Here is a 57,671-nt window from a genome sequence, read left to right on the forward strand (position 1 = left end):
AGCCGCCAGCAATCACGCTAATGAAGCTGCGGTTCATCGCCTTACACATGATATAAGACAGGATGGCACCCGATGCACCCACCAGCGCACCCGTGATGATCATCGCCGTATTGCCCAGCGTAAAGCCCATGGCGGCTGCGGCCCAGCCCGAATAGCTGTTCAGCATCGACACAACTACCGGCATATCCGCGCCGCCAATCGGGATGATCAGCAAGAAACCGATCACGAACGACAGGCCGGTAACAGTCCAGAACACCCAAGGCGATTGGTCCATGGTGAAATAGGCCACCAAGCCCAAAATACCGGCCAGCGTGCCCAAGTTGATCAGATGACGCAGCGGCAGCATGATCGGCGCACCCGACATATTGCCGTTCAATTTCAAGAAAGCGATCACCGAGCCGGAGAAGGTAATCGCACCAATGGCGATACCCAGACCCATTTCGACGCGGCTGACCGTGAAAATCTGACCCGACGCATCGGCAATGCCAAAGGCAATCGGATTCAAATAGGCCGCCGCCGCCACGGCAACCGCTGCCAAGCCGACAAGGCTGTGAAAGGCCGCAACCAATTGCGGCATCGCCGTCATGGCAATTTTGCGCGCCATAACCACACCGATCACCGCGCCAATGGCAATGGCACCCAGCACCTCGATAGGATTGGCTAATTCATGCGTAACCAGCGTGGTGACCACCGCAATGGCCATACCGGCCATGCCATAGCGATTGCCCCGACGCGAAGACGCTGGGCTGGACAAGCCGCGCAGCGCCAGAATGAAGAGAACCCCAGAAACAAGGTAGGCCAAGGCCTCCCACGGGTTCACAGCAGCAACTTCGTGCATAATAATTCCCCCAATCCGGCTGCATCAACCGGATAGTCCATTTTCATCTGCGCCTTAGCGCTGCTTCTTCTTGTACATCGCCAACATGCGTTCCGTGACGGCAAAGCCACCGAAGATGTTGATGCTGGCCATCACGACGGCAGCAAGCCCCAACCATTTCGAGGCAGCCGATCCGCTGGCGGCGCTGGCAATCAGCGCGCCCACGATAATGACCGACGAAATGGCGTTGGTGACGCTCATCAAGGGCGTGTGCAAAGCCGGTGTCACCGACCAAACCACGAAATAGCCCACAAAACAGGCCAAGATGAAAATCGAAAAAATGGCGATAAAGTCCATGGCAAGCTCCCCTGCGTTGCTCTGGCTGGTTAACCCAGCAAACGTTCGTTCACGACCTTGCCGCCCTGCGTCAGACGCACGGCATTGCCGATTTCTTCGTCCAACACCGGCTTATTCTGTTCCTTGTCCCAAAAGGCAGACAGGAAATTGAACAAGTTGCGGCTGAACAAGGCGCTGCTATCCGCTGGCAGGCTGGCCGCAATATTGCGGGCACCAATAACGGTTACACCATGAATTTGGCGTGTTTCCCCGGAAACAGAACCCTCGACGTTGCCGCCGCTTTCTGCTGCCATATCAACGATCACACTGCCCGCGCGCATCGATGCCAATTGGGCATCCGAGATCAGACGTGGGGCCGGACGGCCCGGAATAAGGGCTGTCGTGATCACAATATCTTGCTTGGCAATATGCGACGATACCAGCTCCGCCTGCGCGGCCTTATATTCATCGGACATTTCGGTGGCGTAACCACCGGCACCTTCGCCTTCGATACCCGCCACATTTTCCACGAAAATTGGCTTGGCACCCAAAGACAAAATCTGTTCCTTGGTGGCCGAGCGTACGTCCGTTGCGCTCACTTGTGCGCCCATGCGGCGAGCGGTCGCAATGGCTTGCAACCCAGCAACACCCACGCCCATAATGAAGGCTTTGGCAGCCGTCACGGTGCCAGCAGCGGTCATCATCATCGGAAAAGCGCGGCCATAAGCATTGGATGCCATCAACACCGCCTTATAGCCGGACAGGTTCGCTTGGCTGGACAAAATATCCATGGACTGTGCGCGGGTGATACGCGGCATAAATTCCATGGCCAGTGCTTCCAGCCCCATCGCGGCATAAGCGTCGACACGTTCGCGTTCGCCAAAGGGATTCAGGCCAGCCGCCAGCCATGCACCAGGTGCAAAGCCGCTGATGCTGTCTGGTGCGGGGCCTTGAACCGCCAATATGATGTTTGCACCATTAAGAACTTCGGCGCGCGAACCGACGCTCGCGCCGGCCGCCGCATAAGCCGCATCATCAACAGACGCCGCCACACCTGCCCCACTTTCCACCGCAACCTTCGCGCCCAACGCGATAAATTTCTTCACGGTTTCCGGAGTCGCAGCAACACGGGTCTCGCCAGCGGCGAGTTCCTTTACAACTGAAATCTGCATGGATTTTATCCGATCATCAGGCAATGAGAAGCACAACAAAGGCCGCAATAAGTGCCGTTGCAATCGTGCCGTATTTCACCATAGCCGTGAAGCCCGCGTAAGTATCCGTGGCCGCAGCCATATTTTGTTCCGCCATTGCATTCCCCTTTGCATATTTTCTATCAAAAATACCGAGCGATTTAGAATCCTTTAGGTCAAAGCCACTTTATCCAGCAAGGAATAATTGTTCAATCGGGGTGCGTGATCCAGCAAGACAGGCGTCATAAAAGATGCTGGCGTTAATAGCCAGTTTACGACTTTGTGCTATAATGGTGCAAATCCAAATCGTTTTCAGGGAATTCCAACACCCCAACGCAGGACGAAATGTGACAGTTATGGGCAGTAACCGCGAAAACCGTAACATTTTGATCGTCGAGAGCGATCCCAGCCAACAACGCTATTTTGCAGCGCTTTTGGGCCGTGGGGGCTGGCGAACCACGGTTGTCGAGGACACGGATGCTGGGCTGCAACTCATCCACGGCGAACATGATGAATCATGGGATGCTGTCCTGACCAGCCAAAGTGCTGGCGGCATGTCGATGCCCAATTTTGTGTCGGAAATCCGCCACAAAAGCCCTGCCCTGCCGATTATTTCGGTCACTGAATTGGGCAATGTCAATGACGCCATTCGCTTGATGCGCGCTGGCGCAACCGATTTTGTACAACGGCCCATCATTGTCGACCGCTTGCTCGAAGCCTTGGAGCGTTGCCACCACCCCCACGCCGCCAAAGATGAGCTTCGTCCATTAACAGAAAAACTGCGTGCCAATTTGGCCTTTGACGAGATTGTCGGGTCCAGCCCCAATTTCCGCAGTGCGCTGGCCATTGCCGCCAAAGCCGCCCGCACGCGCCTGCCCACCTTGATCACCGGACGCAGCGGCACCGGCAAAGAAGTCTTCGCCCGCGCCATCCATGGTGCTAGCCCCCGCAGTCGCGGTCCCTTGGTGGTGCTGGACTGCGCCGCCATTGCCCCTGGGTTAATTGCATCCAGCCTTTTTGGGCATGAGCGCGGTGCCTTTCCGGGGGCCTTTGATCGTCAAATTGGCCAATTGGTTCAGGCTGATGGCGGCAGCATCGTGATCGACCATGTCGAATGTATGCCCGCCGAGGCTCAGGCTATGTTGATGCAATTCATCAACACGCAGGACGTGCAAATGGTCGGCGGAAACATCCGCCAACGCGTCGATCTGCGGATCATCGCGACCAGCAACACGCCGCTGACCCATATGGTCGAAAGTGGTCATTTCCGCGAAGATTTGTTCGACGCCTTGGCCGCGGCCCAAATCAACCTACCAACGCTGAGCGAACGTCGCAGCGATATCGCACCGCTGGTGCGCCATTTGGCCACGCGGATCGGCAGCTTGCCCAATATGCCCGCCGCCAGCATCACCGACGCGGCCTTGCGCTTGCTGACCAGCTATGCGTGGCCGGGGAATGTACGCCAACTTCAGGACGTGTTGTTCCGCGCCACTTTGGCTAGCGGAACCGGCATCTTAACGCCCGACGATTTTCCGGCGATCCATGAAGCCATTGGCGATAGCACCAGCAGCAGCCGCATTCGCGAACAAAATATCGCGGTCCACAGCGACGCAATGGGCATCACTTTATATCAACAAGATGGCCATTTGCGTCCGCTCCACGAAATTGAGGCTGACGTCATCCGCTTGGCCATTGGTCATTATCGTGGCCGAATGAGCGAGGTCGCGCGCCGCTTGGGCATAGGGCGCTCGACGCTCTATCGCAAACTCAGCGATTTGGGCATCGACACAGCAGCCTGATAAGCAGCGCAGGCGCGCGGAGATACGGCGCAGCGTCCCTCACCCACGTCCACCCATTTCAACTGATCAACGCGGTATCCCGCACCCCCCGCCACATCAGCACCGCCTGCCGATGTTCGCGCACATCATGAACGCGAAGCCATTGCGCCCCTTGCGTCAAGGCATGGTAATGCAGCGCAATCGTGCCGCCCAAGCGATCATCCGCTGGGGCTTCCCCATCCAAGGCGCCAATCACCCGCTTGCGGCTGGCCGCGAACAACAGCGGACAGCCCAGCGCTTGAAACAGTGCCAATCCATTGAGCAGCGCCAGATTATCCGCCACGCCTTTGCCAAATCCGATGCCGGGGTCCAAAATCAAGCGGCCGCGCGATATACCGGCCGCTTCGCAGGCCAACACACGCTCTTCCAACATATCAAATATATCCAACACCGGATGGACATATCCGGCGCTGTCGCTACCCGCGCGCCCACTACCCGCCTCACCCGTTGGCATGGCAGCATGCATCAAGACAATGGCGGCATCCGATGATGCCGCGACATCCATCGCGCGGTCATCATAGCGCAAAGCCGATACGTCATTGATAATCTTGGCTCCCGCCGCCAAAGCGGCTTCCATCACCAACGCTTTGCGGGTGTCCACCGACACGATGGCCCCGCCCCGTGCCAAGCCCGCAATCACCGGCTCCACCCGTTTGACCTCATCCCCCTCCCACACCGCTTGCGCCCCTGGGCGGGTGGACTCGCCGCCCACATCCAATATTTGCGCGCCAACGGCCCCCATGGCAAAGCCCGCATCAACGGCCGCCTGCACATCGGAAAAACGCCCACCGTCAGAAAAACTGTCGGGCGTAACATTTAAAATGCCCATCAATTGCGGTTCATGAAAGCGAAGGACGCGTTCACCAAAAATCAGCGGAGCTTTGGGCCGAACCACGGCCTGATGCTGCATGATCGCGCGCTGACCCAAGGCGGACGGCATGAACCCCAACCACTGGTCCCAGTCCTGCACCGAAACAATCGTCGATGATATAACGCCTTGGTCGCGCAGGCTGATATGCCATGCCGAAAACCAAATCAGGCTGTCACCCAGCCGCAATGCACCGTCATCCGATTCATGGGGACGATCAACAAAGCAGGTGGGGCGGCAATAAATGCGCGCATCCCGCCCCGCTTTGCCAAGGTCGGACGGTGTCAGCGGACGAAACATATCAGGCTTCGTGGGCCAACAGCCATTCCTGACGCACTTCGTCAATCACGCGCAGCTTGCCCTTTTTCTCCAAATGCCAAAAGGTCCAGCCATTGCAGCTTGGTGCGCCCTGCACGCCCGACCCCACTTTGTGGATCGACCCTGCGGGCAGGCCTTCTGTGTCCAGCGACCCATCCACACGGACGGTTGCTTTCCAACGGCGCTTGGCGTCGGTCAACACCGTGCCAGCCGGAATTTGTCCGCCCTCAACCAAAGTCCCAAAGGCCACACGCGTGGCGGCCTTGGGGGCCATCATGGTCTTGATGGTGCTTTCGTCCAGCGGCAAAGCCATTTCGATGCGGGCCTTGGCGGCATCAATATAGTCATCTTCGCGCTCGATACCGATGAAGTTGCGCCCTAAGCGTTTGGCCACCGCACCGGTGGTTCCCGTACCGAAAAACGGGTCCAAGACGACATCCCCGGGATTGGAGCAGGCCAGCATGATCCGATAAAGCAAGGCTTCTGGCTTTTGGGTCGGGTGAACCTTGTGGCCATCCTTCTTCAACCGCTCAGCGCCGCCACAGATGGGGATCAGCCAGTCCGACCGCATCTGCAATTCGTCGTTCAACGTCTTCATGGCGCGGTAATTAAAGGTATAGCGCGCCTTTTCCCCGGTCGATGCCCAGATCAGGGTTTCATGCGCATTGGTAAAACGCGTGCCTTTGAAATTGGGCATGGGGTTGGCCTTGCGCCACACAATATCATTCAAGATCCAATAATCTTGGTCCTGCAACGCCGCACCCACGCGGAAGATATTATGATAGCTGCCAATAACCCATATGCTGCCATTGGGCTTTAATATACGGCGCGCCTCTTTCAGCCACGCATGGGTGAAACGATCATAGGCGGCCAAACTCTCAAATTTGTCCCAATCATCGGTGACCGCATCCACCTTGCTGCCTTCGGGGCGGTGCAGATCGCCCCCCAATTGCAAATTATAGGGCGGGTCTGCGAAGATCATGTCCACGCTGGCGGCAGGCAGGCCGCGCATCATTTCGACGCAATCGCCTTGCAGGATGCTGTTCAGGGGAAGATCAACCGGCGCAGCCTTTGGCGCGCGTTTGCGCGTCGCTGGTGCCTTGATCTTTTCCATAACACCCATTGTTCTGCCCCTTGTAAAGTCGTTCCGTAACCCCCTGATGAGTCGAAGTGAGTCCAAGGTCAAGAGGGTGCGACTCGTGGAGTCAGCACGAGTCGCGCTGTAAAAAAAGAGAACGAAAAGAGTCCGACACATCATATGGAGTCTGGATCGAATCCCAGACTCAGCATCTTGTGGTGCCCTAGCGCGGCAGCACAGCGAATATTATTTTTCAGATATGCGCAAAGACGCCCGCTAAATCAGTGACAATTGGGCAATAGGGGCAAAGCTGCGCCGATGAAATGCGGTCGGACCATATTCACGCAGCGCCGCCATATGTTGTGCCGTCCCATATCCGGCATTTTTTTCCCAACCATATTGGGGGTGCAATTGAGCCGCGTCGCGCATCAAGGCATCGCGATGTTCTTTGGCAATGATACTGGCAGCCGAAATTTCGTCGTGCAGCGCATCGCCGCCCACAATCGCCCGCGCCTTATACCCCCAGCGTGGCAGGCGGTTGCCGTCCACCAACACCTCATCCAGCATCAACGACGGCGCAGCAGCCGCGCCCTGCGCCGCCACCAGTCCATCCACCGCGCGGGTCATCGCCAGAAAGGTTGCTTGCAAAATGTTGATTTCGTCGATTTCCTCGACGCTGGCGATGCCGACGGCCCAGCGGCAACGCGCCTTAATCTCGCCCTCCAGCACCGCGCGGCGCTTGGGCGATAATTTTTTGCTGTCATTCAGGCCAACGATGCCACCGTCACACAAAATCACGGCTGCGGCGACCACCGGCCCGGCCAATGGTCCCCGCCCTGCTTCATCAACCCCTGCGACCATCATCGCCGATCAGCCCATGCGCCACGGCGGAAAGCGGCGAAATTCGGCGGCCTGATACAGGCAGATGCGATTTCCATCGGGGTCCGCCAAATGGGCCTCGCGCCAACCCCATGCTTCGTCCTTGGGCATTTGGTCGAACCGCACACCGCGCCGCGCCAAATAGGCGACCCATGCGTCCAACGCCCCGCTTTCCAAATAAACCGTGGTGCCGCCGCTAATGGCACAGCCACCCTGCAAGGATAAGGTCACGCCATTGGCCGCTTCAAATCGAGCATAGCTATTTTCGGGACTATGGACGATTTGGGTCAGCCCCATTTGCCGGTAAAAGGCAATAGATACCGCCAAATCTTTGGCCGGAACGCTGATCTGGTTAATCGCAGGTCCCGTAAACAGGCCGTCATTGCGCACATGCTGCTGCCCCATGGGGCCATGACCTTTGCCCAATTGCGGCGCATTTTGAATGGCCAAGCGCACAAAATCGCGCGCGCGGGCGATGCTCGGCTCCAGCGGCATGCCTTGCGCCAATCCGGTCGCAATGGCGCTGGCCAGCGTGCATCCCGTGCCATGGGTGTGGACGCTGTTGATCCGCGGCGCTTCCCAACGCAACACTTCCCCTGCATCGGGTTCCAGCAAGCGATCAATGATCGTCTCGCCCTCAATATGCCCACCCTTGGCCAGCAAGGCACAACCCTGTGCCAAAATTGCAGATTCCCCGCCCAGCGCGGCCAATTCCTCGCTATTGGGTGTGGTAACCAGCGCGCGCCGCATGAGCTGTTCAAACGCCGCGATCGTGCCATCATCCGCCAAGGCGGCACCGCTGGTCGAAATCATCACTGGATCAAATACCACCGGCACGGTGGCCAAATCGGCTTGCAACAATCGCTGGGCCAAGGCCTGCGCCGTCTGACCGCTGCCAATCATGCCGATTTTAATGGCATCAACACCCAGATCAGCAACCACTGCGTCAATCTGGGCTATAACCGCATCGGTGGGCACCGCATGAACGGACTGAACACCCAGCGTATTTTGCGCCGTAATCGCGGTGATCGCTGTCATGGCGTGGCCGCCCAGCATCGAAACTGTTTTGATATCCGCCTGAATACCAGCACCACCGCCGCTGTCAGACCCTGCAATAATAAGAACGCGCGCGGTCACTGTCCGGCTTCTCCTGCTATAAATTTATCGTCGCACCCGATCATCAGGGCTGAAATTTTCTGAGCGTCGATGCCGGATATTTTGCCAACACCGCGCCCACCCGCACGGGACGGTCGGACAATTCGCCTTTGCAATTGGGGCAACGCTCATCCAATTCATCGGCGCATTCCGCGCAAAAGCTGCATTCCATCGAACAAATGAAGGCGCCATATTCATCGGCAGGCAAATCCGCGCCGCATCGCTCGCAATCAGGTCGCATTTCCAGCATATTCAATCCTATTCTTGGGTCCAGATCACGCCGCAGCGTCGCGCACCGCATCGCAGATCATATCCACCACCTGTTCCACTTGGCGTTCATCGTCCCCTTCCGCCATCACGCGGATGACCGGTTCGGTACCAGATGCCCGAATGACCAAACGCCCACGCCCAGCCAGCATCCCCTCTCCTTCGGCAATGGCGGCTTTGACAGCGGCAGCTTCCAACGGCTTGCCCCCTGCAAAACGCACATTTTTCAACAATTGGGGCACGGCATCAAATTGATGCAATAATTGGCTGGCGGCTTTGCCGCTGCGCACCAATTCGGCCAGCACATGCAGCGCGGCCAATGTCCCATCGCCCGTGGTGGCATGGTCCATTAAAATCATATGCCCCGATTGTTCGCCGCCAACATTAAAGCCGCCTGACTTCATCCGGCCCAGCACATAGCGGTCACCAACCTGCGTGCGTTCCAGCGTCAACCCTTGGCTGTTCAACAAACGCTCCAGCCCCAGATTGGACATGATGGTCGCGACCACGCCGCCGCCCTTCAGCCGCCCTTGGCGCGCCCAACTGGTACCCAGCAGCGCCATAATCTGATCGCCGTCCACAATGGTGCCTTGTTCGTCGACCACAATCAGTCGGTCCGCATCGCCGTCCAGCGCAATGCCAATATCCGCGCCGCTGGCGACCACCGTTTCCTGCAGCAACCCCGGCGCAGTGGAGCCACATTTATCATTGATATTCAAACCATTAGGTTCAACCCCCACAGAAATCACGTCCGCGCCCAATTCCCAAAACACGGTCGGCGCACTATTATAGGCCGCCCCATTGGCGCAATCGATAACGATTTTCAGGCCATCCAAGCGGATTTGGTCGCCCAAACTTTGCTTCACCGCGTGAATATAGCGTCCGCGCGCGTCCTCAATACGTTTGGCGCGGCCAATGTGCGCAGGTTCCGCCAATTTCGGCTCGACGCTCAGCAAAGCTTCGATCTGGATTTCGTCGGCGTCGGACAATTTATAGCCGTCTGGCCCGAACAATTTGATGCCATTGTCATGAAAGGGATTGTGGCTGGCCGAAATCATCACGCCCAAATCCGCGCGCATCGAACGGGTTAGCATCGCGACCGCTGGCGTTGGCATGGGGCCAACCTGCACCACGTCCATCCCCACGCTGGTAAAGCCCGCCACCAACGCATTTTCCAGCATATAGCCCGACAAACGCGTATCTTTTCCAATGACAACACGGTGTTTATGCGTACCGCGCACGAAATGCGCGCCTGCTGCCATGCCAACCCGCATCGCCACTTCGGCGGTCATCGGTGCTTGATTGGTCAGACCGCGAATACCGTCTGTTCCGAAAAACTTGCGCATATAACCTCCGTGACCCTAGCCCTTCGGCTGACGAAAGCCTGCCAAGCCCTTGACTTTGCCCTATGTCAGCCCCCGAAACTTGGCAAGAGCAGACCGATAAGCCGACCAGCATCGCTTGGCAAAATCAGCTGCTCTTGGCAAAACCATGCGCTTAGCCGATAATAAACGACGTTTTTGCATAAAGGGTCATCATTTGAAATCGGCTTGGATCATCCTGTCAGCCTTGGTTATTGGTATGTTGCTGGGGCTGGGTATCGCCGATTTTTGGCCCAGCGCGGCAAAAATCACCCTGCCCATCATCGAACCCATTGGCACATTATGGCTTAATGCCCTGAAAATGACCATTGTTCCATTGGTCGTCGCATTGCTGATCACGGGCATTACCGCTGCGGCAGACGCCGCGCGGGCTGGCAAATTGGCAGCAATTTCGGTGTTTCTTTTTGTCGTCGCCATCAGTTTTTCGGGGATTATGTCCCTCATCCTCACGCCATTATTGCTGAACAGCTTTCCCTTGTCGGCCAGCGTTGCCGACGCGCTGCGTCATGGGTTGGGCGGGCAAAGCGCGGCGGCAGCTTCCCCATCCTTTGCCGATTTTCTGCTGGCGTTGGTTCCCACCAACCCCATTGCGGCGGCGGCGGACACCTCGATTTTGCCGCTGATCGTTTTCACCACCGCTTTCGCCTTTGCCATCACGCGCCTGGCGCCGAATCAACGCGAAACCTTGTCGGGTTTCTTTCGCGCAGTGGGTGATGCCATGTTGATTGTCATTCATTGGGTGCTGGCCCTTGCGCCCATTGGCGTCTTTGCGCTGGGTTATGCGCTCGCCATCAAAGCCGGTGCAGCGGCCTTTGGCGGGCTGATCCATTATGTGTTGATCATTTCTGCCATCGGCCTTTGCTGTGTGATTGCGGCCTTTGCCTTGGCGATTTTTGTCGGGCGCGTGTCGCCCAAATTATTCTTTCGCGCCATCGCGCCAACCTTGGCCGTCGCGATCAGCACGCAAAGCTCACTCGCCAGCCTGCCCGCCATGCTGTCGGCCGCCAAAGATATTGGCGTCAGCGAACGCAAGGCTGACATTGCGCTGCCGCTGTCGGTTGCCTTATTCCGCTTCACCAGCACCGCGATGAATTTGGCGGTGGTGGTTTATGTCGCGTGGTTGTTCGGCATTGACCTCAGCATCTGGACGATGGCGGCAGGCCTTGCGGTGGCGATTGCCGCCGCGCTCAGCGCCGTCAGCCTGCCCGGATCCATCAGCTTTGTGACGTCCATCGCCCCCATCGCCACCAGCATGGGGGTGCCCGTGGCGCCGCTCGGTTTGCTAGTCGCGGTGGAAACCTTCCCCGATATTTTCCGCACATTGGGCAATGTGGTGGCCGACGTTGCCGTCGCCAAAATCGCGTCCGATTATGTCGATGATGGGGGCGAAGACCCAGCAGCCGTCATCTGATCCCCTATAGCATTTTGGCCAAGCGCCGCCTGTATCGCATCCAGCTTGTGGTGCAGGCGCATAATCTCCAGTTCCGCGCGCAGGTTAATTTCATAATCCAATTGTGCGGACTGGCGATCTTTGGCCGCTTGCCGGTTTTGGCTCATCATAATCACGGGCGCTTGAATGGCCGCTAGCATCGACAGCATCAGGTTCAGAAAAATATAGGGATAGGGGTCAAATCGCACCCCCAAAGCGGCCAGAACATCACTGTTCAGCAACATCCATGTCAGCAAAACGACCGCAAAACCAATGATAAAGGCCCAAGACCCGCCAATGGCCGCTACACGGTCCGCCAGCCGTTCACCAAAGCTAGCATCCTCCGCCGACATTTCGCCCGCATCACGGCTGGATGGCGCATGGCTGGCAATGGCGGCAATCACTCGCCTTTCTTGCGCATCCAGCCTGTCCAATGGCTGGCCAAGCAACCGCATGGCCAATTCTGTTTCCGACAATGCTTTGCTCATCTTGCCCCTTCTCCGGCCACTTTCCTCGCGCTGCCAATGCGCTGCGCCTCACCGCCGATAGGCCTTATAAAAAAGCCGCCGATCACGATAACGCGTCAGCGGCTTCTTCCGTTTCCTAATTATATGGGCCGCTTAATGGACATAGGCCTTGGGCAACGCCCCCTCACTCGGGGTGATATAGCGGTCCCGCAGTCGGCCTTGACGGGTGACCAGCGATTGTTTTTTGCCGTCAATCCACACCATTGTCGGGCGGCTGCCCAATTCCAGCGGGTCATTATCCCACATCACCACATCGCCCACACGGCCTGCTTGCAACGATCCGATTTGGCCGTCCATACCCACCGCCTTGGCGGGAATGCTGCTGATCGCGGCAAAGGCTTGATCCCAGCTCAGACCGCTGGCCCCTGCGATGCGGTTCAGCGCGACCAGATTGCCCGCATATTGGGTGGTATATCCCATTTTATGGGCGTCATCATCGTCAAATACCCCCACCGACACGGCCACACCCGCCGCCGCCAATCGGCCCGCATTGCTTTGTGTCGCGCCCAGCCGTTCAAAATTGCCGGGCAAATCGGTCAGCGGTGATACAATCACCGGCACCTTGCCCGCCGCCAATTCGCGGGCCACCAGCCACCCTTCGGTGACGCCAACCAGCACCAATTTCAGCGCCGGAAAATCGCTGCGCAATTTCAGCACGTTCAAAATGTCTGACGCACGGTCCACGCGCACGAATAGTGGCACCTTGCCATCAATCACCGCCACCAACGCATCAGCATCGGCGCGCTGAATCATCGCGCCATTGCTCCATTCCGCCAAGGAAGCGGGATTGCGGGCATAGCTGCGCGCCGCCAATAATTGTTCGCGGAACAATAAAAATGTCGCTGCGCGGCTGCCGCCAGCCTTGCTAGACCCAGCCTCGCCAAAGGAAATAAACTGCAGGGCGCGGGGCCGCGTCACCATGTCCATATCATCGCCCAAATCCACCACAGCCCCTTGGCCCGCGAAAATATTGCTGCTTTCCGATGGGGCAACAATGGCGCGGGTGACGCCCGCCGCGCGGTTGACCGCAACGGGTGATCCCATGGGGTTTAACGCTGGCGATATGTCCAGCCCCGCCGAAAAGCGCGACCGGCTGGCTCCGCGATCATTGGTGCCGTCCACGGCGTCCACCTCGACCAAGCCGACGCGGCTGAACGCGGCGACAATGCCCGGCGTTACCCATGCCCCTGCGGCGTTCACGACCGTGACGCCAGCGGGAACTGCTACATGAGCACCAGCAGCAACAATCTTGCCGCCCCGCACCACCACCGTTCCACCGTCAATCGGCGCGCTGCCATCGCCAATCACCAGCTTGGCATTGCGAATGGCGACATCTTGCGCCGATACCGAGGTTGCGGACAGTGCCGACACCATGGCCAGCACAGCGGTCAGCGCCGCGGTTTTAACCATCATGCGGCTCATTTCACATCTCCCTCACCCGGTTGGCCCAGTTCAAAGTCGCTGACCGGCCGCAATTTGGGGTTGTTCGCATCATACAGCATGGCCCCATCCACCCACACTTTTTCGGGGCGAGTATAGGCGCTGAACGGATGGCCGTTCCACAAGACAACATCGGCCATTTTTCCGGCCTTCAAGCTGCCCGTCACCTTGTCGATACCCAGCGCCTTGGCAGGGTTAATGCCCAGCCACGTCCACGCCGTCTCATCGCTGATAGTCATGCCCATCCGCCGTCCGGCCCGCAAAGCCTTGGCAGCTTCTTGGTTCAAACGCTGAATTTGATTTTCGTCGTCGCTATGCACAATCGTGCAAGCGCCCGCCTGATGCACCATCGGCACATTTTCTGGAACGCTGTCATAGCCTTCCATCTTAAATCCCCACCAATCGGCCCACAGCGCGGCACAGATATTTTCGCGCGCCAATATATCGCCGATTTTATAGGCTTCGACCGCATGGTGGAAAGTGGATACATGATAGCCAAATTCCTTGCTCATATCCACAACCTGCGCCATTTCATCGGCGCGGTAACAATGGTTGTGCATCAAAATTTCGCCCGACAACACGCCCGCCAATGTTTCCATGGCCAAGTCGCGTTCCACCGCTTTGCCTTCATCCAGCTTTTTCTTATAGGACACAGCCCGTGCCCATGTTTGGCGGTTGACGGCAAAATTGCCCATCCGCGTCGATGGTGCCCGTCCCTTTGCGCCATAAACGCGCTTGGGGTTTTCGCCGCAGGCCATTTTCAAACCATAAGGCGCATTCGGGAATTTCATCCCCTGCACGGTGCGCGATGGCACATTTTTCAATGTCACCGAACGGCCGCCCATTAAATTGGCACTGCCCGGTAAAATCTGCAAGGCCGTCACCCCGCCATTGGCCAAGGCACGGCTAAACCCAGGGTCTTGCGGCCACACGCTATGTTCCGACCAGACTTCGGGTGTGGTGGGCGATGTCATTTCATTGCCGTCGCTATGCGCCTCCACGCCGGGGGATGGATAATCCCCCAAATGGCTATGCACATCGATAATGCCGGGGGTCACAAATTTGCCCTGACCATCCACAACGACATAATTGGCGGGAACCACCAACTCTGCGCCGCCGACCGCCTCTACCTTGCCGTTCAGCAGCAAGATGGTGCCATTATCAATCCGTCCGCCTTCGCCATCAAAGATCGTCGCGCCGCGCACCGCCGTCGGTTGCCCTGCATAGGCTTTATAGGTCGATGGATACGGATCTTTGTTAAACGCCGCCTTGGCCGTGGCCGAACTGCTGCTGTTCGCGGCGCTGGTTGGCGCTTTGCGACTGGCCGACTGCGTCTCTGCCCCGCCACTGGTCGAACATCCCACCAGCGCCAGCGATGCCGCAGCCAGAAAATAATGCCCCTTGGTCATCCCATACCCTTTATTCTAACAAAAAAGAGGCCGCATATCCTCGGCCTCCCTATTGGGGCTGGACCACCCCATGATGGTCCAGCCTATTTTTAGATGCGTTGCCATTGGCACGCAGGCACTCGTCCGATTACACGGCCGCTTTGCCTGCATCTTCGCTATCCGCCTCTGTGTCGCGCAGCGTATCCAGATGCATCATCTTTTTGATGAACGGCGCAACCAGAATGACGAACACGCCAAAAGCAACGGCCCACAAGCCAATGGTGCCATATACTTGCAGCACCAATTCCTTGCCCGCACCTTCGCCGCTGGCCTTTTCCGAACCTGTTGCAGCGGCAATCAAGCCGGCCACAAAATTGCCGGTGGCCGATGCAAAGAACCATGTACCCATGATCAGGCTGGCCATATGCGCGGGGGCCAAGCGGTTCATCGCGCTAAGACCCACAGGTGACAAGCAAAGCTCACCCGTTGTGTGGAACAAATAGATCAGGAAAATGAACAGCACAGGCGTCGCCGCGCCCATTCCCACAGCCTCTGCACCCCATTTCAGGACAAAGAAGCCCAGACCCAATTGCAGCATCGCCAAGCCGAATTTCACGGGTGTCGATGGTTCCAGCTTGTGACGGCCAAGCCACGTCCACAGCATGGCGAACAAGGGCGCCAATGTGACAATGTAAATGGCGTTGATCGACTGGAACACCGACGCTGGCACACTGCCACGGTCCACATAACGGTCCGTAAACAAGTTCAGCGACGAACCTGCTTGTTCAAACAAAGCCCAGAACAGGATTGAACCGATAATCAGGAACATGGCCGCAAAGATGCGATCACGGTCTTCGCGTGGCAATTTCACCACAGCCGTGAATATGACATAGGCCACCAAAATCGCGCCGCAGGTCCCCAGTAGAACACCCACAACCTGTTGATTTTGGACCAGCCACCAGCAGGCGACCACGGCCAACAAGCCCGTCAGATATAACAGCCATTCAAATTTCAGACCGAATTTACGCTCAGCCAGCACTTCGGGGTTTTCCGGTTCGCCGCGTCCCAGCAACAAAGGCTTGAACACAACAAAAACGATCAAGCCCAGCAACATGCCGACACCCGCCGCGCCAAAGCCATAGGCCCAGCCATAGCGTTCGCCCAAATAACCGCACAGCAAGGAACCCAACGCCGCACCCAGGTTAATACCCATATAGAAAATGGTATAAGCACCATCACGGCGAACGTCTGTGCGCGGATATAATTGGCCCACGATCACGGAAATATTGGCTTTCAAAAAGCCGCTACCAACAATGATAAAGGCCAGAGCCAACCAAAATAGATTCAAATGGCTGGAGGTTTGACCACCATCGCCTTCAAACCCCATCAAGAAATGCCCGACCGTTAGCAGTACTGCCCCATATAGCACGGCTTTGCGTTGCCCCAGCCAGCGGTCGGCCAAATAGCCACCCAGAACGGGGGTGATATATACCAGCGCCGTATAGCTGCCATAAATGACACCCGCTTCACCGTCCGAAAACAGCCAATGCTTGGTTAAATAGAAAATGAGCAGGGCGCGCATTCCATAATAGGAAAAACGTTCCCACATCTCTGCGAAAAACAGGACAAATAGCCCCTTTGGATGCCCCAAGATGGTGCCTGCGGCATCACCAGGCTGAGCATAGGCTTTGGTCATCGAGACCCTTCCCTCGAAATTGAACGTCCTCCCTCCATTACCGGAGGTTGATGATTTCAAATTAGCGACAAATTTCCGGAAAGAAAGAAAGTAATTGCGATGGAAACCATCAACATAGACTTCAATCCCTATTCTCATGTCCTTTTGCCGCTACCCAAGGCTTGCACGAAGCATCACCGCGCGCCACATGGATGACATGCTTAATGATTGCTCTTCACTGCTCGCCCATCTCAGTACGCGCCGCTCTGGCAAACCCCGCGACATGGTCGCCCCCGGCCCCAGCGAACAACAATTGCACAGCATGATCGAACAGGCCATGCGGTCCCCCGATCATGGCAAATTGGCACCGTGGCGATTTATCGAAATTGCGGCGGACCAACGCACAGCCTTTGCCAATATGCTGAAAAAAGCATGGATTGCCAGCAACCCCGGCGCCGCAAAGCTGGACCTGTCGGCGCTGGAACAATTTGCGGCGCAAGCCCCAGCATTGATTGTGTTACTGTCCACCCCCGTCCTGCCAAGCAAAATCCCCTTGTGGGAACAAAGCCTGTCGTCGGGCGCGGTGGCCATGAATTTGCTGCACGCCGCCCATGCCCACGGCTTTGTCGGCAGTTGGATTACCGGCTGGGCCGCTTTTGACCCCATGGTCACCGCCAGCTTGGGCGGAACAGAGAATGACCAAATTGCTGGCTTCTTCTTCTTTGGCACGCCCAGCCTTCCCCTCGAAGAGCGTCCAAGGCCGCAAGCGCTAGACAAACTTACCCGCTGGGCCCCACCAACATCGGATTGACAAGGTCCGGAAAAGGCCCTGTCACATCTGAATTCGGGCCTTTTTCCGTTATTTGACTGTTATGCTGTCTTATGGCATTAACTCGCCATGCTCGACCAATCCAAGCCCGTCTATCAGCGTCTGCGTGACGTCATCGCCAATGCGATTTTGGACGGGCAATTTGGGGACGGCGACATGCTACCGTCTGTTCGATCCTTGGCCGCAGAACAAGGCGTTAACCCGCTAACCGTAGCCAAAGCCTATCAAAGCTTTCAGGACGAAGGGTTGGTCATCGTCAAGCGCGGTGTTGGCATGTTCGTCTCCGACGGTGCAACCGCTCGTTTGCGCACCATGATGCGGGACGATTTTCTGACCAACATATGGCCCCCCGTCGCGGAACAAATGCGCCGCATTGGGCTGGACGCCCGCGCGCTGATTGACGCGGTGGACGCCTGAACATCGCTTCGCGGCGACCCTTCACCATAAAAAGCCGCCCATCCTATCTATGGTCGGTCTTGCCAAATCCCCGCATCCGATAGAAACCCTCTTCGGCCCATGGCCAGCCCACCGTCCCTTCAGCCCGCAGCAGAATGACCACAGGATATGACCCAACAGATTCAGCCCATCATCTTGTGCGGCGGCGCGGGTTCGCGCTTGTGGCCCGAATCACGGGGGCAGCGGGCCAAGCAATTTTTAAGGCTGGCGGGCGCGTCATCCTTGTTACAACAAAGCGTGTCGCGCATTTCCACGCCAGATTTTGCACCGCCGCTGATCATCTGCGGCCCCGACCATATCGCCCCCATCCACGATCAGCTACAAGGACAAGATTATCGGCTGTTGGTGGAACCCGCCGCACGGGGCACAGCGGCGGCCATTGCTTTGGCGACGGCTTATCATTTGCCCACCACCGACATGGCCACACCGCTGCCCATGGATTCCGCACAGGGCAGCAGCCCCTTGTTGTTGGTCATGCCCAGCGACCATATTATCACCGATATTCCAGCCTTTCACCGCGCGGTCACCGAGGCCGCCCCGCTGGCCCAGCAAGGCTGGATCGTGACCTTTGGCATCACCCCCCATGCGCCGGAAACCGGCTTTGGCTATATTGCGGCGGGCGAACCCATTGACGATGCGGGCTTTGCCGTCACACGCTTCATTGAAAAGCCGAGCCAGCGAAATGCCGAAGCAATGCTGGCGGCGGGCGGATATAGTTGGAACGCTGGCATTTTCCTGTTTCGCGCCGACCGTATGGCACAGGCCATGACCCAGCATTGCCCCGCCATTTATCAAGCGGCCCATGCGGCCCTGCATTCGGCCCAGCATGATCATGACGCCAAGCAAAATGTCATCTTGGCCGATGCCACCAGCTTTGCCGCCGCGCCCAGCAATAGCATCGACTATGCAGTGATGGAGCATGACCGACGCGTCGCCGTGGTGCCGGTCGATATGGGCTGGTCCGATATCGGCAATTGGTCCGCTGTCCACGCGCTGGCGGGCAAAGACGCCCATGATAACGCCGTCACTGGCCAAGCATGGCTGCACGCCAGCCACGGCAATTTGGTCCGTGCTGGCGGTAAGCGCGTCTCGCTGATCGGCATAGAGGGGCTGGCTGTGGTGGTGGACGGCGATGATATTTTAATCCTGCCCTTGGACCACAGCCAAGATGTGCGGCTGGCGGCCCAGCAGGATGCAAGCGGCGCCTAATCGCCCACAAAGTCAAAGGGGCTGACGCTGCGTTCGCCATCACGAATGCGAAGACCGCGCCCAAACGGCGGCAAAGATCGCTGCGCGCAATTCGGCCGCGTACAGCGCCGACACCCCAGCCCAATCTGCGCCGCCGGACTGCGCATCAAATCCAACCCCCGCGCGGCAACCAATGGCGCGGCCAATTTGGCCTCCACCCCAACACACACCGCAAAGCGTCCCTGCGCCCCGCCGCCCATCAAGCCCGATGCTTCCACCGCGCGGCTTTGGGTGAACCAGCGACTGCCATCTTCCAATTCGATCAATTCTGAGACCGTTTCCCCCACCCGCGCAAAGGATTCATGAATGGACCATAAGGGACAACGCGCCCCACCATCCACCAAGAGCGACTGGCTAGCCCCCAAATAACGTTTGCTGACTTGGCCAGCGCGATCGACCCGCAACAAGAAAAAGGGCAATCCCCGCGCCCCCACGCGCTGCAAGGTCGTCAAGCGGTGCGCGACCTGTTCAAAACTGGCCCCGAACCGGCGTTGCAGCAACAGCAAGTCATATCCGGTCGTGTCACACGCACGCAGAAAACGGCCATAGGGCATCATCAATGCCGCTGCGAAATATTGCACAATATGGCGTTCAAATAATTTGGCCGACGCATGATCGGCAAAGCCTGCACTGGCCACCAAGGCGTGAATATCGGCCTTTACCTCTATTTGCGCCAAGGCCGCTGCGGCTTGAAAGGTCCGCGATGCGGGTTGCAGCAACTCGTTCAACATCAACTGGCGTGCGTGCCAATCCAGCCAGCGCAACCGATCAGGCATGACATCCACCGGCAAAATGCGGATACCCAATTGGTGGCGCGTGCGCAGCCGTTCTGCGATCGTGCCATACAAGTCCCCGCCCGCCAAACGCAGTTCATCGGCCAGTTCCTCGGCTTTTTGGTCCAGATCGGCAAAATGATTGCGCCAATTCTCTATGGCGCGCCGCGCCGCCTCTACCTCTGGCGCTTCATTGGACGCAGCAGTGGGCGTTACCTCGTCCGCCGAATCGAACAATCGGGCAAAGGCCGCCGCCGTCGCGGGTGCTACATGCAGCCATTCTTCGACATCTTCGGGCCTTATGCCTAAATCTGCAAAGCGCGGCTCGGCCAATCGGCGGCGCAGGCCCGCTGCCCCGCCCCTTATTTCCTCCGCCGCCAAGGCTGCGGGGTCAAAGCCAAAACGCTCAGCCAGCCGGATGATGACGGTGGCGGAGATCGGTCGCTGTCCATGCTCTATCAAGTTCAAATAGCTGGCAGAAATATCTAACGCCTCGGCCATAGCCGCTTGCGTCAGGCCAGCGGCACGCCGTGTTTTGCGCACCGCCGCGCCTGCGAAAATCTTGCGGTCAGCCATAATATTGTAAATTCCTTTACATATTTACACGCAAATATGCACTCAAAGCGGAATTTTCACAAGATTTATTGACAAAGATTTTCATATTTAGCCGAAAGATCGGCACAACAGGCTCATCACTCGCCAGCCAGACATGCGGCGTGACTTATTTAAGGATGACCATCATGAGCTATTCGGACGATATGGCGCAAGCCGGCAACATCATTCGCGACCAAGACGGTCGCTGGGACGCCATCGCGGCTGAAAATGTTGCCCGTATGCGCGCCCAGAATAAGTTCAAAACTGGCCTCGACATTGCTCGCTACACCGCCCGCATCATGCGCGCTGACATGGCCGCTTATGACGCAGACCCTGCAAATTACACCCAGTCGCTGGGCTGCTGGCACGGCTTTATCGCCCAGCAAAAAATGATCTCGATCAAAAAACATTTCGGCACCACCAAGGGCCGCTATATTTACCTGTCGGGCTGGATGATCGCCGCCCTCCGCAGCGAATTTGGCCCCCTGCCCGACCAATCGATGCATGAAAAGACCTGCGTTCCTGCCTTGATCGAAGAAATCTACACCTTCCTGCGTCAGGCGGACGCCCGCGAATTGGGCGGCCTGTTCCGTGACCTCGACGCTGCCCGCGAAGCTGGCGACGATGTCAAAGCCAAGCAAATTCAGCATGCCATCGACAATCATGAAACCCATGTTGTTCCCATTATCGCCGACATTGACGCTGGCTTTGGCAACGCAGAGGCCACCTATTTGCTGGCGAAAAAGATGATCGAAGCTGGGGCTTGCGCGCTGCAAATCGAAAATCAGGTGTCGGACGAAAAGCAATGCGGTCACCAAGACGGCAAGGTTACCGTTCCGCACGAAGATTTCCTGCAGAAAATCCGTGCCTTGCGCTACGCCTTTATGGAAATGGGCGTCGAAGACGGCGTGATTGTCGCCCGCACCGACAGCCTGGGCGCTGGCCTGACCAAGCAGATCGCCTTCACCCGCGAACCCGGCGATTTGGGCGACCAATATAATGCGTTCTTGGACTGCGAAGAAGTCACCGGCGCTGGCAACCCTGGCGACGTGCTGATCAACCGCGACGGCAAATTGCTGCGTCCCAAGCGCCTGCCATCGAACCTGTTCCAATTCCGTTCGGGAACGGGCGAAGACCGCTGCGTGCTGGACTGCATCACCAGCCTGCAAAATGGTGCCGACCTGCTGTGGATCGAAACCGAAAAGCCGCATATCGAACAAATTGCTGGCATGGTGGACCGCATCCGCGAAGTCATCCCCAATGCCAAGCTGGCCTATAACAACTCGCCCAGCTTTAACTGGACGCTGAACTTCCGCCAGCAAGTGTTCGACGCATGGCAAGCCGAGGGCAAGGACGTCTCCGCCTATGATCGCGCCAAGCTGATGAGCGTGGATTATGATGGCACTGATCTGTCGAACGAAGCCGACACGCGCATTCAAAACTTCCAGCGCGACTCTGCCAAGCGGGCCGGTATCTTCCACCACCTGATCACGCTGCCGACCTATCACACCGCCGCTTTGTCGACCGACAATTTGGCCAAGGAATATTTCGGCGAGCAAGGCATGCTCGGCTATGTTGGCGGCGTCCAGCGCAAGGAAATCCGCCAAGGCATCGCTTGCGTGAAGCACCAAAACATGTCGGGCAGCGACATTGGCGATGACCATAAAGAATATTTCGCTGGTGAAGCCGCTTTGAAGGCAGCAGGCAAAGACAATACGATGAACCAATTTGCTGCTTAATTTGATTTGAAGCCGATGCGGACCCGCATCCCATTGGCTTCATGACCATCTTTCCTGGGGAGGAAAGCTTACCCGTCGGACCTGACATCAGGTTCGGCGGGTATTTTCTTGTGAAAATTCATCGACTTGATTTCCACGCCTCCCCGTTGATACAAAAGGATATAATTTCGGCGCGTCTAGGATTTTTTCAAACAAAAGAACGGCTTCCCATCCGCCGCGCTTGATAAAATATGCCTATCATGCTTAATGACAGGCTTCACAACCTTAACAGCGAAAATTCATGACCGATACCCGCATGACCATGATGGAAGCCATCGCCCGTCGGCGCCGTGTTACGGCCCGCTACAATGGCACCATGTTGGACCTCGCCCCGCATTTAATGTTCGAACGCCATGGCGATTTGTTTATCAGCGCACTGAACATCAACAAAAAATGGCGGTCGGACGAAGAACCACGCTTGGGCAATTTCAAGCTGATCGGTTTGGACGCTGCCGAGGTCTTGGACGAAGAGTTTGAACCGATCCCGTCCTTTACGCCGACCCCGCCGCATGACGACGCTATTTTGGTTTTGGCCGTCTAAAACCACCGAATTTCAACGGCTGCGACACAGGCGATATTTGTCACCTGCGCTATCCGCGCCGCACGACAGACATAAGAAAGCCCGCCATGCGACCTTGCATGGCGGGCTTTTATCGTCATGGTGCCGGACGTTTAGCCTTTTGGTTCAACCAACCCGTCCGCATCATCTTCGCCAATGGGGTGCAATGGCTCGCCCTTGGTTTTCATCAACGACCAAATCACACCGCCCGCAATCAAACCAAAGGTCACCGCGAGGCTGATGACTGGCGGGAATTTGCCGCCGCCCATCACAAAGTCCGCGATAAAGATCTTGGACCCGATGAACACCAGCACCAATGCCAGCGCATATTTCAGATAATGGAAACGATGCACCATCGCCGCCAAAGCGAAATATAGCGCACGCAAACCCAAAATCGCCATAATATTGGACGTATAAACAATGAAGCTGTCGGTGGTGATCGCCAAAATGGCGGGCACGCTGTCGACAGCGAACACCAAGTCCGCCAAGTTAATAACGATCAGCGCCAACAACAAAGGCGTCGCGGCATTGACCATTTTGCCCGTTTTTTCGTTGGGCACTTTGACCAAGAATTTTTCGCCATGCAGGTCCGCCGTCACCGGAATATGGTTGGATAGCCACCGCACAAAGGGGTTGCCCTTGACGTCCATCGGCTTGTCATCGGTGAACAGCATCTTGATGCCGGTGAAAATCAGGAAGGCCGCGAACAAATATAATATCCACGCCTGACCGCTGACCAACGCCACGCCGCCTGCAATCATCAAGCCGCGCAGGATGATGACCGCCAAAATACCCCATAACAAGGCACGATATTGATATTTGGGCGGAATAGCAAAAGCCGTGAAAATCAATGATATGACAAAGATATTGTCAATCGACAGGGCCTTTTCGATGAAATAGCCCGTATAATATTCCACACCGGCTTGGCTGCCCTTTTGCAGCCAAATCCACGCACCAAAAGCCATGGCGATGCCAATATAGAAAACGGAAAGCTTCAAACTTTCCGCAACGCCCATTTCCTTATTTTCCTTGTGCAAAAAGCCAAGGTCAAAGGCCGTCAAGGCAATCACGATGGCCAGAAACACCAGCCAAAACCAGACTGGCGTCCCCAGCCAATCCATCGATAAAAATTCCATCATATTATCCGATCATTGCGCCCATATCAGACAGGGGGTCTCGCGAAATTTCATGCGATTTCGCACGTCAGGCCGTTTTCAACCGCTGCGCCAGCAGCACCTTCAGGCGCGCGCGCAAATGTTCATTCAGCCGGACGAGGCGCAAAAGCCGCATCTGACTGACAGAATATCGCGACTGACGCTTGAGTTCCCGTTGAATGCGGCTTTTCCACATCGTTAAGAAAAAAATACGACTATCTAAGGACATACCGCCTCCTGTTGAGCTTGCTCAAAACAGGTGATCCGGTGAAAAACGGCGAAATTCGCTCAATCAGGCCGTCGTGCATCGGTATCACCCGATGCGGTCCGACATCACGGGACGGATAAATCCGCCGACGTCAGAGGGGCCCGGCCCGCACTAGGCGTCATTACCCCCCTCGCGACAAAAAATCAAGAAGGCAGATTAGTGACCTAGAAACACTGTAAAATTCAGTGCCTTGCTGGCCACGCATGGGGCATCGATGCGGTGACCATGGTTTGCATATGGGTCCACGACAGCAGACACTCGGTTCATCGACATGGACAACGACCGTGCGCCATAATGCTGGCGTCGAAACGCCCCTAGGCTGGCTGCGGTCCTGTTACCGGTCGGGGATTAACTCCACCACATCCAGCAAGGACTCATAGGCTGGTTGCGGAATCACCAGACGCCAACGCTGGTCGCCAATACGCTCAATCACCCCCCCAATGTCGCGCATCCGGTCGCTGCCATAAGGGACGGCCGTTTGTTCATCACCCAGCGCCAATGTGCCCAAAAACACTTCCCGATTATGCTCATCAGCAAAAACGCGGCCCGATGGTCGCTGCGATCCGGTGATTTTCATCAGCAATTTTCCATTGCTATCATCCACCACTTGGCATCGGAACCATGCATATTGCACATAGGACAAGCCCGTGCGGCCCTTCGATCCCAATTTTGTGGTCCGGCACCGATAATTGCCAGCCACCAATCGCACATCATTCAACGCCGCAGTGGGTTTGAACAATATAGGATCTGCATCCAATTGCGCTCCATATCCCTTGGCCCGCGCATCGCTTAGGGCGTTTTGCCATGCGCTATACCAATTGCGGATGCGCTGCTTGTCCTGATCGGTTGCAATCGCGCGCCACACTTCGGCATCCGGCACTTTCTTGGCTGTCGATGCCGGCATATTTTCTGGGGCGTTATCCGATGTCGGCAAATGCACCACTGGCGTCGGATCGCTGGCGGACGCAGGCTCCGGTCCTTTGTGGCAGGCAGTCAGACTTGTGGCGACAAGCAATGCCGATACCATCACGGACCGCATCAGATAACCTCCATAAAAACTTAGCCTTAACCCTTATCGCCGCGCCCGACGCTACTCAAGCAGCATCCGAACATGACGCTATATAAAAGCCAATGTAAACAAAATTGGTTCCCTCACATCGCTGTCCATCCGCCATCCACGCTCAGATTGGCACCGGTGATGCTGGCGGCCTCATCACGCGTCAGGAACAGCGCCAAAGCCGCGACCTGATCGACCGTCACAAATTTCTTGGTCGGCTGGCCCGCCAACAGCACTTTGTCGATCACATCCTCCCGCGACATATGGCGGGCCTTCATCGTGTCGGGAATTTGGTTTTCCACCAATGGCGTCCACACATAACCGGGGCTGATGCAATTCACCGTCACCCCATGCTGCGCCGTTTCCAAAGCCGCTGTCTTACTCAGCCCCACCAATCCATGTTTTGCCGCGACATAAGCCGCCTTGAACGGCGATGCGACAAGGCTGTGCGCCGACGCGGTGCTGATAATCCGCCCCCAACCCTTGGCCTTCATTGGGGGGATGGCATGATGCATGGCATGAAAGGCGGCGGACAGGTTCAGCGCCATTATATTATCCCATTTATCAGTGGGAAATTCATCGATCGGCGCGACATATTGCATACCGGCATTGTTCACCAAAATATCCACGCCGCCAGCATCCGCCTCGGCGCGGGCGAACATATCCGCGATGGCGGCAGGATCTGTCAGGTCAGACGGATCATAAAAGGCGGGATGACTACGGGTTTCGGCAAGGCCCCGTCTTTCATGTTCAATGGCGTCAGCATCGCCAAAACCATTTAAAATCACACTAGCCCCTGCCCCCGCCAAGGCCTTGGCAATCGCCAACCCGATGCCAGAGGTTGAGCCTGTGACCAACGCCGTTTTTCCATTCAAATGCATCATATGCTTTGTCCTTTTCGCCGCAATTTCACCCCTTGCCCAACATGATGACAGTGACATGAATTTCCCGCCCAGAGAACCGCGATATTCACTGCTCTGCATGCCGTCTTGTTGCCGCTCCGCCCGTCCCAAAGTTTCCATGGGAACCAAGCCGCTTTCTTTCCGTCTTTTCCTCTGCCACTAGAAATGGCAATAAATGGGCAAGATAGCGCAGTTTCAGCGTGACGGCGGAGGTCGAGATGCGGCTTGATGATTATAATCCCGGCGATGACATTCGCGATCTGGGGCGCGGTGGCGGCGGCGGATTTGGCGGCGGCGGTATTGGCGGCTTGCTCTTTTCCCTATTGCCTATGCTGCTGGGCCGCAAATTGGGCTGCGGCACCATTGTCATTTTGGGCGTGTTGGCGCTGGTCTTTTTCGGCGGCGGCGGCGGGCTGATGCAGTTGGGCGGCAGCGGCACCAGCAACCCCATGGCCGACAGCCAGCGCGCATCATCCGGCGTGGCCTGTGATACCGCCGAAGAGCGTTTCGCCTGCAATGTATTCGGCTCCACCCATCAAGTGTGGGGTCAATTGATCAGCAATTATCAAAAGCCGACGCTGAATTTTTATACCGAGCAAAATAGCTCGGGCTGCGGCGCGGCCCAAGCGGCGATGGGACCATTTTATTGCCCCGCTGACCAAGGCATTTATCTGGACACCAGCTTTTTTCGCGAATTGGAAACCCGCTTTGCTGCCGCCGGTGACGCAGCGCAGGCCTATGTCGTGGCCCATGAAGTCGGCCACCATATTCAAACCATCAGCGGCATTTCCAACAAAGTACGTCAGGCACAGGCCCGTGCATCCGAAGCCGAAGGCAATCAGTTGCAGGTCCGCATGGAACTACAGGCCGATTGCTATGCCGGTGTATGGGCCGCTTTGGCCCGTAACCGCGCTGGTCAGTCGGTATTGGAACCGGGCGATATGGAAGAAGCGATGCGCGCGGCCAATGCCATTGGCGACGATACGCTGATGAAAGCCGCAGGCCGCCGTCCCGTACCCGAAAGCTTTACCCATGGCACCAGCGAACAACGGATGCGCTGGCTGCGGCGCGGCATGGACAGCGGCGACCCGCGTCAATGCGACGCCTTTGCCGCTAACAGCCTGTAATATAAGCCGTGGGGCCCTGACTATCTGGTCAGCGCCCCACGCTCCTCACCCAGTTCTCTGTCCACCGATCGCTTGGTCGCACCGCATTGACGTGAACTGCAATCCACAAACTCAAGATTTCCTTCGACGAACGACCGACTCCCTCTTGCGTCGGCCTTGCCAAATCGGCACAAATAATCTCATGCGAAACCAAATTTTGACCAGCGCCTTTGCGCTTGCCGCCGCCTTATCCGGTACCGCCTTGTCCACCACCGCTACGGCCCGCCCGATGACGGCGGCTGATCTCGCCACGTTGAACCGCGTGGCAGCGCCCACGGCGTCGGCGGATGGGCGCTATATCGTCTATCAAATGACCGAAACCAAGGCCGACAGCTATGACCGCTCGACCGGCCTGTGGATCGTCGACCGCAAGGCGAAAAATGCGGCCCCTACCCGCCTGACCCCCGCTGGCACCAGCGCCAACAGCCCAGCCTTTGGCGCGGACGGCCAGATTTACTATCTATCATCCGGTCAAATCTGGCGCATTGCCCCCACCGGCGGCAACGCCGCACAGGTCAGCAAAACCACCGCCGACATCAGCGGATTCAAAATCTCGCCTGACGGCCGCCGTGTGCTGATTTGGGGTGATATCCCCATGGAATGCAATGATTTTGGCTGTGATGTACAAGATAAGGGCGAGGCGACTGGCCCCGGCACGGGCCGCCACTATAAGGATGGCGTCGGCTTTGTTCGCCATTGGGATAGTTGGGAAACTCCCGGTACGCACAGCCGCCTTTTCGTGCTGAATTTGGAAAATGGCACGGCCAGCACCGCCCGTCCGATTGCCGCTGGTCTGGTCGGTGACAGCCCGTCCAAACCCTTTGGCGGCGGGGAAGAATTGGCATGGGGCCCCGACAGCCGCACCGTCTATTTCACCCTGCGCAAAGCGGACCGTGATGAACCAACATCCACCAACCTCGATGTCTACCGTGCCTTGGTCGATGCCCGCATGGCACCGGTCAATTTGACGGCCGAAAATCAGGCCACCGACACCCTGCCCACCCCATCACCCAATGGCAAATATCTGGCCTATGCCGCCATGACCCGCGCCGGATATGAAGCAGATCGTCAGGTGCTGATGCTGCGCAATGTCGAAAGCGGCGAAACCCGCAAATTAACCGATGCGTGGGACCGTTCCGTGGCCTCTATCGCTTGGGACGCAGACGGAAAATCGCTGCTCGTCACCGCGCAAGATGTGCTCGACCATCCGATGTTCCGCGTCGATGTTGCGACGGGCCATGTCACCAAATTGCGCGCAACCACCGAAAAATTTGAAGGCAATATTGGCGATGTCACGCCGCTGGATGATGGCAGCATCCTTTATTCGCGCAACAGCGCCTCGGTCCCCACCGATTTCTGGCTGCGCGATGCCAAGGGTAAAATCACCCGTCTGACGGACGTCAACCAAGCCCAAATGGCACAGATCGACCCCGTATCGGTGGAACGCCTGCAATTTGCGGGGGCCAATGGCGACATGGTGTGGGGCCAAATCGTCAAACCCGCCAAGGCCAGCGGCAAATTGCCCGTCGCTTTCTTGGTCCATGGCGGCCCACAGGGCAGCTTTGGCGATAGCTGGTCCACCCGCTGGAATCCGCGTTTATTCTCGGCCCCCGGCTATGCAGCGGTCAGTATCGATTTCCACGGTTCGACCGGCTATGGCCAAGCCTTTACCGACAGCATCAACAAGGATTGGGGCGGAAAACCGCTGCAAGACCTCAAGCTCGGCCTTGCGGCGGCGGGCAAGCAAGACACCCAGATTGACGTCAGCAATGCCTGCGCGTTGGGCGGCAGCTATGGCGGCTATATGATGAACTGGATCGCAGGTCAGTGGAACGATGGCTTCAAATGCCTCGTCAACCATGCTGGCGTATTTGACCTACGCTCCATGGCCTTTGAAACCGAAGAAACATGGTTCGACGAATGGGAAAATGGCGGCCCCTGGTGGGACCGCACGGACGCCGAAAAATGGAACCCCGTTAACCATGTGAAAAATTGGAAAACCCCGATGCTGGTGATCCACGGCGAAAAGGATTTCCGCATTCCCTATACCCAAGGCTTGGCGGCTTTTCATGCGCTGCAACGCCAAGGTGTAAAGGGTGAATTGCTGATGTTCCCCGACGAAAATCACTGGATCTTAAAGGGTAAGAACAGCGTTCAATGGTATGGAGCGGTGTTCAACTGGATGGGTGAACATCTGAAAAAATAAACCTATTTATCGCAGAAGGGGGCGCGATGCTTTCGCGCCCCCTTGGCATCTTTGCTATTGGCTGGCAAAGGCCCATCTTATGGCAATGGAAAAGACTTTCGACCCCGCTTCGATTGAGGCAAAATGGGCCCATCTATGGGAAAGCCGTGGACTCTTTCGTCCCGAGCGTCCCGACGCGCAACCTTTCACGATTGTAAACCCGCCGCCCAACGTCACGGGTGCGCTGCACATCGGTCATGCGCTAGACAATACGTTGCAAGACGTACTGGTCCGCTATGAACGCCTGCGCGGCAAAGATGCTTTGTGGGTGGTCGGCACCGATCATGCGGGCATTGCCACGCAAATGGTCGTGGAACGCCAAATGGACGCCAAGGGCGACAAACGCACCAATTATAGCCGCGAAGCGTTCATTGACAAGGTATGGGAATGGAAAGCGGAAAGCGGCGGCCAAATCACGGGCCAGCTGCGGCGTCTGGGTTGTTCGATGGACTGGAGCCGCGAACAATTCACCATGGACCCGCATTTCACCGATGCCGTGCTGAAAGTGTTTGTGGACCTGCATAAGGAAGGCTTGATCTATCGCGACAAGCGCCTTGTAAACTGGGACCCCAAGCTGAAAACCGCCATTTCCGATCTGGAAGTGGAAACCCGCGAAACCAAGGGCGGTTTTTGGCACTTTAAATATCCGCTGGCGGACGGCGTGACGCTGGATGATGGCCGCGATTATATCGAGGTTGCCACCACGCGCCCCGAAACCATGCTGGCCGATATGGCGGTTGCCGTTCATCCTGATGATGCCCGTTACAAGAGTGTGATCGGCAAGTTCGTCACCCTGCCCATCACGGGCCGCCGCATTGCCATCGTCGCGGATGAACATGCCGACCCTGAATTGGGCACCGGCGCGGTGAAAATCACCCCAGGTCATGACTTTAACGACTTTGACGTGGGCCGCCGTGCGGGCTTTGCAGCCGCCGACATGCTCAACATGCTGGATGGCGACGCCAATGTTTGCCAAACCCAAGACGGCCTTGTTCCAGCCGAATATATCGGCCTGCACCGCTTCCGCCGCGACGGCCTGGACGGCGCGCGCGAAGCCATTATTGCCCGCCTGAAGGCCGACGGCTTCCTGATCCCGCATGTGGACAAGGATGGCGAGGAACATGACGCGGAACCACGCACCATCCAGACGCCCTTTGGCGATCGCGGCGGTGTGGTCATCGAACCTTGGCTGACCGATCAATGGTATGTGGACGCTGCCACGCTGGCCCAGCCTGCCATCGCAGCCGTGCGCAATGGCGACATCAATATCGTGCCCAAGTCGTGGGAAAAAACCTATTATAATTGGATGGATAATATCCAGCCATGGTGCGTGTCGCGCCAATTATGGTGGGGCCATCGTATCCCAGCGTTTTATTTCCCTCCACTAAACGACGCTGGCCTCCCAGAGTATGGCGATCCTGCGAATGTCGAAACAATCGTTGCTGAAACGGCCGAAGCAGCTGTAGAAATTGCGCGACGGACTATTTATTCCACCTGCATTCCTGCATTGAACGAAAAATTCAAATCTGAAGGCAAAGACAGCAAAGTCGTATTCGAGCAAGCCGCTACGTGGAGCGATGCGGGTGCTCGCATGGCTAGCGCAGGCATCCCAACTCTCGGTCGGGATCATGCAGATTACCCGATATACTTCGTCCGCGACCCTGACGTGCTCGACACATGGTTCTCGTCGGCGTTGTGGCCGTTTGCGACGCTGGGCTGGCCGAACGACAGTGATTTGTTGAAGCGCCATTATCCCAATGACGTGCTGGTTTCCGGTTTCGACATTTTATTCTTCTGGAACGCCCGCATGGCGATGCAGGGCTTGCACTTCATGAAAGAAGTGCCGTGGAAGACCATGTATTTGCACGGTTTGGTCCGCGCGCCCGATGGCGCAAAAATGTCCAAGTCCAAGGGCAATGTCATCGACCCCTTGGGGTTGATTGACAAATATGGCGCGGATGCGTTGCGCTTCTTCATGGCCGCGATGGAAAGCCAAGGCCGCGACATCAAGATGGATGATGCGCGTCTGGCGGGCTATCGCAACTTTGCCACCAAGCTGTGGAACGCGACCCGTTTCTGCGAAGCCAATGGCATCACCGCATCGACCAGCTTTGAAGCGCCAGAGGCGACCCGTCCGGTCAACCGTTGGATTTTGGGCGAAGTGGCCGACACCGTCGCCGCCATCGACAAAGCCTTTGCCGCTTTCCGTTTCGACGAAGCGGCCAATGCGATTTACAGCTTTGCATGGAACAGCTTCTGCGATTGGTATTTGGAACTGATCAAGGGCGCGATTGATGAAGAGACCAAGGCCGTTGCTGGCTGGGTGCTCGATCAAATCCTCGTCATGCTGCACCCGTTCATGCCTTTCATCACCGAAGAATTGTGGACGGTTACGGGCGACCGCGCAGATTATCCGCTGATCACCGCCCGCTGGCCCGAAGTGACCATCGCACGCGACCAACAAGCCAGCGACGATATCAACTGGCTGATCAAGCTGGTCGGCGAACTGCGCGCCGCCAAAGCCGAACTCGGCCTACCGCCCGGTGCACGCCTCGCCGCTCACTTCCCCGAAAGCCTGCGTGGCCGCACGGAAACATTGGCGGCGCAGTGCGACCGCTTGGCGCGTCTGGACAGCATCCGCTTCGACCCCGCCCCCGCTGGCGCGTCGGCGCAATTGGTGGTGGAAGGCGAAACAATCACCGTGCCGCTCGAGGGCGTGATCGACCTTGGCGCCGAACGCGACCGCCTAACCAAGGCGCTGGCCGCCGCGACTAAGGAACGTGACAGTCTGGCCGGACGTCTGGGCAATCCCAGCTTTGTGGAACGAGCAAAGCCTGAAGCCGTTGAAAAGGCACGGGCCGATCATGACGCCAAAGCCGCCGAAGCCGACAGGCTGACCGCAGCCTTGGCCCGATTGGGCTAAGGAGCATCCCTGCCCCGCCCCATCGCGCCAAGGCGATATGGGGTAGCGGCGGTGATGTTTCGCTTCGTCAAATTCAACGGCGGGCCGCGTTTGGCCCGCCGTTTCGTCTCCATCCACTAGGGGGTTATTGGGCATGAACAGGGACGGGATGGACCAGCATCTGACAAACGATAGTCCGATGAACGGCGCGCCGCCTCCGGCAGTGGTCGCGCAAGACCCGCCCGCTTCCCCCATGCCGCCGCGCCAAACCGCGCGCGGAGGCAAGGCGATGGACCTGACCCAAGGTCCGATTGCCAAAACCCTGCTGCTGTTCGCGCTGCCAACCTTGGCCAGCAATGTGCTGCAAACCCTGTCCGGTTCGATCAACAGCATTTGGGTCGGCTATTATCTGGGCGAAAGCGCACTGGCAGCTACCGCCAATGCCAATATCGTCATGTTTTTGATGGTCGCGCTCTTCTTTGGTTTTGGCATCGCCTCCACCGTGTTGATCGGCCAATCGATGGGCCGCAAAGATCATAACGCCGCCTTGCGCGCGACGGGCACGGTGACGGGCCTTGCCCTGATTTTTTCCGTCATTATCGCCGGGGTGGGTTGGTTTGAATCCGACAGCATCTTGCGCCTGCTGGCCACCCCGCCCGAGGCCATGGAATATGCCCATGACTATTTGCGCATCACCTTCATGGCTATTCCGGCCAGCATGGTGCTGGTCACGCTGACCATGGCGTCACGCGGCGCGGGCGATGCCGTCACGCCGCTGCGCTTCATGATATTGTCGGTGGTGTTGGACATCATCCTGAACCCCTTACTGATTCAAGGCATGGGCCCATTCCCGAAAATGGGCATAGCGGGCAGCGCAATGGCCACCGCCGTCGCCAGCCTGATCAGCCTGATCGGCTTTCTGATCTGGGCCTATACGCGCGGCCATGTGCTGCGCTTGCCCAAATCCAAGCTCCATTATCTGATCCCATCCGGCCCCGCGCTTCGCTTCATCGTCATTCGCGGCATACCTATGGGCGCGCAAATGCTGGTCATATCGGGGGCCGGTTTGGTCATGGTTGGGCTGGTGAACCGTGAAGGGCTGGACATGTCGGCGGCTTATGCGGTCGTGCTGCAATTGTGGAATTATGTTCAAATGCCCGCACTGGCCATTGGCGCGGCGGTCAGCGCGATGGCGGCCCAAAATATCGGGGCCGGACGGTGGGACCGCGTTGGCAAAGTCACGATCAGCGGGGCCGCCACCAATGTGGTGATGACCGGCGTGCTCATCACGCTGATGCTGATCTTTGATCGCACCCTCTTGTCGATGTTCCTGACCGCCGACGGCGAGGCGATGAATTTGGCCCGCCATATCATGTTGTTGGCGACATGGACCTTCTTGCCCTTTGGCATCACCATGGTCGTGCTCAGCACACTGCGCTCCAACGGCGCGGTCATTGCGCCCTTGGTCATTTTGGCCGTCACCATGTTCCCGATCCGGCTGGGGCTCTATTATGGCCTCTATCCGCTGATGGGGTCGGACGCCATTTGGTGGAGCTTCCCACTCTCGTCCATTTTCTCGCTAACAATGGCGATTTTGGCCTATCGACATGGCGGTTGGCGGCGCAAAGGCGCCATTATCAACAGCTTGGAAAAATAGGGCCATGCGCGGCAGCGGGCGCATATTTGGTCGCCTTCGCATCCCTGTTGGCGGGCGGGCGCATCTGACCTATTCTGCTGCGGTCACACTTATGTCGATCCGCACTGGTCATTCGTCGATGATCTTTCGCTGTCCGGCAAAATTGCGCCAAGGCTGTTTGGAATGAATGCGCTAATCAACAGGTCCACACCATCCATCGCCCAGCCATTGGATTCCGATGTCTTGGCCGCTATGCTGGCGTCCCCGTCGCACTGGCGGGCCGAAGATGCGCGCGTGGATACGCGGGTGGCCATTGGGTCGATCATTGCCATGTGGGCGATTTATTTTCTGATCACCACTGGCCTAACCACGCTGATCGCCACCGAAGGCGCATGGCCGCGCTTGCTGCCCCGCATTTTGGTGGTCGTGGCGGGCATGTTCTGCACCTATATTTTGTTATGGATGATCCAGCGTGTGCAACCCCGCCGCTTCGGGGCGCGCTTGACCCTCAGCTTGGGGGCCGCCGTACCGATGGTGATCATTTACTCGATCATCAACATGGTGACGCTCTATTACTGGTTTCCGACGCAGGACGTGCTGTCCCTGATCAGCCAACTTCATGAAAAATATGGCGATAATTGGCAGTTAATCACCATCGCGGACAGTTCGATCCGTTGGTATTTCTTTTTTGCGGCTTGGGCTTCGCTATATGTGGCCTTGGGCTATGCCAATGAAATGCGTGCCCTAGAACGGCGCGCCAATGACTATCGGCTAGAAGCGAAGAACGCGCAAATTCGGGCGCTCCATTATCAAATCAACCCGCATTTTCTGTTTAACACGTTGAACAGCCTGTCCACCTTGGTCATGCGCGGATCATCGACCGAGGCAGAGGCGATGATTATGAACCTGTCGTCCTTTCTGCGCACCAGCTTGGAAATGGACCCCGAGCAATTGGTGACGCTGGACGATGAAATCGCGTTACAAAGCCTGTATTTGGATATCGAGCATGTGCGCTTTCCCAATCGCCTTGCCGTGCATTTCGACGTTGCCGCCAATGCGCGCAAGGCGCTGGTTCCGGTGCTGATCCTGCAACCTTTGATTGAAAATGCGATCAAATATGGCGTCAGCCCCAGTCGCGGGAATATTGCGGTGCGTATTCACGCCCATATCGATGGCGATCAACTGGCCGTGATGGTGGAAAATGATGTCGACCATAGCGCAAGCACCCCCGCCAGCGGAACGGGCCTTGGCCTGCGCAATGTGCGCGAACGCTTGCTCACCCGCTTTGGCGCGGCGGCAGGCTGTGATTGGGGCACGCGTGATGATGGCGGATTTTATGTGCGTCTGTGGATGCCAAAGGGGGAATAAGGGGGCCTTATGCACAATTTACGCACTTTAATTGTCGATGATGAACCACTGGCCATTGAACGATTGCAAATCTTGGCCAGCCAGCAAGAGGCGATATCGCTGGTCGGCACCGCCAGCGACGGTCCATCGGCCCTGCGCATGGCAGAGGCTTTGTCCCCCGACGTCATCTTATGCGACATCGCCATGCCCGGCCTTGATGGGCTGGAGGTTGCGCGGGCGTTGGAACAATTGCCCAACCCGCCCGCCGTTATCTTTGCCACCGCCTTCGACCAATATGCCGTCGCCGCCTTTGATGTGGCAGCCGTCGACTATCTGCTCAAACCGGTATCCGCCGACCGTTTGGGCCGCGCCTTTGCACGGGCGCGCGAATGGCACCAAAAGGAACGGCCGCAAACGCGCAAATCGGACTATATCACGGAATTTTGGGTGCAAAATCGCGGCGAAATGCTGCGGATTGACAGCGCCCAAGTCGATCTCATCGAAGCAGAGCGTGACTATATGCGCCTGCATGTCGGCGGGCGCAGTTGGCTGATCCACCAAACCATCAAATCGCTGGAAGCCAAGCTGGACCCAGCCGAATTTCTGCGCATCCATCGTTCCAAAATCGTCCGCCGTGCGGGCATCACCAGCCTGCGTCATCATGGCGATGGCGCGTGGAGCGTCGACTTGAACGAAGGCGGCCAACATCGCATTGGCCGCACCTATTTGCATGATGTGAAAGCGATCATGCAGCAAAACTAAGGGACGGGTGGAGCGCGGCCCGACGGGTACCGCGTCCATCGCCCCGTTAATCCTGAAACTTTATGGCTATTGCGCCCCAGATTGGCGCGCACGATAAGCCGCCAATCCTGCTTCGCCGCTGGTGCGGGCCACTTTCTGACAAGAACGCGCCCGCATTTGGCGGCGTAAATCCCGCTCAAAACGATCGGGGCAGCTTTTCTCAACCGCATGATTCATGCGATTTTGCACGATGCGCTGTCCTGCGGCGCTATCCAAATTCACGTCGCCAACAACCACCTGTTGCGATGATATACTGCTGCGATCATCGGCGTGCGCCGCTGGCACGAATATGGACGCAGAACAGAAAAATATTAAACTATATTTACCGATATACATTAAAACCCCCCACCCATTGACGTAATTTTTGCAAATATAGTTATCAATATCATCTTATTCTATGAATATCTTGGGCCACACACCCAATAAAAACGGGGTGACCGCCCCATTACGCGGTCACCCCTCACACCTCGCTCACTCTCAACGCTGGGACAATGTTTGCGCAGAAAGCGAGGCGAGGTATTGACGCTGGGCAAGGCGCGCCAATTCTTCATTTGCGCCGCTGGTCGCCTGCATCCGGCATTCCCGCGCCTTGGCCTGAAGGCGCAAATCGCGTTCATACACCGACGGACATACGCTGTTGACGGCACGGCGCACCCGCGCCTTCAAAATCTGTTGCCCCTCGTCGCTATTCAGGTCGATGCCATGGGCCGTCACGATTACACTGCGCACTTCACCCGCTGGTGCTTGCGCATGCGCCGCCGAAGCAAAAAACAACATCGCGGCAGGAAGCGCGGTCATGGTCAAAATTTTGCGTGTCATATCATCATCCTCAAACCAAATGTTACATGATGAGGAAAACTGCCACCCCTTGCGTCTGGTCGCCTTACCTCGTCCCCAATCAATAAGTGACATAGGCAGACAACACAGCTTGGTTTCGACCAATGCGGCTGATGATGGGGACGGCACGGACCAAAGGGCGCTATTCATCGACGAACGGCCAAATGCCCCCGAACGCCTGTAAAGGGGACCCACCCAACGCTCCAAAAGCGCCAATCAACACCCCCTGCTCCCCCGCTCCACGCAAATCGGGCCGATACTGCCTTCACAGTATCGGCCCGATTTTGGACATATCATGGGGCGTTTCACAGCGCCGGCATGGCGCCCGACCGAACAGTTTGTTCGTTACTCCGCTGTGCTGCTGTCGATAGGCTGGGCGCAGCGTTCTTTCTGGCCGGCCTCACAGGCGCGGACATCGGCTTCCCATTGCAAGCGCTTCTGCGCAGCCTCTGCCGCAACACGTTCCTTTTCGGCCTCATAAGCCTGTGTGCGGGCTTGATATTCGGCTTGGCTGCTGGCCTCACTTTGCTCGGCGGCCGCCACCCGCGCCTGATAGGCCGCATTTTCTTGGGCGCTCTTTTCTTGCTGCTGCTTGTTCAGCAATGCTGTTCCGCTCATTTCCTCGGCCGTGCTACGATTGGGCTTGGCGTCCTTGGCGCTGGCCGCCTCGGCTTTGGTCGCACTGACTGGCGCAGCGGCACTCGCCGCCGCCAGAGGCGCACCGAGCGCCAACATGGCCGCTACGGCCACGGTCATATTTTTCTGAAACATCCAAAATCCTTTCCGCCCCAACTGGTCACTTCCCATATCATTCGTTCCCGATAACGTCTTGCCGTCATAGTCGTTCCCATCATCCACATAGGCGCGGTGGTTGACGCTGGCGGATTTATCCTCATCTATCACGCGGCGCGACAGCCCCTTGCGTTTATAGAACAAATATGGAACACACCTCCCCATGAGTCTGACCAAAATTTCGGTGCGCGGTGCGCGCGAGCATAACCTCAAGGGTGTCAACGTCGACCTGCCACGCGACAGTTTGATCGTGATTACCGGCCTCTCAGGCAGCGGCAAATCCAGCCTCGCCTTCGACACCATTTATGCCGAGGGTCAGCGCCGCTATGTCGAAAGCCTGTCGGCCTATGCCCGCCAATTTTTGGAAATGATGCAAAAGCCAGACGTTGAACATATCGACGGCCTGTCCCCCGCCATCAGCATCGAACAGAAAACGACCAGCCGCAATCCGCGCTCGACCGTCGCCACCGTCACCGAAATTTACGATTATATGCGCCTGTTGTGGGCACGCATTGGCGTGCCTTACTCCCCCGCCACGGGCGAGCCTATTTCCGCCCAAAGCGTCAGCCAAATGGTCGACCGCGTAATGGATTTACCCGAAGGCACGCGCGCCTATTTGTTGGCGCCCGTGGTGCGTGGCCGCAAGGGCGAATATCGCAAAGAATTGGCGCAGTGGCAAAAAGAAGGCTTTACCCGCGTCCGCATTGACGGCGAATTTTATGAGATTGAGGACGCCCCCGCCCTCGACAAAAAATATAAGCATGACATTGAAGTGGTGGTGGACCGCATCGCCGTACGCGATGGCATCCAAAGCCGCTTGGCTGACAGCTTTGAAACCGCGCTCAAATTGGCCGAAGGTTTGGCCTATATCGACCTTGCCGATGGCGTCATTCCGGGCCGCGAGGGTGAGGCGGTGTCGCCAACCGATAAAAAGATGAAGGGCGCGGGCATCCCCGCCAACCGCATCGTCTTTTCCGAAAAATTCGCCTGCCCCGTATCCGGTTTCACCATCAGCGAAATTGAACCTCGGCTGTTCAGTTTTAACGCCCCCCAAGGCGCGTGTCCGGCCTGCGATGGACTGGGCGAACGACAGGAATTCGACCCCGATTTGGTGGTCCCCAACCATGCCCTGACCCTGAAAAAGGGTGCAATTGCGCCGTGGGCAAAGAGCAACCCGCCCTCCCCTTATTATATGCAAGTCCTCGAAAGCCTTGCAAAAGCTTATGATTTCAAGCTGGATACCCCGTGGCAAGACCTGCCACCGGAAATCCACTCCATCATCCTTTATGGCACCGGCGGAATGCCCGTCGAACTGACGTTCAAGGACGGCAAGAAAAGCTATTCGACCACCAAAGCGTTCGAAGGCGTCATCGGCAACCTCAACCGCCGCCTGATCCAAACCGAAAGCGCATGGATGCGCGAGGAATTGGCCAATTACCAAAACCCCCGCCCCTGCGAAACCTGCCACGGCGCGCGGTTGCGCCCCGAACCCTTGGCGGTCAAAATCGCCGGTGAACATATCAGTGAGGCCGCCCAACGCAGCGTGGCCGATGCATATGCATGGTTCGGCGGGTTGGAAGCGCAATTGGGCGACCAACAACGGCAAATCGCCCGCGCTATCCTCAAGGAAATTAACGAACGTTTGGGCTTCCTCAACAATGTCGGCCTCGATTATCTGAACCTCAACCGCACCAGCGGCACTTTGTCAGGCGGCGAAAGCCAGCGCATCCGCCTTGCTAGCCAGATCGGCAGTGGCCTGTCCGGCGTGCTCTATGTGCTGGACGAACCCAGCATCGGCCTGCACCAACGCGATAATGACCGCTTGCTCGCCACGCTGAAACGCTTGCGCGACCTCGGCAATACGGTGATCGTCGTGGAACATGACGAAGACGCCATTCGCGCCGCCGATTATGTCGTTGATATGGGCCCCGGCGCGGGCGTGCATGGCGGCACCATTGTCGCCGAAGGCACGCTGGACGAAGTGTTGGCCAATGATGCCAGCTTGACCGCCGCCTATCTGAACGGCACCCGCAAAATCGAGGTCCCGAAAAAGCGCCGCAAAGGCAATGGCAAGAAACTGGTCCTCAAGGGCGCGCGCGCCAATAATTTGAAAAATGTCACGGCGGAAATCCCGCTCGGCACCTTCACCTGCGTCACCGGCCTGTCGGGCAGCGGCAAATCATCGCTGGTCATCGACACCCTTTATGCCAGCGCGGCGCGTACCCTGAACGGCGCGCGCATGATCTCCGGCCCGCATGACGCACTCAAGGGCTTGGAACATTGCGACAAAGTCATCGACATTGACCAAAGCCCGATTGGCCGCACCCCGCGTTCCAACCCCGCCACCTATACGGGTGCTTTCACCACCATCCGCGACTGGTTCGCTGGCCTGCCCGAAGCACAAGCGCGCGGTTATAAAGCGGGTCGTTTCAGCTTTAACGTCAAGGGTGGCCGCTGCGAAAGCTGCACCGGCGACGGGCTGATCAAGATCGAAATGCACTTTTTGCCCGACGTTTACGTCACCTGCGAAACCTGCGGCGGCAAACGCTACAACCGCGAAACGCTGGAGGTGAAATATAAGGGTTACAGCATCGCCGACGTGCTGGACATGACTGTCGAAGACGCGGCGGAATTTTTCAAAGCCGTGCCCAGTCTGCGCGACAAAATGGAAATGCTGTGCCGCGTCGGCCTTGGCTATGTTAAGGTCGGCCAACAAAGCACCACCTTGTCTGGCGGCGAAGCGCAGCGCGTGAAACTGGCCAAAGAATTATCGCGCCGTTCCACCGGCAAAACCCTCTACATCCTCGACGAACCGACCACCGGCCTGCATTTCGAGGATGTGCGCAAATTGCTAGAAGTCCTCCAAGCCCTTGTCGATCAAGGCAATAGCGTGGTGGTGATCGAACATAATCTAGACGTCATCAAAACCGCCGACTGGATCATCGACATGGGCCCCGAAGGCGGGGTCAAAGGCGGCGAAGTCGTCGCCGCCGGAACACCCGAACAAGTTGTGAAGGAAAAGCGCAGCTTCACAGGACATTATTTGGCGGGGATGTTGACGCCATGAAAGCAAGTAAACATAAAAAACGATCATTTAGGCCCGGCTAGTACACGGAACCAATCTTTTACTGCAAGCTTAAGCCTGTCTACTTCATCATCAGCGAGTACACCACAGTGGGCAATCGGCCCTCGAAGGTTGTTCAGCGCACTCATCACTCTGCCAAGCGCTTTCTTATTAGAGAGCATCCCGCCGAAAATGTCCCAGTTATGCCTTATAATGTCTCCAAGCTGGCCAAAAGTCGCATAGTCTAAATTGTTATCCGAACGGCTAGTTACACCGAACTCTTCCTCATTTTGCCTATTTCTACGACATTCGGCCTGTATCGGCTCAGGCACATGTTTGTCCCACCACTTCGAGCCATACTGCTCACTTAGAGTATCGCAGATTAATTTCCTTATGTCATTTTCGAGCATATAAAAAAGCTTATATAATTCGGCCATACTGGCAGCATTGTCCCTCACCTCCCTTGGAAACTGGGACACGAGGGGCTGTAACTGCGCTTCACTTAGATTACTCGCATTCATCACCCTGTCGCCATTCAATATTTTTTCGATATCCGGCATTACCGTTGAAGACTTTAGAATGAACAATTCTATCTTATCCAAGGAACTCATTGGAGAATATTCGCTTTTAGAGATTTGAATATCGCATTCAGTACAGCAACATCTGACGTTTCAGGAAGAACTATATTTATATTATACGAAAGCCCGACATTACCAACAGATGCCTTTTCAGATGGCGGACCTTCAAATGCCGACGAAGAACTCTCCACCGCAACCTCTGAAACAGCTCCATTCTCGATGACATCATGCCTAAAGTTAGTAGGCAAATACGAACAAAGGGTCAAAAATGTTGATTTTATGGCTGAAACCGTACGATCCGATTTAGAAAGACCTGTAATCTCTACTATTATATCCGTAATTTTATCATCAGATAAGCTATATGCAAATTCACTTCTCTTAAAAATTTCTGAAAATCCATTTTTAAGACCTTCATAAACAGCAAGCCCTCGCTTTCGATCAGTTCTGAATTTAGAATAAAGTTCAGTTGGAGCATTGTTACTATCTACGAATCCTATTTTCTTGAACAACGGAATTGTCGCCCTAGCAGCACCACCACTGGAACCCATCACAGTGGACACAAAATCGTAATTAAACTTTTCAGGCTTTGATACTTCAATTACCTTTTCAAGCATATTTTTCAACGTTCCCTGATAGGTAGAATAAGGAAGGCCTCCGGGTATTGACTTCTTCTCTCTCGAAGATTGCACACCATTAACATCTGCATTTTCAGAATTTACACTCATAAGCCTCCCCCATTTGTCGAAATTAAATTCAACATTTATTTAATTCCATTTCAAGCAATGAAATGTCCCCCATGACACTTCCATGACACCCCCTGTAACAAAGCTGTCACACAAATCGCCCATTGGACAATCAGCGAGTCGCCATAGGGTTGGTGGCTGGCGTGTTTTCGCAGTCCAGCTTGACGGGATTTGTCATGGTCCAGAAATTTGCTCTCATCGCCCTCGCCGCCACTTCGGCTTTGGCGCTTTCCGCCTGTCAGGATCAGGCTTCATCCGCCGGCGCGTCGCGGGATTTCATCAGCGCGGTTGGCTCGTCCACCGTCTATCCTTTCGCCACCACCGCTGGCGAACGCTTCGCCGAAGCGACGGGCAACAAGACGCCCAAGATTGACAGCACCGGCACTGGCGGCGGCTTTGAACGCTTTTGCCAAGGTGTTGGCGGCGACACGCCCGACATCATCAACGCCTCGCGCCGCATGAAGGCCAAGGAATTTGCCACCTGCCAAGCCAATGGCGTGACCGATGTGGTGGAAGTGCAAATCGGCATCGACGGCATCGCCCTTGGCGAAGCACAGCGCGGCCCCGGTTTCAAACTGAGCGAAGAAGATATTTACAAGGCATTGGCCGCCAATCCTTATGGCAAGCCCAACACCGCCAAAACATGGCAGGATGTGAACCCCGCTTTGCCCGCCGTGAACATCTCGGTCTTTGGCCCGCCATCGACCAGCGGCACCTATGACGCGTTCAAGGAACTGATCCTGATCAAGGGCTGCGACGCCAATGCCGACATGAAGAAATTGAAAGACAGCGACAAAGACCAGCATGACGCCGTGTGCGGCGGGCTGCGCGGCGCGCCTTATTATGTCGAACAGGGTGAGAATGACAATCTGATCATCTCGAAACTGGACAAAAACCCCACCAGCCTCGGCATTTTCGGCTTCAGCTATTTGGACGCCAACAAAGACAAGATTAAGGGCGTGCCCATCCAAGACATCGCCCCCAGCTATGCGTCGATTGCCGACAAAAGCTATCCCGGTTCGCGTCCGCTGTTCATCTATGTCAAAAAGGCCCATGTCGGCGTGATCCCCGGCATCGCGGAATATGTCGCGGAATTGCTGAAAGGCAGCGCCGACGGCGGATATCTGATCGCCAAGGGCCTTATCGCCTCGCAGCCCGCCGACGCGGCCAAGGCATCCGCCAATGCTACGGCGATGACCCCGCTGACCGCCGCTGAATTGAAATAATCCCCCCGATCGGGCGTGTGCCAAGGCTTGCCCCCCTTCCGGCCCTGTGCCGCGCCCGATCACCCCTAGCGTAGCGCCCGCTGCCCAACCGCCACCTGCCCGATCGTTGGGCAGATATGCGGCGGGCCAGACGGCCATGAAGATGAGGACCCTGTGACCTTCAACGCCGCCGCCCTGCTATTGCTTGTTGCAGGCCTTGCGCTGATTGGCTGGCTTGCCGGCCGCGCGCGATCGGTCTTGCTGGCGCACCGCGCCGGTAACAAGCTGCATTCGCGCCCACAATATCACGGCTGGTATGTCGCATTGTGGCTGTTCGCGCCCGCGATCTTGTTCCTGACCATATGGTCGGCGGTATCGCCCGCCTTGGTGACCAACACTGTGCTGGACAGCCCCGCCGCGCAAAACCTGCCGCAATTTGGCTTTGAACGCGCCGCCATTTTGGCCGACGCTCGCGCGGTGGCACAGGGCAAGCAGGACATCGTCCGGCTGGAAAAATCTGCCCCACTGGTCCGCCCTTATGTTCAAGCAACGCGTCAATATGCCCTGATCGGCATCAGCGCGATGTTTGCTTTGGCACTGGCGGGCGGTCTTTATGCCTTCACGCGCATTCGCCCCGAATTTCGGGCCCGTTCGCGGGTTGAAAAAATCGTCATGGTGGCGCTGATCTTGGCGTCTTTGGTGGCGATTTTGACGACATTCGGCATTGTCTTGTCATTACTGTTTGAATCCATTCGTTTTTTCAAACTGGTGTCGCCAAGTGAATTGCTGTTTGGCACCCAATGGAACCCGCAAAGCGGCGCGCCCGTCAAAGACACATTTGGCGGCATTCCCCTATTTTGGGGCACCGTGCTGATCGGCGCGATTATCGCCATGATCGTCGCCATTCCCATCGGCATGATGACCGCCGTTTACCTGACCCAATATGCCAAGCCGGTGGTGCGCAAATGGGTCAAGCCCTTGCTGGAAATTCTGGCTGGTGTTCCCACCGTGGTTTATGGCTATTTCGCCGCGCTGACCGTCGCCCCGATGCTGCGCGAATTTGCGGTAATGATCGGCATTTCCAACGCATCGACCGAAAGCGCCCTTGCCGCCGGCATTGTGATGGGCGTGATGATCATTCCATTCGTATCGTCCATGGCCGACGACAGCATCAACGCCGTGCCCCAATCGATGCGCGACGGCAGCTTGGCCTTGGGCGCGACGCCCAATGAAACCATCCGCCAAGTGTTGATCCCCGCCGCGCTGCCTGGCGTGATGGGCGGCATTTTGCTGGCCGTCAGCCGCGCCATTGGTGAAACCATGATCGTGGTGATGGCCGCTGGTTTGTCGGCCAATCTGACCGCCAATCCCTTTTCCAGCGTCACGACCGTGACGGCTCAGATCGTCAAATTGCTGACAGGCGATCAGGAATTCGATAGCGCCAAAACGCTTGCCGCTTTTGCGCTGGGTCTGGTCTTGTTCACGGTGACGCTGCTTCTCAACATCGTCGCTCTGCGCATCGTCAAAAAGTATCGCGAAGCTTATGACTAACCCCACCTCCCCCACCGATTGGAAGGGTCAGGTGATGCAGAAACGCATCGCTGGCCGCTATGCCGCAGAACGTCGGTTCAAGCTGTTCGGCTTGATCGCGGTATTATTGTCGGGTGCGTTTCTGGCCTTTTTGCTGATCACCATGGTCGGCAATGGCGCGCGCGGTTTCACCTATACTCATGTATCGGTGCCGATTGACTTCAAGGCCATGCCTTTGAATATCGACAAAGACCGCCTTGATGACGCCGATGCCGATCAGGTCATCGCCAACAGCGGCTTGTCAGATCTCGTGACCTTCGCCGCCGAAGAAGCCCTTGGCCCTGACGCGGCCAAGCTGATTTCAGAAAATGCGTGGAAAGAAGTTCGCACTGCGATCAAAGATGATCCAGAATTGCTGAACGGACGCCATGTCTTTGAATTGCCTGCATCCAGCGCCGTTGACATTGCCGCCAAAAATGGCACGAAAAGCGATGTATCGGCGCTGGCCGCACAGTTGAAACAAGACGGTAAATTGTCGACGGGCATTCACTGGCCCTTCTTCCGCAACGCCGATGCCACCGACCCAGCGGTGGCGGGCATTTGGGGTGCGTTAAAAGGGTCCATCCTGACGATCCTGATCGCCTTTGCCATCGCCTTTCCAACCGGTGTCTTGGCGGCCCTATACCTAGAGGAATTCGCCCCCAAGAACCGCCTGACCGATTGGATTGAGGTTTCGATCAACAATCTGGCCGCCGTTCCGTCGATCATCTTTGGTTTGTTGGCGCTGGCGGTGTTCATCAATTGGTTCGGCTTTTGCCAAGCCAGTGCGCTGGTTGGCGGCATGACTTTGGCCCTGATGACCATGCCCGTCATCGTGATTGCGGCGCGCAACGCCATCAAGGCCGTGCCGCCATCCATCCGCGATGCGGCGCTGGGCATTGGCGCCAGCCCCGTTCAGGTGGTGTTTCACCATGTTTTGCCGCTGGCTTTGCCGGGTATTTTGACGGGCACGATCATTGGCATGGCCCGCGCCTTGGGGGAAACCGCCCCGTTGCTGCTGATTGGTATGCGCGCCTTTATCGGCGATGTGCCCAGCGGCCTTTGCTCGCCATCCACTGTCCTGCCGATGCAGATCTTCTTGTGGTCGGACGAAGTGGATCGCGGCTTTGTGGAAAAAACATCGGCGGCTATCATCGTCCTGCTCTTTGTGCTGCTGTCGATGAACGCCATTGCCATCTATCTTCGTAACAAATTTGAAAAGCGTTGGTAATCATGACCGATATGACTTCATCCGAACTCTACATTGCCGACCCCAAGATGACGGCGCAAAATGTGAATGTTTTTTATGGCGAAAAACAGGCCATTAAAAATGTCTCCATTGACGTCAGCACCGACTTGGTCACCGCCTTCATCGGCCCATCGGGTTGCGGCAAATCAACCTTTTTGCGCACGCTGAACCGCATGAACGACACGGTCGCGGGTGCCCGTGTCGAAGGGAAAATCATGCTGGAGGGCGAGGATATTTACGCGCCCTCCATGGACGTGGTGCAATTGCGCGCCCGCGTCGGCATGGTGTTCCAAAAACCCAACCCCTTCCCCAAATCCATTTATGACAATGTGGCCTATGGCCCGCGCATTCATGGCTTGGCCCCCAGCAAAGCCGATATGGATGTCGTGGTCGAAAAGGCCCTGACCCGCGCCGGATTGTGGGACGAAGTGAAGGACCGCTTGGGCGAAAGCGGCACCGCCTTGTCGGGTGGTCAGCAACAGCGATTGTGCATCGCCCGCGCCATTGCGGTCGACCCCGAAGTGATTTTGATGGACGAGCCTTGCTCGGCGCTTGACCCCATCGCCACCGCCAAGATCGAGGAGCTGATCCACGATTTGCGCGGCAAATTCGCCATTGTGATTGTGACGCATAATATGCAGCAAGCCGCCCGAGTGTCACAGCGCACCGCCTTCTTCCATCTGGGAACCTTGGTGGAATATGGCAAGACGACAGATATTTTCACCAATCCCAAACAAGAACGCACCAAAGATTATATCACCGGTCGTTACGGTTAATCGCGCGCCTGAAAGGACGTTGGATTATGGCAATTGTAAATGATCATACGGTCAAAGCATTTGACGATGATTTAAACCGCTTGCGCGGCCTCATCAGCGAAATGGGTGGCCGCGCCGAACAAGCGCTGCGTCAAGCAATGACCGCGCTCAGCACCGGCGACTTGGAACTGGCGGCCCGCGTGGTCGAAGGCGACAAGCAAATTGACGCCTTGGAGGCAGAGGTCGAGCAACTCGCGGTGCAAACCATCGCGCTGCGTGCGCCAATGGCCGACGATTTGCGCGAAATGATCGCGGCTTTGAAAATCGTCTCCGTCGTGGAGCGCATGGGTGACTATGCGAAAAACATCGCCAAGCGCGTGGCCCAATTTGACCAAAGCCGCCGCATCGACACCGTGCCTTTGCTGGTCAGCATGTCGAATTTGGTGGTCGAACTGATCCGAGACGCGCTCGACAGCTTTGCCGCCCGTGATGCGGATTTGGCCGTTGATGTCACCATCCGCGACAAAGCGGTGGACGATTATTACAACAGCATCTTTCGCACCCAAGTGACGTTCATGATGGAAAATCCGCGCTACATTACCGAAAGCGCGCATTTGCTTTTCATCGCCAAAAATCTGGAACGCGTCGGCGACCATGCGACCAACATCGCGGAAATGGTTTATTATGTCGTGAAGGGCGAACGGATGGAGGAACGCGAACGCGGCCCAACACCCGAAGATAACAGCATCATAGCGGGGGAATAATCCCATGCCACAGCCCGATTTATTGCTTATCGAAGATGATGAGGCGATCGCCGAATTGATCGTGTGGCACTTTGCCCGCGAAGGCTATAGCGTGCGCCAAACGCCCGACGGCGAACAAGCGCTGATCTTGGTCGAAGAACGGGTGCCAGACATTGTCCTGCTCGACTGGATGATCGAAAGCCTCCCGGGCATCGAAGTGTGTCGCCGCATTCGCCGCAACCCCAAATCCGCCAATGTGCCCATCATCATGTTGACAGCGCGCGGCGAAGAGGAAGACCGTATTCGCGGGCTGGAAACCGGCGCGGATGACTATGTCACCAAGCCCTTCAGCCCCCGCGAATTGGTGGCCCGCGTTTCGGCGGTCCTACGCCGCTTGCGCCCTGCCTTGGCGGGCGAAACCCTAGCCTATAGCGATATCGAATTGGACAGTGTGTCGCACAAGGTGGTGCGCGCTGGGCAAATCGTCACCATGGGGCCAACGGAATTTCGCTTGCTGCGCCATTTTATGGAACATCCAGGCCGCGTCTTTTCCCGCGTCCAATTGCTGGACAGCGTGTGGGGACAAGATAGCGATATTGAACTGCGGACCGTCGACGTGCATATCCGCCGTCTGCGCAAAGCGATCAACCTGCCAGACACCAAGGATATTATCCGCACCGTGCGTTCGGCGGGCTATGCGCTGGACGCCAACTAGCCGCCTAGCCTATGATAGAATGATAAAAAGCCCGCTTTTCAATGATGAAAAGCGGGCTTTTTATTCCTATGACCCCAGAAGCTTAGAAATCAATTTGGGTGCGGAGCCCAAATGTGTCGGCCTGATATTCCCGATCCCCATTGGCCGCTGCAACACGGGCATCGCTGATCCACAGCTTGCCATAATTGGCAGTCAGGCGAACATAATCCATGGGCGCCCACACAAGTGACAACCATGCCGCTTGCTGCTTGCCACCCGTGATATCGACATCATTCAGGTCCAAATGGTCATAACGCAAATTGACCTCTATCGCGCCGGGGCCACCTTTGTGAATTGGGTTCGACGGTTTCAACCGATCAAAGGCCCCCTCTTTATATCCACGGCTGTCGCCCTTGGTTAGCACCATACCGACCTCGGCATATCCGCCAAAGAATGTGGGGTTCGCACCATCGACACGTTGAACCTTTTGCCAATATCCTTCTGCCGTCGCATGGAATGGGCCGTGGCGAACGGAACCCTCCAGCCCCCAGCTTCGTTCGCCCTTGGCCGCAATATTTCCTGTATCAACCAATCGGAGGTCCGTTGTATGCGCGCCAGGCCGTGCGCGGTACCGCACGCTGGCGTCAGCATCGTTCAAATCCCGCATGTGCAAGGATCCGCCCAAATGCAATTGGGTTTTATCCCCCAGTTTCGGCGACCAGACCGCACGTCCATCGGCGGCGAAACTATTGTTGCGATCGTCCAGCAAATCCGATGCATTGGCACCAAATACCCCGCCTTGCAGCAATATGTCGTCCTTGGCATATTCCGCCGACAAGCCAACGCGCCGTTCAAAACCAAAGGCTTGGGAAATAGTGCTTCGTTCCATCATCGACGTAAACAGGTCGCTGGTCATTTCCTCCAGCCCCCAAAATGTCTTTACCTGCCCCACCGTCAGGCTCAACGGACCGGTGCCATAACTGATATAGCCGTCGGTTAATTCTGCGTCGACGCCCGCCAGATCAAATTCCAGCCGATATCCAAAACCACCGGGCACCGTGCCATCCACGCCCAAATAGAGGCGGCGAAACTCTGTCCGGAAACCGCCGCGATCCTCTGTCACGCCGGTTGGGGTATCCACGCTGGCCATATCGACCTGCAAACGGCCCCGCGGCTTGAAACTCCAGCCGTCATCACGCTTCCATTCCGGCGCGCCGCGCCAATTCACGCTTGTTTCTGGCTTTGCTGAGGAAGCAGCAGCGGGCGCGGCGGCGACCATATTGCCGCCCGCAACGACAGGTTCAGCGGCGGACGCAACAATGGGCGCTGAAATGGATGCTGGTGCGGACGCCCCTTCCAGCGCATCCAATCGACGCTGCATTTTTTCCATCTGAGCGCGCATATTTTCCAATTCCGCGCGCAGCGCAGCCGCATCATCACCAGTCGCAACCTGCGCCTCCGACTGGGCGGCCGCCATTGCTGGTGAAGCCAGCATGCTAGTTCCCAGAATAGTAAAGAGAAATAGTCTTCGCATGCTACGGCTCCACTCTCATCTTCAATGGGAGATGCTCCTAGGTGGATTATATGACAAATCAAAGACAGTAATAAGTCCGCTTTATTTCATTCAGTTTTTTCCTGCCCTGCCAAGGCTGATGGCTTGTCTGCGCTTGCTGACACGCTAAGGAATAAGCTGATAGTCTATCCAGCTACAGAAAATGAACGCCATGGATAGCAAATTAGGGAGCAGAGAATGACAATTTCGTTCGACGGACGCGTGGCCATTGTCACCGGAGCAGGTGGCGGTTTGGGCCGCGCCTATGCGCTGGAATTGGCCCGTCGGGGTGCCAAGGTGGTGGTCAATGATCTGGGCGGCGCACGCGATGGCACGGGCCACAGCGACGCTGCCTTGAAAGTGGTCGAAGAAATTCAGGCTGCTGGCGGTACGGCCATGTCCAACGGCGGCAATGTCGCTGACGCCCAGCAAATGGAAGAAATGGTCGCCAAAGCCAAGGAAACATGGGGCGGTGTGCACGTCCTCATCAACAACGCCGGCATTTTGCGTGACAAAAGCTTTACCAAAATGACGATGGAGGATTTTAATCTGGTCCTTCAAGTTCACTTGCAAGGCAGCGCCAATGCCACCAAGGCCTGTTGGGATTTGATGCGCGAACAAGGCTATGGCCGCATTTTGATGACCGCATCGTCCACCGGCCTTTATGGCAATTTCGGCCAAGCCAATTATGGCGCCGCCAAGCTGGGCCTTGCGGGCCTGACCAAAACGCTGCACCTCGAAGGCGCGAAATATAATGTGCGCTGCAACACCATCGCGCCAGTGGCGGGAACCCGCATGACCGAAGATATCTTCCCACCAGAATTGTTCGAAAAATTCACACCGGACAATGTGGTTCCTGCGGCCCTGTTCTTGGTCAGCGAAGACGCCCCATCGAATATGATCATCGGCGCAGGCGCTGGTGCCTATCATGCCGCCTTTGTCACCGCGACACCGGGCATCGCCTTGCCCGAAGACCAACGCACCCCCGAAGGCATTGCCGCGGCGTGGGATCAAATCATCGACCGCACGGGCGAAATCGTTCCCCAATCGGGCAGCGAACAGTCGATGATCGTCATGCAAGCTCTGCAAAAACTGGGCGCATAATGGATAAAAACCGCCCATGGTTGGTCATGGGCGGTTTATTATGATGGGGCCTCCTAGGACTTAGGCTCCTCGGCTTGCGGCCAGCCTTAATCTTTAATGATTTTAATCAATTTCCGCTCAATAGGGGCCAAAATATTGGCCAATTCGTCCCCGCGCTTCAACACGGACCCAGCTTCGGATATCAGCGCCCACATCCCCTGCCGATGACGCAGGACGGGGCGTTTTTCGATACGATATTCCGGACGCTCCGCCGCCCGACGAAAAGCAGAAAATATCGCCACGTCGCGGTGGAAATCCATGGCATAATCTTTCCAATGCCCCGCAGCGACCATCCGGCCATAAAGATCTAATATTCGGCCCAGCTCCAGCCGATCAAAGCCGATTTGCTGAACAGCCCGAACCGGCATCACCGTCACATTGGGCGGAAGTGCCATTATGCGCTGATGCGATCGTCGCTGTCGGAATTGGGATCGCTGCTGTGATCGGAACGCTCAGCGCTATCCTCGTCGCCTTTCCGTTGCACAATCAACTGCGCGATTTGCTTTTGCAGCACCTCAAGCTGGCACTGCAATATTTCCAGCTTCTGCGTCGCTGGGTCGAAAATTTCGCTGCATGGCGTGCCATAGGGAACAAATTCCCGTGAATATTCGGTGGCATCGACCAAGGTCGAACGGGCGGGAATGCCAACCATCACCGCGCCTTCGGGCACATCTTTGGTCACCACGGCATTGCTGCCGACGCGCGCACGGGGATTCACGGTGATGGGGCCCAATATCTGGGCACCCGCCCCAACAATCACATCATCGCACAAGGTCGGGTGACGCTTGCCACCCACGCCATTGGCAGGGTCTGTTCCGCCCAAGGTAACACACTGATACAGCGTCACATTATCGCCAATTTCAGCGGTTTCCCCAATGACGGTAAATCCATGGTCAATGAACAAATGGCGACCAATGGTCGCACCGGGGTGAATATCAATGGCGGTCAGCCAGCGGGATATATGGTTCACCAACCGCGCCAGAAAAAACATGCGCGCCACAAACAACCAATGGGCGATGCGGTGCATGCCCACGGCCAGCAAGCCGGGGTATAGCAAAATTTCCCACCGAGAGCGCGGCGCAGGGTCGCGTGCCTTGATGGAATCGAGATAGGCGATCAGCCCTTGGAACATGCGTTCATCCCCTAAGCCCTGCTCCCCATGGATGCACGGCGGCACGTGTCATGCTGCGTAATTAAGACTTTCGACATGATATTTCCAGCCCCCAGCGGTTTTTCACGCCGGATGAAAATATTTTTCTATATTTTATAGTGACTTATTTATCGGCCAAAAAGCCCAATACGCAGCATCAACAGCCCCTCTCGGCGCAAATCACGCGCACCGTCCGCACGGCCAATTTGCCCTGCCAAGCGGTCCAGCATCAACCAACCACGCTGGCCCGCACCATATTGCGCCGGACGAAGCTTGGCACAGTCGCCCGCCGCCGCCAGCAACGTCGCACCATCCTCGCTTCCGCGCTGGACATAGGCCCCCCATAGCAGGCCCCAAGCCTGTCCGACATGCGCATCCACCCCGTTCGAACCCGCCGTGCAGCGCATCGACAAGGAAAATAGGCAATGACCAAATGCTGTCGCAGCCACCTCTTGCTCGGTCGCATCCTCGGCTAACAACATAGCCTCTGCGGCGTCGACCAACGCCTCAATACCCGCAACACCGTGAAAATGCTTTTGAAAGTCTGCCAGAAGCGGCTCCCCCTGCGGCAAAGCATCTGGCTGCGCGCCCAGCATCGCCATCATGTCGCGCCACCACGCCAATTTAATTTGGCCGATCATCGGTTCGCGCACATCGTCTAACAATTTGGTCAGGCGAAATGCCAGCATCCACAAGCATTGCACCGCGTCGCGCTTGTCGGCGGGCAGCGTCAACAATATGCGCGGGTCGGTGGGCGCGGGCAGAAATTCTGCTGCCAGCATCGCGCCATCCGCTGGCGCATCGTTGTCGTGCGGCACGTGATGCGCGTGGTCGCCCTGCCCGTCGCAGCCATCATGGGCGCTATGCAGATGCTCCGTCATCATCACTTCCCCATATGGTTCGATCTTGGGCTGCACCAGCCGGCTCCTGCACAAATAATAAAAAGGGGCGAAGGCGGCCCTATGCCATCCTTCGCCCCTTTTATCAAAATTATCGCTATTATGCGCGGTTACAAATCGACTTTACCGCTGCAATCACACGGGGCACATCCACCACAGCCGCTTTTTCCAAATTGGCCGCATATGGCAATGGAACGTCTTCGTTGCACACGCGCACAACTGGCGCGTCCAGATCGTCAAAGCCCTGTTCCATCGCCACCATCGCCAATTCGCTGGCAATAGAGCAAACGGGCCAACCTTCTTCGACCACAACCAAATGGTTGGTCTTCTTCAGGCTGGCCAGCACCGTCGCGGTATCCAGCGGGCGCAAGGTGCGAAGGTCGATCACCTCTGCGTCAATGCCATCTGCCGCCAAAGCTTCCGCCGCTTCCAACGCCAAGCCCACCCCAATTGAGTAGCTGACAATGGTCACGCCCGCCCCTTCGCGCATGATACGCGCTTTGCCGATGGGCAGCACATAATCATCCATCGCGGGCACATCAAACGAGCGGCCATATAGCAGCTCATTTTCCAAGAAGACCACGGGATCTTCGCTGCGAATGGCTGCCTTCATCAGGCCCTTGGCATCCGCTGCGTCATATGGCGAAATGACCACCAACCCTGGCACATTGGCATACCAAGGCGCATAATTTTGGCTGTGCTGTGCGCCCACACGCGATGCCGCGCCATTGGGGCCACGGAACACAATCGGGCAACGCATTTGGCCACCCGACATATAGTTGGTCTTGGCCGCTGAGTTGATGATATGGTCAATCGCCTGCATGGCAAAGTTGAACGTCATAAACTCGATCACTGGCTTCAAACCGCCCATGGCCGCACCCGCGCCCAGACCAGCAAAACCATATTCAGTGATCGGCGTATCCACCACGCGCTGCGGACCAAATTCCTGCAATAGGCCTTGGGTCACCTTATAGGCCCCCTGATATTCGGCCACTTCTTCACCCATCACGAAAACGCGGTCGTCAGCGCGCATTTCTTCGGCCATCGCGTCGCGCAAGGCTTCACGAACCGTCGTTTTGACCATTTCCGTACCCGCCGGAATGGCAGGGTCCGAAACTTGGGCTTTGGCGGTTACAGGCTTGGCAGCAGGAGCCGCTTGCGCAGGCGCTTCGGCAGCTTCGGCCTTGGCGGGCGCGGCGCTGGCGGCGACTTCGCCCGTGTCATCTTCGCCGCGAATGATGGCGATGACCGTGCCCACTTTGACATTGTCGCTGCCCTCAGCGATCAGGATTTTCTCCACCGTGCCTTCGTCCACGGCTTCAAATTCCATCGTCGCTTTGTCGGTTTCAATTTCGGCCAAAATATCGCCCGATTGAACCACATCACCCTCTTTGACCATCCATTTGGCGAGCGTGCCCTCTTCCATCGTCGGCGACAGCGCCGGCATTTTCAGTTCGATTGGCATCAATATTGCTCCACCAGCACGTCGGTATAGAGTTCGTGTAATTCGGGTTCGGGCGCATTTTCCGCGAAATCAGCCGATTCATTCACAATCTGGCGGATTTCCTTGTCGATTCCCTTGATCTTGTCTTCGGTGATGCCCGCTTCGACCATCAAACGCTTCAAATGTTCGATGGGGTCCGACTGGTCGCGCACGGCCTGCACTTCCTCACGGCTGCGATATTTCGCTGGGTCAGACATGGAATGGCCGCGATAACGATAGGTTTTCAGTTCCAGCAAGATCGGACCTTTGCCCGCACGCACCCATTCTAGCGCCGTTTCCGCCGCACCGCGAACGGCCAGCACGTCCATGCCGTCAATCTGCAAGCCCGGAATGCGGAAGCTTTCGCCGCGACGATATAGCTGGTCCTCAGCCGACGCACGGTTCACTGATGTACCCATGGCATATTGGTTGTTTTCGATCACAAAAATGATCGGCAATTTCCACAGCTCGGCCATGTTAAAGCTCTCATAGACCTGACCTTGGTTGGCTGCGCCATCACCAAAATAGGCCATGGCAACGCCGCCATCTCCGCGATATTTATGCGCAAAAGCCAAACCATTGCCCAGCGCAACCTGTGCGCCCACAATACCGTGACCGCCATAAAATTTATGTTCCACGCTGAACATATGCATCGAACCGCCCTTGCCGCGCGAAATGCCAGCGGCGCGGCCCGTCAGTTCGGCCATAATCACATTGGGGTCGATACCATAAGCCAACATATGGCCATGGTCGCGGTAACCGGTAATCACGCTGTCCTTGTCGGCGTCCAGCGCGGACTGCAAACCAACAGCCACCGCTTCTTGGCCAATATATAAATGACAAAAACCGCCGATCAGGCCCAGACCATAAAGCTGGCCAGCCTTTTCTTCGAAACGGCGGATCAACATCATGTCGCGATAGAATTTTTCCAATTCTTCGGGCGACGCATCATAAGGCACCGGATCACGCGGCATCTCGCGGTTGGGCGCAGGCGCGGGGGTAGCAGCAGCTTTTTTGGGCGCGTCATTCGAGCGCGCAGGAGCTTTGGCCAAGGCGATTTTCCTTTGCGTTAAGCCGTAATGGCACCAGCGCTATAAGAGACGAAATCCTGAAATGGCAACGCCTCTAACCAGTGCCAAACGGGCATATAGTGATAACGCAGGTCCTATAAAAAAGCCACCTGCCACCACCTCAACGCAAAATTTGAACAGAGGTTTCAAGGCCGGCGCAATGCAATGTCAGATAATTACATAAGCATGGCCGATTGTGAATTTTAGTTCCGATTGCAACACCTATTGCATTTATCGCAATTGGTTCTTTTAACCAAAATATATTTTGCACATCTCGGCTTATTTTTTGCAATCCATGTCCAAAAACAAGGCCTGTCGATGGCGCACACACCTCATCCAGCCCGTGCCATCACGGCTTTTTGGGCGATTCCATCGGGATAATCACTTCATCAGGATGATAAGCACCCAGACGTTCTCGGACATATTCTTCGGCCAGATCAGGGTCGACGCGGCGCTGGTCCAACAAATTCACACGGTTCTGCAATTCGCTTTCGCGCTTTTGCAATTCCGTCAGGATCAACTGCTTCTTTTCCACCGACTGACCATATTCGCCCCAAGCATAAAGTCCGGTCGGGCCGAAAATCGCATAGCCGAGCATCGCCAGCACCGCGATCAGCGCCAAAGCTGGCCCTGTGGCCTTGCCCATGGATTTACGAAGTTTGTGGCGTTGCATCATAGATTCGTTGAATCACAGCAGATTCCCCGCGTCAAGGCATGCAGGACGAATTGTGCGATAATATTATATATATGCACTGAATAGCGGCGTAGCCCACCCCGTCGCGCTGGCCGCGACGCACGGCCCCACATGCCCGAACCCAGCGCGCGGCGAAAGCATCGTCCCTGCCACAACGCCCATAACGCCCGCCCTACACATAAAAAACGGCGCCGCCCCAATGGGAACAGCGCCGTCATTCAAGCGGCCAACCAACGAACGGCCAGCCTTAGCATCAACGATTTAGGCGAAGATTTTCGCGCCTGGGTAAATCGCCATATTGCCCAATTCTTCTTCGATACGGATCAGCTGGTTATATTTTGCCAACCGGTCCGAACGGGCCAAGCTGCCGGTCTTGATCTGACCGCAGTTGGTGGCAACCGCCAAGTCGGCAATGGTATAATCTTCGGTCTCACCCGAACGGTGCGACATAACAGCGGTGTAACGCGCACGATGCGCCATATCGACCGCATCCAGCGTTTCCGACAGCGTGCCGATCTGGTTAACTTTCACCAACAGGCTGTTAGCCAAGCCCTTGGTGATACCTTCTTCCAAACGAGCAGGGTTGGTGACGAACAAATCGTCTCCAACCAGTTGGCACTTGTTACCGATCAAGTCGGTCAGCGCCTTCCAGCCGATGAAATCATCTTCGCCCATGCCATCTTCGATCGACTTGATCGGATAGTCAGCAACCAGCTTGGCCAGATATTCCGCAAATTCTTCTGGCGATAGCGACAGATTTTCGCCGCTGATTTCATATTTGCCATTTTTGAAAAATTCGGTCGATGCACAGTCCAGCGCCAGCACAACATCGCTGCCCAGCTTGAAGCCAGCTTGTTCGACCGAAGCGGAGATAAAGTCCAGCGCATCGCGGGTCGATGCCAGATTTGGCGCAAAACCGCCTTCGTCACCCACAGCGGTGGCCAGACCCTTTTGCGACAGGCCCTTCTTCAGCGTGTGGAAAATTTCCGAACCCCAACGCACGGCTTCTGCGATGCTGTCGGCGCCCACCGGCATCACCATAAATTCTTGGAAATCAATGGGGTTATCGGCATGTTCACCGCCATTGATGATGTTCATCATCGGCACAGGCAAGGTGCGGGCGGACACGCCGCCAACATAGCGGTACAG

General features: G+C 56.7%; 53 protein-coding genes (2 of these 53 running past the window's edge). 21 read left to right on the top strand and 32 right to left on the bottom strand.

Features of this window, described 5'->3' with window-relative positions:
* The 4 genes in view from LKO31_RS07465 to LKO31_RS07480 are tightly spaced (at most 54 nt apart) and all read right to left on the bottom strand, a layout consistent with a single transcriptional unit that may run on beyond the window.
* Nucleotides 1-838: the 5' portion of an NAD(P)(+) transhydrogenase (Re/Si-specific) subunit beta gene (locus LKO31_RS07465; RefSeq protein WP_227689670.1), read on the bottom strand. It extends 590 nt beyond the left edge of the window; only the first 838 of its 1,428 coding nucleotides appear in the window; it begins with the start codon at nt 836-838; the stop codon falls past the left edge of the window.
* Between the two features lie 54 nt (nt 839-892).
* Nucleotides 893-1,174: a proton-translocating transhydrogenase family protein gene (locus tag LKO31_RS07470; RefSeq protein WP_227689671.1), complete on the bottom strand. Its 282-nt coding sequence runs from the start codon at nt 1,172-1,174 to the stop codon at nt 893-895.
* Between the two features lie 29 nt (nt 1,175-1,203).
* On the bottom strand, nt 1,204-2,325 hold the full coding sequence (locus LKO31_RS07475) for an NAD(P) transhydrogenase subunit alpha (protein ID WP_227689672.1): 1,122 nt from the start codon (nt 2,323-2,325) through the stop codon (nt 1,204-1,206).
* Between the two features lie 16 nt (nt 2,326-2,341).
* Nucleotides 2,342-2,461, bottom strand: coding sequence for an aa3-type cytochrome c oxidase subunit IV (locus LKO31_RS07480; RefSeq protein ID WP_227689673.1), 120 nt, complete (start codon nt 2,459-2,461; stop codon nt 2,342-2,344).
* A 238-nt stretch (nt 2,462-2,699) separates the two neighbouring features.
* Between LKO31_RS07480 and LKO31_RS07485 the strand changes: the two genes are divergently transcribed.
* Complete coding sequence (locus LKO31_RS07485) at nt 2,700-4,142, top strand: sigma-54-dependent transcriptional regulator (protein WP_227689735.1); 1,443 nt, start codon at nt 2,700-2,702, stop codon at nt 4,140-4,142.
* A gap of 58 nt (nt 4,143-4,200) precedes the next feature.
* On the opposite strand, the gene folP is transcribed toward LKO31_RS07485, so the two are convergent.
* The 6 genes from folP to glmM all read right to left on the bottom strand — a co-directional run bounded on the left by folP (nt 4,201) and on the right by glmM (nt 10,092).
* Nucleotides 4,201-5,349: a dihydropteroate synthase gene (folP, locus tag LKO31_RS07490; RefSeq protein WP_227689674.1), complete on the bottom strand. Its 1,149-nt coding sequence runs from the start codon at nt 5,347-5,349 to the stop codon at nt 4,201-4,203.
* Between the two features lies 1 nt (nt 5,350).
* On the bottom strand, nt 5,351-6,490 hold the full coding sequence (locus LKO31_RS07495) for a site-specific DNA-methyltransferase (RefSeq protein ID WP_320443485.1): 1,140 nt from the start codon (nt 6,488-6,490) through the stop codon (nt 5,351-5,353).
* A 231-nt stretch (nt 6,491-6,721) separates the two neighbouring features.
* A complete protein-coding gene (locus LKO31_RS07500; RefSeq protein WP_227689675.1) occupies nt 6,722-7,309 on the bottom strand; it encodes a ribonuclease HII in 588 nt (195 codons plus the stop codon).
* A gap of 6 nt (nt 7,310-7,315) precedes the next feature.
* Nucleotides 7,316-8,461, bottom strand: coding sequence for a bifunctional hydroxymethylpyrimidine kinase/phosphomethylpyrimidine kinase (gene thiD / locus LKO31_RS07505; RefSeq protein WP_227689676.1), 1,146 nt, complete (start codon nt 8,459-8,461; stop codon nt 7,316-7,318).
* A 43-nt stretch (nt 8,462-8,504) separates the two neighbouring features.
* Nucleotides 8,505-8,729, bottom strand: a complete 225-nt coding sequence (locus LKO31_RS07510; protein ID WP_227689677.1) for a DUF1272 domain-containing protein — start codon at nt 8,727-8,729, stop codon at nt 8,505-8,507.
* Between the two features lie 25 nt (nt 8,730-8,754).
* Entirely contained in the window at nt 8,755-10,092 is a 1,338-nt protein-coding gene (gene glmM / locus LKO31_RS07515) for a phosphoglucosamine mutase (RefSeq protein WP_227689678.1), read from the bottom strand.
* Nucleotides 10,093-10,285: 193 nt separating this feature from the next.
* Between glmM and LKO31_RS07520 the strand changes: the two genes are divergently transcribed.
* Nucleotides 10,286-11,539 carry a dicarboxylate/amino acid:cation symporter gene (locus LKO31_RS07520; RefSeq protein ID WP_227689679.1) on the top strand — a complete coding sequence of 418 codons (1,254 nt, stop codon included), beginning with the start codon at nt 10,286-10,288 and terminating at the stop codon, nt 11,537-11,539.
* Here LKO31_RS07520 and LKO31_RS07525 read toward each other — a convergent pair.
* The 4 genes from LKO31_RS07525 to LKO31_RS07540 form a co-directional block, all read right to left on the bottom strand.
* A complete protein-coding gene (locus LKO31_RS07525; protein ID WP_227689680.1) occupies nt 11,497-12,045 on the bottom strand; it encodes a DUF1003 domain-containing protein in 549 nt (182 codons plus the stop codon). The genes LKO31_RS07520 and LKO31_RS07525 overlap by 43 nt on opposite strands.
* 132 nt (nt 12,046-12,177) lie before the next feature.
* A complete protein-coding gene (locus tag LKO31_RS07530; protein ID WP_407699261.1) occupies nt 12,178-13,494 on the bottom strand; it encodes an amidohydrolase family protein in 1,317 nt (438 codons plus the stop codon).
* 8 nt (nt 13,495-13,502) lie between these two features.
* Complete coding sequence (locus LKO31_RS07535) at nt 13,503-14,933, bottom strand: amidohydrolase (protein ID WP_227689682.1); 1,431 nt, start codon at nt 14,931-14,933, stop codon at nt 13,503-13,505.
* 127 nt (nt 14,934-15,060) lie between these two features.
* Nucleotides 15,061-16,608 carry a peptide MFS transporter gene (locus LKO31_RS07540; protein WP_227689683.1) on the bottom strand — a complete coding sequence of 516 codons (1,548 nt, stop codon included), beginning with the start codon at nt 16,606-16,608 and terminating at the stop codon, nt 15,061-15,063.
* A gap of 196 nt (nt 16,609-16,804) precedes the next feature.
* Between LKO31_RS07540 and LKO31_RS07545 the strand changes: the two genes are divergently transcribed.
* From LKO31_RS07545 to LKO31_RS07555, 3 genes are all read left to right on the top strand, one after another.
* Nucleotides 16,805-17,398: a nitroreductase family protein gene (locus tag LKO31_RS07545; protein WP_227689737.1), complete on the top strand. Its 594-nt coding sequence runs from the start codon at nt 16,805-16,807 to the stop codon at nt 17,396-17,398.
* An 87-nt stretch (nt 17,399-17,485) separates the two neighbouring features.
* Entirely contained in the window at nt 17,486-17,833 is a 348-nt protein-coding gene (locus LKO31_RS07550; protein ID WP_227689684.1) for a GntR family transcriptional regulator, read from the top strand.
* 147 nt (nt 17,834-17,980) lie between these two features.
* Nucleotides 17,981-19,081, top strand: a complete 1,101-nt coding sequence (locus tag LKO31_RS07555; protein ID WP_227689685.1) for a mannose-1-phosphate guanylyltransferase — start codon at nt 17,981-17,983, stop codon at nt 19,079-19,081.
* Here LKO31_RS07555 and LKO31_RS07560 read toward each other — a convergent pair.
* The gene (locus LKO31_RS07560) at nt 19,078-20,469 is read right to left on the bottom strand and encodes a helix-turn-helix domain-containing protein (RefSeq protein ID WP_227689686.1); all 1,392 of its coding nucleotides are present in this window, start codon (nt 20,467-20,469) and stop codon (nt 19,078-19,080) included. The two genes, LKO31_RS07555 and LKO31_RS07560, sit on opposite strands and share 4 nt — an antisense overlap.
* 164 nt (nt 20,470-20,633) lie before the next feature.
* Here LKO31_RS07560 and LKO31_RS07565 point away from each other — a divergent pair, with 164 nt between their 5' ends.
* Both LKO31_RS07565 and LKO31_RS07570 read left to right on the top strand, forming a co-directional pair.
* Nucleotides 20,634-22,226 (top strand): isocitrate lyase, encoded by a 1,593-nt coding sequence (locus LKO31_RS07565; protein WP_227689687.1) that lies wholly within the window; start codon nt 20,634-20,636, stop codon nt 22,224-22,226.
* A gap of 280 nt (nt 22,227-22,506) precedes the next feature.
* The gene (locus tag LKO31_RS07570; RefSeq protein ID WP_227689688.1) at nt 22,507-22,806 is read left to right on the top strand and encodes a WYL domain-containing protein; all 300 of its coding nucleotides are present in this window, start codon (nt 22,507-22,509) and stop codon (nt 22,804-22,806) included.
* Nucleotides 22,807-22,937: 131 nt separating this feature from the next.
* Here the strand turns inward: LKO31_RS07570 and LKO31_RS07575 are convergent, their stop codons facing one another.
* From LKO31_RS07575 to LKO31_RS07590, 4 genes are all read right to left on the bottom strand, one after another.
* Entirely contained in the window at nt 22,938-23,960 is a 1,023-nt protein-coding gene (locus LKO31_RS07575) for a TerC family protein (RefSeq protein WP_227689738.1), read from the bottom strand.
* A gap of 67 nt (nt 23,961-24,027) precedes the next feature.
* A complete protein-coding gene (locus LKO31_RS07580; protein WP_227689689.1) occupies nt 24,028-24,207 on the bottom strand; it encodes a hypothetical protein in 180 nt (59 codons plus the stop codon).
* Between the two features lie 373 nt (nt 24,208-24,580).
* Nucleotides 24,581-25,285: a DUF4893 domain-containing protein gene (locus LKO31_RS07585; protein ID WP_227689690.1), complete on the bottom strand. Its 705-nt coding sequence runs from the start codon at nt 25,283-25,285 to the stop codon at nt 24,581-24,583.
* Nucleotides 25,286-25,398: 113 nt separating this feature from the next.
* On the bottom strand, nt 25,399-26,184 hold the full coding sequence (locus LKO31_RS07590; RefSeq protein ID WP_227689739.1) for a 3-hydroxybutyrate dehydrogenase: 786 nt from the start codon (nt 26,182-26,184) through the stop codon (nt 25,399-25,401).
* Between the two features lie 239 nt (nt 26,185-26,423).
* On the opposite strand from LKO31_RS07590, the gene ypfJ reads away from it, so the two are divergent.
* The 6 genes from ypfJ (at nt 26,424) to LKO31_RS07620 (ending at nt 36,263) form a co-directional block, all read left to right on the top strand.
* The gene (gene ypfJ / locus LKO31_RS07595; RefSeq protein WP_227689691.1) at nt 26,424-27,332 is read left to right on the top strand and encodes a KPN_02809 family neutral zinc metallopeptidase; all 909 of its coding nucleotides are present in this window, start codon (nt 26,424-26,426) and stop codon (nt 27,330-27,332) included.
* Nucleotides 27,333-27,513: 181 nt separating this feature from the next.
* Nucleotides 27,514-29,577: an alpha/beta hydrolase family protein gene (locus LKO31_RS07600; RefSeq protein ID WP_227689692.1), complete on the top strand. Its 2,064-nt coding sequence runs from the start codon at nt 27,514-27,516 to the stop codon at nt 29,575-29,577.
* A gap of 79 nt (nt 29,578-29,656) precedes the next feature.
* Nucleotides 29,657-32,539: a valine--tRNA ligase gene (locus LKO31_RS07605; protein ID WP_227689693.1), complete on the top strand. Its 2,883-nt coding sequence runs from the start codon at nt 29,657-29,659 to the stop codon at nt 32,537-32,539.
* 133 nt (nt 32,540-32,672) lie between these two features.
* Entirely contained in the window at nt 32,673-34,175 is a 1,503-nt protein-coding gene (locus LKO31_RS07610; RefSeq protein ID WP_227689694.1) for an MATE family efflux transporter, read from the top strand.
* 162 nt (nt 34,176-34,337) lie between these two features.
* Nucleotides 34,338-35,522, top strand: coding sequence for a sensor histidine kinase (locus LKO31_RS07615; RefSeq protein ID WP_227689695.1), 1,185 nt, complete (start codon nt 34,338-34,340; stop codon nt 35,520-35,522).
* Between the two features lie 9 nt (nt 35,523-35,531).
* Entirely contained in the window at nt 35,532-36,263 is a 732-nt protein-coding gene (locus tag LKO31_RS07620) for a LytR/AlgR family response regulator transcription factor (RefSeq protein WP_227689696.1), read from the top strand.
* Between the two features lie 66 nt (nt 36,264-36,329).
* Here LKO31_RS07620 and LKO31_RS07625 read toward each other — a convergent pair whose 3' ends face one another.
* The 3 genes from LKO31_RS07625 to LKO31_RS07635 form a co-directional block, all read right to left on the bottom strand.
* Nucleotides 36,330-36,638 (bottom strand): UrcA family protein, encoded by a 309-nt coding sequence (locus tag LKO31_RS07625; protein ID WP_227689697.1) that lies wholly within the window; start codon nt 36,636-36,638, stop codon nt 36,330-36,332.
* Nucleotides 36,639-36,779: 141 nt separating this feature from the next.
* Nucleotides 36,780-37,121, bottom strand: a complete 342-nt coding sequence (locus tag LKO31_RS07630; RefSeq protein ID WP_227689698.1) for a UrcA family protein — start codon at nt 37,119-37,121, stop codon at nt 36,780-36,782.
* A 363-nt stretch (nt 37,122-37,484) separates the two neighbouring features.
* Nucleotides 37,485-38,075, bottom strand: coding sequence for a hypothetical protein (locus LKO31_RS07635; protein WP_227689699.1), 591 nt, complete (start codon nt 38,073-38,075; stop codon nt 37,485-37,487).
* Nucleotides 38,076-38,094: 19 nt separating this feature from the next.
* Between LKO31_RS07635 and uvrA the strand changes: the two genes are divergently transcribed.
* Nucleotides 38,095-40,998 (top strand): excinuclease ABC subunit UvrA, encoded by a 2,904-nt coding sequence (uvrA, locus tag LKO31_RS07640; RefSeq protein WP_227689700.1) that lies wholly within the window; start codon nt 38,095-38,097, stop codon nt 40,996-40,998.
* A gap of 23 nt (nt 40,999-41,021) precedes the next feature.
* Here uvrA and LKO31_RS07645 read toward each other — a convergent pair whose 3' ends face one another.
* Both LKO31_RS07645 and LKO31_RS07650 read right to left on the bottom strand, forming a co-directional pair.
* Entirely contained in the window at nt 41,022-41,606 is a 585-nt protein-coding gene (locus LKO31_RS07645) for a Swt1 family HEPN domain-containing protein (protein WP_227689701.1), read from the bottom strand.
* The gene (locus tag LKO31_RS07650) at nt 41,603-42,298 is read right to left on the bottom strand and encodes a DUF5343 domain-containing protein (RefSeq protein WP_227689702.1); all 696 of its coding nucleotides are present in this window, start codon (nt 42,296-42,298) and stop codon (nt 41,603-41,605) included. The genes LKO31_RS07645 and LKO31_RS07650 overlap by 4 nt, the downstream gene beginning before the upstream one ends.
* 194 nt (nt 42,299-42,492) lie before the next feature.
* Between LKO31_RS07650 and LKO31_RS07655 the strand changes: the two genes are divergently transcribed.
* From LKO31_RS07655 to phoB, 6 genes are all read left to right on the top strand, one after another.
* Nucleotides 42,493-43,542, top strand: a complete 1,050-nt coding sequence (locus tag LKO31_RS07655) for a substrate-binding domain-containing protein (RefSeq protein WP_227689703.1) — start codon at nt 42,493-42,495, stop codon at nt 43,540-43,542.
* A 153-nt stretch (nt 43,543-43,695) separates the two neighbouring features.
* Entirely contained in the window at nt 43,696-45,072 is a 1,377-nt protein-coding gene (gene pstC, locus LKO31_RS07660; RefSeq protein WP_227689704.1) for a phosphate ABC transporter permease subunit PstC, read from the top strand.
* A complete protein-coding gene (pstA, locus tag LKO31_RS07665; RefSeq protein WP_227689705.1) occupies nt 45,065-46,321 on the top strand; it encodes a phosphate ABC transporter permease PstA in 1,257 nt (418 codons plus the stop codon). The genes pstC and pstA overlap by 8 nt, the downstream gene beginning before the upstream one ends.
* A gap of 11 nt (nt 46,322-46,332) precedes the next feature.
* Nucleotides 46,333-47,115 (top strand): phosphate ABC transporter ATP-binding protein PstB, encoded by a 783-nt coding sequence (gene pstB, locus LKO31_RS07670; RefSeq protein ID WP_407699262.1) that lies wholly within the window; start codon nt 46,333-46,335, stop codon nt 47,113-47,115.
* Nucleotides 47,116-47,141: 26 nt separating this feature from the next.
* Nucleotides 47,142-47,858: a phosphate signaling complex protein PhoU gene (phoU, locus tag LKO31_RS07675; protein WP_227689707.1), complete on the top strand. Its 717-nt coding sequence runs from the start codon at nt 47,142-47,144 to the stop codon at nt 47,856-47,858.
* A gap of 4 nt (nt 47,859-47,862) precedes the next feature.
* Nucleotides 47,863-48,552 carry a phosphate regulon transcriptional regulator PhoB gene (gene phoB / locus LKO31_RS07680; protein WP_227689708.1) on the top strand — a complete coding sequence of 230 codons (690 nt, stop codon included), beginning with the start codon at nt 47,863-47,865 and terminating at the stop codon, nt 48,550-48,552.
* Between the two features lie 82 nt (nt 48,553-48,634).
* Here the strand turns inward: phoB and LKO31_RS07685 are convergent, their stop codons facing one another.
* The gene (locus LKO31_RS07685; RefSeq protein WP_227689709.1) at nt 48,635-50,026 is read right to left on the bottom strand and encodes a porin; all 1,392 of its coding nucleotides are present in this window, start codon (nt 50,024-50,026) and stop codon (nt 48,635-48,637) included.
* A gap of 255 nt (nt 50,027-50,281) precedes the next feature.
* On the opposite strand from LKO31_RS07685, the gene LKO31_RS07690 reads away from it, so the two are divergent.
* Complete coding sequence (locus LKO31_RS07690; RefSeq protein WP_227689710.1) at nt 50,282-51,187, top strand: SDR family oxidoreductase; 906 nt, start codon at nt 50,282-50,284, stop codon at nt 51,185-51,187.
* Between the two features lie 86 nt (nt 51,188-51,273).
* Here LKO31_RS07690 and LKO31_RS07695 read toward each other — a convergent pair whose 3' ends face one another.
* The 7 genes from LKO31_RS07695 to eno all read right to left on the bottom strand — a co-directional run.
* Nucleotides 51,274-51,621, bottom strand: coding sequence for a DUF2794 domain-containing protein (locus LKO31_RS07695; RefSeq protein ID WP_227689711.1), 348 nt, complete (start codon nt 51,619-51,621; stop codon nt 51,274-51,276).
* The gene (epsC, locus tag LKO31_RS07700) at nt 51,621-52,358 is read right to left on the bottom strand and encodes a serine O-acetyltransferase EpsC (RefSeq protein ID WP_227689712.1); all 738 of its coding nucleotides are present in this window, start codon (nt 52,356-52,358) and stop codon (nt 51,621-51,623) included. Before epsC ends, LKO31_RS07695 begins: the two co-directional genes overlap by 1 nt.
* 146 nt (nt 52,359-52,504) lie before the next feature.
* Nucleotides 52,505-53,293 carry a hypothetical protein gene (locus tag LKO31_RS07705; protein WP_227689713.1) on the bottom strand — a complete coding sequence of 263 codons (789 nt, stop codon included), beginning with the start codon at nt 53,291-53,293 and terminating at the stop codon, nt 52,505-52,507.
* A gap of 82 nt (nt 53,294-53,375) precedes the next feature.
* Nucleotides 53,376-54,740, bottom strand: a complete 1,365-nt coding sequence (locus tag LKO31_RS07710) for a pyruvate dehydrogenase complex E1 component subunit beta (RefSeq protein ID WP_227689714.1) — start codon at nt 54,738-54,740, stop codon at nt 53,376-53,378.
* Nucleotides 54,740-55,810 (bottom strand): pyruvate dehydrogenase (acetyl-transferring) E1 component subunit alpha, encoded by a 1,071-nt coding sequence (gene pdhA, locus LKO31_RS07715; RefSeq protein ID WP_407699260.1) that lies wholly within the window; start codon nt 55,808-55,810, stop codon nt 54,740-54,742. Before pdhA ends, LKO31_RS07710 begins: the two co-directional genes overlap by 1 nt.
* Before the next feature lie 367 nt (nt 55,811-56,177).
* Nucleotides 56,178-56,504, bottom strand: coding sequence for an FtsB family cell division protein (locus tag LKO31_RS07720; protein WP_227689715.1), 327 nt, complete (start codon nt 56,502-56,504; stop codon nt 56,178-56,180).
* Between the two features lie 279 nt (nt 56,505-56,783).
* Nucleotides 56,784-57,671 carry the 3' portion of a phosphopyruvate hydratase gene (gene eno / locus LKO31_RS07725; protein WP_227689716.1) on the bottom strand. The gene runs 387 nt beyond the window's last position, so the window shows 888 of its 1,275 coding nt (coding positions 388-1,275); its start codon lies beyond the right edge, outside the window; it ends in the stop codon at nt 56,784-56,786.

The organism is Sphingopyxis yananensis (genome assembly GCF_020687785.1).
GTDB classification, from domain to species: domain Bacteria; phylum Pseudomonadota; class Alphaproteobacteria; order Sphingomonadales; family Sphingomonadaceae; genus Sphingopyxis; species Sphingopyxis yananensis.

Bases quoted from the DNA above. Each gene is read 5' to 3' on its own strand.
- uvrA (WP_227689700.1), top strand. From the start codon at position 38,095: ATGAGTCTGACCAAAATTTCGGTGCGCGGTGCGCGCGAGCATAACCTC.
- LKO31_RS07500 (WP_227689675.1), bottom strand. From the start codon at position 7,309: ATGATGGTCGCAGGGGTTGATGAAGCAGGGCGGGGACCATTGGCCGGG.
- LKO31_RS07650 (WP_227689702.1), bottom strand. From the start codon at position 42,298: ATGAGTGTAAATTCTGAAAATGCAGATGTTAATGGTGTGCAATCTTCG.
- LKO31_RS07580 (WP_227689689.1), bottom strand. From the start codon at position 24,207: ATGTCCTTAGATAGTCGTATTTTTTTCTTAACGATGTGGAAAAGCCGC.
- LKO31_RS07685 (WP_227689709.1), bottom strand. From the start codon at position 50,026: ATGCTGGCTTCACCAGCAATGGCGGCCGCCCAGTCGGAGGCGCAGGTT.
- LKO31_RS07625 (WP_227689697.1), bottom strand. From the start codon at position 36,638: ATGTATATCGGTAAATATAGTTTAATATTTTTCTGTTCTGCGTCCATA.
- LKO31_RS07600 (WP_227689692.1), top strand. From the start codon at position 27,514: ATGCGAAACCAAATTTTGACCAGCGCCTTTGCGCTTGCCGCCGCCTTA.
- phoB (WP_227689708.1), top strand. From the start codon at position 47,863: ATGCCACAGCCCGATTTATTGCTTATCGAAGATGATGAGGCGATCGCC.
- LKO31_RS07550 (WP_227689684.1), top strand. From the start codon at position 17,486: ATGCTCGACCAATCCAAGCCCGTCTATCAGCGTCTGCGTGACGTCATC.
- ypfJ (WP_227689691.1), top strand. From the start codon at position 26,424: ATGCGGCTTGATGATTATAATCCCGGCGATGACATTCGCGATCTGGGG.
- LKO31_RS07565 (WP_227689687.1), top strand. From the start codon at position 20,634: ATGAGCTATTCGGACGATATGGCGCAAGCCGGCAACATCATTCGCGAC.
- LKO31_RS07690 (WP_227689710.1), top strand. From the start codon at position 50,282: ATGACAATTTCGTTCGACGGACGCGTGGCCATTGTCACCGGAGCAGGT.
- LKO31_RS07620 (WP_227689696.1), top strand. From the start codon at position 35,532: ATGCACAATTTACGCACTTTAATTGTCGATGATGAACCACTGGCCATT.
- LKO31_RS07545 (WP_227689737.1), top strand. From the start codon at position 16,805: ATGCTTAATGATTGCTCTTCACTGCTCGCCCATCTCAGTACGCGCCGC.
- pstA (WP_227689705.1), top strand. From the start codon at position 45,065: ATGACTAACCCCACCTCCCCCACCGATTGGAAGGGTCAGGTGATGCAG.
- LKO31_RS07510 (WP_227689677.1), bottom strand. From the start codon at position 8,729: ATGCTGGAAATGCGACCTGATTGCGAGCGATGCGGCGCGGATTTGCCT.
- LKO31_RS07530 (WP_407699261.1), bottom strand. From the start codon at position 13,494: ATGGTTAAAACCGCGGCGCTGACCGCTGTGCTGGCCATGGTGTCGGCA.
- LKO31_RS07470 (WP_227689671.1), bottom strand. From the start codon at position 1,174: ATGGACTTTATCGCCATTTTTTCGATTTTCATCTTGGCCTGTTTTGTG.
- glmM (WP_227689678.1), bottom strand. From the start codon at position 10,092: ATGCGCAAGTTTTTCGGAACAGACGGTATTCGCGGTCTGACCAATCAA.
- LKO31_RS07480 (WP_227689673.1), bottom strand. From the start codon at position 2,461: ATGGCGGAACAAAATATGGCTGCGGCCACGGATACTTACGCGGGCTTC.
- LKO31_RS07525 (WP_227689680.1), bottom strand. From the start codon at position 12,045: ATGAGCAAAGCATTGTCGGAAACAGAATTGGCCATGCGGTTGCTTGGC.
- LKO31_RS07485 (WP_227689735.1), top strand. From the start codon at position 2,700: ATGGGCAGTAACCGCGAAAACCGTAACATTTTGATCGTCGAGAGCGAT.
- LKO31_RS07720 (WP_227689715.1), bottom strand. From the start codon at position 56,504: ATGATGCAACGCCACAAACTTCGTAAATCCATGGGCAAGGCCACAGGG.
- LKO31_RS07615 (WP_227689695.1), top strand. From the start codon at position 34,338: ATGAATGCGCTAATCAACAGGTCCACACCATCCATCGCCCAGCCATTG.
- phoU (WP_227689707.1), top strand. From the start codon at position 47,142: ATGGCAATTGTAAATGATCATACGGTCAAAGCATTTGACGATGATTTA.
- pstB (WP_407699262.1), top strand. From the start codon at position 46,333: ATGACTTCATCCGAACTCTACATTGCCGACCCCAAGATGACGGCGCAA.
- LKO31_RS07540 (WP_227689683.1), bottom strand. From the start codon at position 16,608: ATGACCAAAGCCTATGCTCAGCCTGGTGATGCCGCAGGCACCATCTTG.
- LKO31_RS07555 (WP_227689685.1), top strand. From the start codon at position 17,981: ATGACCCAACAGATTCAGCCCATCATCTTGTGCGGCGGCGCGGGTTCG.
- LKO31_RS07570 (WP_227689688.1), top strand. From the start codon at position 22,507: ATGACCGATACCCGCATGACCATGATGGAAGCCATCGCCCGTCGGCGC.
- LKO31_RS07475 (WP_227689672.1), bottom strand. From the start codon at position 2,325: ATGCAGATTTCAGTTGTAAAGGAACTCGCCGCTGGCGAGACCCGTGTT.
- LKO31_RS07590 (WP_227689739.1), bottom strand. From the start codon at position 26,184: ATGCATTTGAATGGAAAAACGGCGTTGGTCACAGGCTCAACCTCTGGC.
- LKO31_RS07560 (WP_227689686.1), bottom strand. From the start codon at position 20,469: ATGGCTGACCGCAAGATTTTCGCAGGCGCGGCGGTGCGCAAAACACGG.
- LKO31_RS07610 (WP_227689694.1), top strand. From the start codon at position 32,673: ATGAACAGGGACGGGATGGACCAGCATCTGACAAACGATAGTCCGATG.
- folP (WP_227689674.1), bottom strand. From the start codon at position 5,349: ATGTTTCGTCCGCTGACACCGTCCGACCTTGGCAAAGCGGGGCGGGAT.
- LKO31_RS07495 (WP_320443485.1), bottom strand. From the start codon at position 6,490: ATGGGTGTTATGGAAAAGATCAAGGCACCAGCGACGCGCAAACGCGCG.
- LKO31_RS07575 (WP_227689738.1), bottom strand. From the start codon at position 23,960: ATGGAATTTTTATCGATGGATTGGCTGGGGACGCCAGTCTGGTTTTGG.
- LKO31_RS07605 (WP_227689693.1), top strand. From the start codon at position 29,657: ATGGCAATGGAAAAGACTTTCGACCCCGCTTCGATTGAGGCAAAATGG.
- LKO31_RS07535 (WP_227689682.1), bottom strand. From the start codon at position 14,933: ATGACCAAGGGGCATTATTTTCTGGCTGCGGCATCGCTGGCGCTGGTG.
- LKO31_RS07585 (WP_227689690.1), bottom strand. From the start codon at position 25,285: ATGCGGTCCGTGATGGTATCGGCATTGCTTGTCGCCACAAGTCTGACT.
- LKO31_RS07655 (WP_227689703.1), top strand. From the start codon at position 42,493: ATGGTCCAGAAATTTGCTCTCATCGCCCTCGCCGCCACTTCGGCTTTG.
- LKO31_RS07630 (WP_227689698.1), bottom strand. From the start codon at position 37,121: ATGACACGCAAAATTTTGACCATGACCGCGCTTCCTGCCGCGATGTTG.
- LKO31_RS07710 (WP_227689714.1), bottom strand. From the start codon at position 54,740: ATGCCAATCGAACTGAAAATGCCGGCGCTGTCGCCGACGATGGAAGAG.
- LKO31_RS07695 (WP_227689711.1), bottom strand. From the start codon at position 51,621: ATGGCACTTCCGCCCAATGTGACGGTGATGCCGGTTCGGGCTGTTCAG.
- LKO31_RS07645 (WP_227689701.1), bottom strand. From the start codon at position 41,606: ATGAGTTCCTTGGATAAGATAGAATTGTTCATTCTAAAGTCTTCAACG.
- epsC (WP_227689712.1), bottom strand. From the start codon at position 52,358: ATGTTCCAAGGGCTGATCGCCTATCTCGATTCCATCAAGGCACGCGAC.